The following is a 54,668-nucleotide window of genomic DNA, read 5'->3' as shown; positions in this document are numbered from 1 at the left end:
GGTTCAACTGGACTTCTGACGAAAGATACCCCTTGTCCCCGAGCAGGACACAATCAGACAACTGGGCCTTGATATCATCGAGATAATTAATATCATGACAGATGCCGGACTCAGGTCAAAGCTTTGGAACACCCCACCCACAGAGCAGACCGCATGTAGCTTATACCCATAAAAATAAAGGTCCTGTGAGGCACAGTGACGGCTCGCATATAAGGTGGTTTAGGGGCATGACCCTATTCCTCTATACAACCTTCCCCACACATCTTGTTTTTATCGGAATCTCCATATTTAACTTGTTCCGCTGAAAAAAACATATCCTTTATATTTAATATTTGTGTATCTAATTCCCATCCCTTTTTCAGATTACATTTGGTGAAAGCCAACATCCAATCGTTTACCTTCTAAAAACTGAAGAACATCGAATGTTTAAATTTTTCAATCCTCTGCCAATTTTATTTTAAATCTTTTACTGTCATTTTTGCGTGCTTTTAATTTCCCAAAATAAGGAAAAATAAGCCACCTAAAATAATGACTATCATTATATAAAACATTATTCTGTCTAATTTTTTATTTGTCATTTTTATCTGTTTTTTTTAGTAGTCTGTCTTTAAGCGATTCTTGATTATACATCAAATAATTAATCCTACGATTATGCCCTTTAATAACTTTCTTTATCTCGGCTCTTTTTCTGATTACATTTAACTCTTTAAACATTCGATTCGATTTGAGGTCTCGTTTCCAAGTGGTCGAGGTTAACTATCTATAATACAAATTGTTCGTCATGTAATTCACAATGGATTATGAAAACCCATATTTAACACGAATAGATCTGATTCCTTTAGCACCTAAAGGATTATCGCTAATGAAGTTTATAGAAACTAAAATGAGTTTGTGATGTTAAAACCGTAGATATTTAAAAAGGAATTGACATTCTACGTGAGTAGATATTATTATTCTCATTTGTTTCTTCAACATCATTATTAATATCCACATTAAATTCCATATCGAGAAATGCAGGAATAGGTTCACAGTGGATATGGACTTTCCGTAAATATTCAAATTGTCGATTAGAACCTAAAACCCCTCCCTGAACAATTGTATTCCCCCCGGAGATTGTTGTTCCCCCTGGGCATTTGTAGTTCACACCACAAGAAAATCCTTTAGCCTGTGCGTTACCTGTATTCCTAATGGTAACTTTTATCTGATGTGTTATCCATGAATCTATGGGATCGTTTAATTTAATGATTTTTACATTTGTGATTTTTAAATCCCTGGCCTCAACAACTGGTGGCTTGTTGGTTCCCTGATCAGTACTATTCTCATCTACTTCCTCTATAGCACTTTCCTGTTTTTCTTCTTTCTTATTATTAGAACAAGAAATCAATACTATCAAGCTTGTTACAAGTAATATTTGCATTAACACTGATTTTTTCATTTTGTATCCTTTTTAAAATTCGACTTTTGGAAAATTTTCCCCCACACCTTGGCCATCGTAATAATAGGTTACAAGGGTAGACTCTTTCACCTTAATCTGTATTCTGGCTCTAACTAAAGACCACTTGCCTACCTGTAATTTTTATAATTACCGTCCAGTTTTTGTTTCTGCCTGTCCTTGCCTAACCAACCTATTCCATAACGGACTTTTATAGTAGCGCCTACAGGCTCTCTAAAAAAAGCAACTCCTTTAGCATTGAAGAACCATTCAAGGGTCGTCCATTTATTCTTCTTAGCATTTTTATATCTGATATAACTCATCCTTAACTATTTCTTAATCTTGCGCGTGTAAATCCATTTGGTTGATTTATTATTGAACGCCTGCCATATGAAACTCCTTTTACACCAAATGGAATATCGTATTTCGGTTTTGAAAGTTCTCCTCTTGAAATTTGCATAATTTTATCAATTAGATTTTTTCTGACTATAATTAATTTACACCCTTCAAATGAAGGCTGGTGGGGAGTGGAGGAATTTCTGGTACGATTGGTAACATCTTTTGGCCCTAAAGGGGCTCCTTGAATAAGTAATGGCTTGTGCTCTCTCCACCATCCTCCTTTATCAGGAGCTTCGTTTAACGGCGTGGCATATGGCGGAATTTCAAGATGCTTAACCCTTGAATTGCCTTCAGAAATTAAAGTTGGCTGTTTGTTAATGGTAGCACCTTCAACTACTGAAATTTTCACCTTATCATATATGCCAAATTCCCCTTTGTATTTTTTAGAATTATAATACCGTTTCGGGTTTTCTGTATAAAAATCTGTATAATATTTGATATGGTTAGAATTCCATTTTAAGCGTATCTCGGAGAGTGTATGGTCATGTCCTGTAAGCAATAAATCAATTGGTGTTACTGCACCATCATCACCTGTAAGCAGCCTTAAAAATTCATCAATATCTCCACGAGAAACACCAAAATCGACAAGGTTCTTGGCTGAATGGGTTTTAAATGCATCTGTCGAAAGCGGCCAGTCTTTAAAATGCTGAATCACTACCCTTTTAGACATTTCATTATTATTCATTACACCAAATGCTGCAAATTTACTTCTACGTAAGAAATTAACTATTTCCAGTTCATCCGTTTTTGCATGCTCTGTTTCCCTGAAATAATGGGGATATTCGTTTTTCCAAATATTAACCGGAGGGGCGTGCATTCCAACAAATACTAATCCCTCTTCTTTTTTTAATGTATTCGCTAGCAAGGTATATACCCGTTTATTAGGGCCAATACAATTAGGAGCATGGTGAACCTGAAATGCTTCTTCATCTTCGGATCCGAAGCCAAAAGAAGTAGTTATTGCGTCCCAAGTATCCCATTTGCCATCCGGAGCATCTTTATCGGGACCGGTATCTAACATTAAGATAGTATGTTTACCTAATTGAATTTTATTATTTGCCAAACTGTTAAAGTTTAATTTGTAATACGTTAAATAATCTTTCTTCCAAAAGCTCAATTTGGTAGCTGGAATCACTTGCTTTGTCGCTGTGTCTGTGCTTATTTTTATCCTACCCTTATCATCGTTATTAAACCTATTTGGATTTCCCCCTTGTAATACCCGTGCTTCAAATTTTGATAAATTATAGCCTGAATATTGAGGAAGGTCTTTATCTGAATGCACGGGAATATCCAAACGGCCATAAATTTCATAGGGTAAGACACGATAATCATGATTGCCTAAGGTTGTAAAGATGGGAACCAACAACTCTTCCTGTGGGTGATCTTTTTCCGGATAAGGGGACTTCCCTAATATTAAATCTTTGAAGAATTTAAAATTCCCTCCTGATTCATAATTGTCTCCCTTCTCGTACAGATAATCTACCAGATCCCCTGTGGCCATAATTCCATCAACAACCCCTTTCTTATACATGCTGTTAGCATACCTTATCAGGTCCCTGAAACCATTATTCCAATTGTTGAGGTTATCTATTCCATTTGAAATTTCATTTGAAAAATCAGGATATTTTGTTCTTGCCTTTTCAAGTGTCTTTTTAAAAGCATCTATTCTCTTCGCCACATGGATATCAGTAGCATGTAACAGCCCAAAATCTGTCCAGTCCTTACGGGAGTAGATACAATGTGGAGCGATATTATAATAGGCATTATTTTCATTTTTAAACACCAAATCATATAATTCCGGAGATTTGTCATCAACCCTAAGGGGAACTTTTTTGGGTTCAAGATCAACTCTTGTTTGGTCAGGTAATAATGGAATTCCTATGTCCTTGGATTTATCATAGACCAATTGAATTTTTTTGGATTTCTTTCCAACTTTTCTAAGGGAAAACCTTTCATTCAGGATTTTATTAAATTCGTCTTTATTTGTAATTTTTCTGGCATGTTTACTGTCCAAATAAAAATGAACGGAAAGGTCTTTGAGGGATAAATCGGTTATTTTTGGGCTTCCTAACAAGGGAAATCGTAATTTTAACCAGATGGGATGATTATATATGGATTTGTTAAACACACACAATCCTCTCTCAAAGCAAACTATTTCCATTTTACCTTGCCAAATATTGCTTGATATGGGATATCCAAACTCATCTTTATTTGATGCTTTCCATTCCTGATAAATTGGACCGCTTATAGCTACACCTCCTCTTGTACCGGGCATATAAATGATTTCACCCCATTCAAATAAGCTAAAAGGGTAACCTTCATCGGTTCTTTGTTCATCCGATTTTGGGAAGCCAAGCTCCCTCCTCAAAGTGTGACTACTGGAATCAAACTCACCTCTTGATATATATTTCTTTAAAATTCCCCCGTGGACCTCAAAAGTTCCTACTGTGTGATGTGAATAAATGTTTCCATTTTTAAATCTTTGAACATAACCGCCAAATTTCACCTTTTCTACCTGAGAAACTCTATTCCCAATATGAAAACCTTTAGTCTTTAACTGATTTCTTTTTTTTGTGATTTTCCGAGAAGCTATTTGTAATGAATCAGCCATAATAATTAATTGTAATTAAAGTAAATAATACCGTTTTTCTGATTGCTATTGTTTTATTCTTAATTATCAATGTTCACTATAATGCTTAAACCAGTAGTTGTCTTTTCCTGCTTGTTTATTAAGCAAAATGGCATGCAATTGACCCTTAAGTTTTTTTGAAGGCAAGCTTTGACGTCTTGCAAGATTCCAATACGTTATTCCCTCAGGCTCTTGATAGTTTGGAAATCCGGGTTCGTATTGATATCGAAATTTGATTCTCCTTGAGCGTCCAAGTATTGATCGTTCAACTATCCTCCCATTCTTGTCAAAAATGTGGATTCCCCCTTCTCGAGCAGGAGTATCGTTGCTAGCCCGTCCATTCAATAGTATGAGTCTTCCGTCAGGGGAAAATGTCCCGCCTTGTAAATACCGTGAAACTATATAGGGATTACCACGAGAATCCTTTAACTCAAACCGACCAGCAGTAGTCAAAATATCTCTGTTTCGCTCTTGACCGATTCTCCTATAATCAACTTTGTACATGTACACTGGATACCTGCTATCTATTCGGTTATGTGAGGAGTAGAGAATACGTGTTTGAGGATGTATTGCACACCAACCCGCTCTGGCAGTTTTTTGTCTTTTGTTTTGCTGGGGAAGAGGATAGAACCCAATGAATTTAAGGCCACCATCAGTCGAGAATACGGCAATCCGTGGTGCATTCCCGATTCTATTCACGCCTTCTTCATTCTCAACAGGTATAAACAAGTATCCCTTTCGATTAAATCGAATAAAATCTGGATCACCGAAATGATCCCCGCCATACCTCTCAAGTGATTTTGGCATGTGTGCCACTTCCACTGATGCATCGGTATTGTGAGAAAGACGTGTGGAGACGTGGAACTTTATTATTTTTGTTTTTTGAGTGAAATACCAGTGCTCTTCATCGTGTGTAACACCCTGTAAGCTATCGCTCCAATTTGTTTCACGGTTTTTCGGGTAATTTCCAATGTATGAGAATGCCATGACTTATACAATTAGTTGTTTTGAATATCTATGCTTATGTTCAACCTAATCAACCCCTTGCTTTCCTTTAACTACCAACAATTACGTTGTAATAAACAATTATATTTAATATAAGCTTGGAGGAAGCACAAGGTGATGTTAAGCAGGTAAAGGGAATATCAAAATTAATTAATAGCCTATTTGTAAAATTAAACTACATTTGAATTGTATTTACTGTAAAAAAGCGACAATATTAATTAAAAAACACTTATTATTAGAGGGATATATAGCAGATATGTACGTTCATGGTAGATTCAACAGTTTTATTTCTTCCACTTTGTAAATGGAATAAGCATGGGGGTCTTTTTTTGATACTCTTTATAAATATCTCCAAACTGTTTGCGTAAATCCCGTTCTTCCAGAAGTTTTACAGCAACTAAAATGTAAACTGTGGTTACCACGGCAAAAAGCAAATGGCCTTGTGTCATTACCGGAGTCGTCCAAAAGGCTATTACGAATCCAAGCATGATGGGATGACGAACAATGTTATAAAACCATCTTGTAGTAAACTGCACGGGTTTAGGAGGAATTTTTTTTAGGTTTTCATAAACCTGTTTTAGTCCGAAGAGGTCAAAATGATTGATCATAAAAGTGGATAAAAGCACAGTAAGCCAACCCAAGGCAAACAATCCCCACAGCACACCTACCCAAAAAGGATTGGTTACTTCCCATACCACTTCGGGCATAGGTCGCCACTGCCAAAAAATAAGGATAAGTGCTAAGGTAGATAGCAGCACATAGGTGCTTCGCTCAATGGCTGGCGGAATGATTTTAGTCCACCACCTCTTAAATTCCTGTCGGGCCATGATGCTGTGTTGAAGTGCAAAAACACTAAGGACAACAATATTGATGATAATGGCTGTGCCGAAGAATGTTTCTTCACCCGTGTCGATGGTTTTAGAAACCCCGAAGTCGCCTACAAAGGCGATGGCATACAGAAAGGTCACAAAAAATAATAGATAAGATACAATACCGTATAAAAACGCTAATGCTTTCATTGTTAATTAGGTTTGGTTAGATGACATAATCTATGCATAAACCAAAAAATAATTACTGTAAATATGCGACAAACTTATGCCAAAGGTTTAATATTCAGGTATCGTTTCGTAAGTGGATTCATAGCATTATTCAGTTGTGAAGGTGGTAACGCTACTCGGTTCTTAAAGTCATGGGACAAGTGTGCTACATCGTAATACCCAGCCTTAAAAGCTACTTCGGAGAGACTCATTTTGGGGTTACCTTGTATTAGTTCCATTGCATGCTTGATCTTCCATATCCTGGCATAGGCTTGCGGACAAAGTCCGACTTTTAAAAGAAACTGACGTTGTAGGGTACGCTGACTCATACAATATTGCTTGGCCAATTCTTCTACACACACCTTTCCGTCGTTTTTTATAATTTGGTTTATGGCATAATAGATAGGATCTTTTAAGAAAACATCTTTATCCGGTAAGGTATTTTGAAAAAACTGATCGAAATATTCACTATCTAAGGAATCTATCAATTCATTCTCTTCCAGCTTTCTCAATATATTGTTGTTGACATTCAATACATCACTTACGGCTACCCGTCTATCTACCAACTCAGTCATAGGAGTTTTCAGGATGTGATAACCTATTACAGGATGTACCATAAAAAAGTAACATTTCCAGTAACCATTCATAGACATAAATAACGAACTTTGGGAAAACAAGCCTGTAAGATACAGTCGGTTTTGTAGAAATTCTTGTTTGGAATAATTCATGAATTTGCAATGCACCGACGCTCCAACAAACAAAGTAGCTACCAGATAGCCTGTCCTTGGAAAAACATTGACAAATTCATCTTCAAAACCAAAATCCATTTGGGTGTAATGCAAGCGATAGTCATTATAAGATTGCATACGCGTATTTAGGGTTAAATGCGGAGATAAGGTTGGTGTGGTTGTGTTGGTGTCCATTTTTACAGACCAATCATAGTTGCCTAAATATAATCATATTTATTTAACATACTAAAAACAAGTCGATTAACATCCATTTTTTATAGAAAAACTTAAAACATTAACCTCCAAATAGGAACCTTTTTCATTAAATATAAAAAACCATCCGTATAAAACGAATGGTTTTTTGTATTGCTATGAAGTCTTCTCTTAAAAGCTTGTCTCACCAACATTGGGTTGGTAAACATAATTGAAGCTGTAATACTGTGAGTTGCTTAGGTCTTCATTAGGCTCTCCGTTTTCGTAATAGCTTAAAATTTCAACTTTTGCATATCTCCCATCATGGGTTCTTACAACAATTACCTTCCCGGCAATAGGTGATACAACATGTGTTGTGGAATCGTAATTGTACCAACCATTGCCCGATCCTGTTGGAATGGCCAATCCTTCGGCACTATCCTGAGCTAATTTTGATGTATCTACCGTTTTTACATCTGCCAAGGTTCCTGTGGCAATATAGGCTCCTGCTGTTGCTGTTCTATCTGGCTCGTCTTCAAAAGCAGCTTCGCCTCCGTTTACCAAAATGGTGGTTCCCCTAAAAGCAATATCCCAGTTGTCCCCGCTTACAGTAGCTCCGGCTTCAAACGAGAATTTGATATAATCCCCTGTTATTGTAGGCGGATTTGTTGAATAATCAGCACTTTGGGTTGCTTTTAGGTTTTCATACGAGCTTGATTCAACTTGTATAAGTTCTGGGGAATTGTCATCATCGCTACTGCATGATACGATTCCTAAAAAGGCTATGGCCAGTGATAATAATTTAATTGATTTCATTTGATTATTGTATTTAAAATTTAATATTGAGTTTTCCATAAATAATTCTTCCGGAAATATTAGTGATCTGTCCATCAGTAAATCCGAAAATATTGTTCGCTCCTACCCCTACCGTATAGTTTTTACCAAAGGTTTTGTTGACAGCTATATCCCAAACCGAATATCCGTCTACAAAATCATCGTAGGCATCGAGATAGCTATTTCCGTTGCTGTCGTAGAGTCCGTATTTGCTTCGGTAAGTCCCGCGGATGTTCATATTTGCTTTCCATTCCGGGAGCATGTAGAACAGTTTTAAATTTGCCATGTGGCGTGAACGGTTGTATAATCCGAAGTAATCTTCTTTATCCAGCCTAAAAGAACCGTTTTCATTTCGCGCATACACTTCTCCATTTTCGAAAACATCTTCAGCTTCCTTGTCCTTGGCATACAACAATTGGTATCCACCTGAAAGTGTCAGCTTGTTGTTGGGCATCCATGTAGTATTGAATTCGAGCCCTTGGGTATATACCTTGTGCACATTGTAATAACTAAACACATTTTGTCCGTTGGTCTTATTGGCTATCACTCGGGTATCGATCAGGTCTTCAATATTATTTCTGAAGAGATTTACATTCAATTTGATACCTGATATTGGCTTAAAATCAAAACCTAGATTGTATGCGACAGAATTTTCAGGTCGCAGATCGTTTTCAAATTCAGAAATCGGTACCACTATATTTTCTATTTGCCCATCTTCCTCCATTCTAGGAATGGCTGTCGTTACAGCATTATGGCCCAATACCGTATACCCCACCGACGAATTGGTGAAATCAAAATACAGCTGCCTGAAATCAGGAGCCTTAAAACCATACCCAACCGATGCTTTTACCGCTATTTTGTTGTTGAATTTGTATCGAAAAGCAGCTTTTGGACTAAACTGTGAACTGTATTCACTATGGCTGTCAAAACGTGCCCCAAGAATCAGGTTTAGTTTTTCAGTCGGATTGGCGTCGTATTGTGTATAAATGTATGGCGAAGTGAATTTGGGTTCCGCAGAGAAATCGGTACGGTCCAGGGTTTCATTATTCATCCCCGCACCAAAAATAAAATTATTCTTTTGGTTTGGCGTGAACGACAGTCTGGCCTCAGGTCTTAAAAACCTTTGGTCAAAATACCCATCGCTGTAGTTTGTTCCATCGGGGTTGTTTAGGGATTCCTTTGCGTTGTAATTGGTGGTGTAAAATTCAAAATAGCCTTTCCATTTAGCGTTAAAACCGTGGTCGAGCTTCAGGTGGGAATTGTATTCATCGATAGCACTCTCCCCATTTAAATCTTCCGAAGCGATATAATCTTGGGTTTGGGTATAATACCTGCCCGATACCATTAAGGAAGTATTGTCGTTAAAGTTATACTTCATCTTTGAACTGAAGGTATAATTTACAAAAGGATCTACTGTGTTCAGCTCATCATCTTCATTTAGATCATATCCGTCGCTACTATATCGGTTCACAAAAATACTCGCGGATACTTTTGCATTGTTATACCCCAGGGAAACCCCTGTATCATTGGTATTGAAAGTACCGTATTGCGAGCTCAGCTTTCCGTTGAATCCGTTTTTCGGGTTTTCTGTAATAATATTAATCACCCCGCCCAAAGCTTCGCTTCCGTATAAACCGGACGATGCCCCTTTCACTATTTCTATCTGCTGAATATTATCAACCGTAATCCTATTTACATCCAGGGTCCCTGCTGAACGTCCTATTAATGGCATTCCATCTATAAGGATCAAGGTATATTCTGAATCCATCCCCTGCATTTGTATCCCTTCCCCTCCTCCGAAATCAGGGATAGTGATCAAACCGGTTTGTTGATTCAATACCTCACCCAAACGCATTGAATTGATACGTTCTATTTCCTTTTTTGTGACTAACTTGACCGGTAAGGGTAATGAAGAAAGTTGTCTTTTGGTACGTGTAGCGGTGATTATTACCTCTTCTAATTGCTCCGATTCAACCGAGTCTAATCGCTGTTCTTTTCTTTGAGCACAAACTGAAGTACATAACACAATGAAAAAAAATACGCCATATTTATTTTTATTTAGACTCATTCTAATTATTTTTGTTGAACAAATATAAAATATTTATTTAAACTAAGTCTAAATAAGAATAAAATTTAACTCATATGAAAAAATCAATTTTACTAACCAGCTTATCAATTATACTTGCCATAGGTGTTAAGGCACAAAACAAGAAAAAACAAGACCAACAAGCCATTAAGGATATGTGTGGCTGCTATGAGGTGGGGTTTAACTTTGCCGAGACCTTTGAGTATTCAGAAGATTCTACCTATGTACCTTCAAAAGTAAAACATGCCAAAGCTTTGGAATGGGTGCAGCTGGTTAACGATTCGAAAGATAAAATATCGATGCAACACCTTCTCATTGTAGGGCCTAAAGAACATCCACATATCGTAAAACACTGGAGACAAGATTGGGAATATGAAAACACCGATCTGTATGTATATGATCATGATAATAAATGGACTTACACCAGTCTTCCAAAAAGTGAAGTAAAAGGACAGTGGAGCCAAATAGTATTTCAGGTAGACGACAGTCCGCGCTATGCGGGAAGTGCCTCTTGGGTGCATGTTGACGGAAAAAGCTATTGGGAAAACACCACTTCTGCTCCCCTTCCACGCAGGGAATATACACAACGCAGCGATTACAATGTGACCACCAGAAGAAACAGGCACGAAATTACCGATAAGGGCTGGCTACATATTCAGGATAACGACAAAGTAATACGCGAAGACAACAAAGAAGATATCATCCTTGCGCAGGAAAAAGGATACAACACTTATGTTAAAGTAGATGATAGCAAATGTAAATCTGCTCAGGAGTACTGGGAGAAGAACAAAGATAAATGGGCATTGGTACGTACCAAATGGGACGAGGTTTTCTCCAAAAACAAAGACCTAAAATTGGAACACAAAGTTGACAATAAGGAACTTTATAAATACCTTTTCGACGAGGAAGCTTATCAAGATCAAGCTGAAATAAATGTAATAATTGACAAATTTGTAAAAGAATAAATCATGATGAAGATTAAAAACATCCTTCTTTTAGCTGTCCTTTTTGTTGGGATGACAACCTATGCTCAAGATAATATTTTATTGGAGCGTGATTTTTGGAAAACCAAACCAGATGTAGCCACCGTAAAGGCTAAAATAACCGAAGGAAACGATCCGGATCAATTAAATGCTTATAATTTTGATCCGGTAGTGTACGCAATTTTAGAAGACACCCCTAATGAAACCATACAATATTTAATTTCTTTGGATGGTAACGGTGTTAACAAACTTACCCACGACGGCAGGACATATATTTTTTGGGCAGCTTACAAAGGTAACAATGAATTAATGATCCAATTGATAACACAAGGAGCCAAAACCGATATTGTAGATGATCATGGAAGCACAATCCTGAATTTTGCAGCCACCACAGGACAACAAAACACCAAAGTTTTTGATATTTGCTTGGCCAATGGCGCAAATCTTAAAAAAGACCTGAATCACGATGGAGCTAACGCCCTTTTACTGACCGCTCCTCACAATAAGGATTTTAAGGTTGTTGACTATTTTGTAAGCAAGGGATTGGACATCAACAGTACTGATGCTGAAGGAAATAGTCTTTTCAACTATATTGCAAAAGCTGGGAATATTGAACTGTCTAAAAAAGCCTTGACAAAGGGCATTAAAGGCGATGACAATGCTTTTCTCTTTGCTGCCAGGGGAATGAGAGGTGGCACAACATCTTTAAAATATTATCAATATTTGGAGTCAATCGGACTTTCTCCTAAAACTGCCGATAACAATAAGGTAACTCCGTTGCATATTTTAGCTGCAAGGAACAAAGACCTTACTACGCTACAATATTTTATAGATAAAGGCTTAGATGTAAATGCCAAGGATAACGAGGGAAATACCCCTTTTATAAACGCAGCCAGATCTAACAACATTGAAGTGCTTACTTTATTGAGCAAGTACAATAAAGACATCAGTCTTGCTAACAAAAATGGTGAAACTGCCCTTCTTTTAGCAGTTGCTTCAAACTCTGAAGACGTGGTGGAATTCTTGATCCATAATAACGGAGCTGACCGCCTTAACGCTAAAGACAGTAAAGGAAACAATATTGCTTATTATTTGGTTCAGTCATATAACCAGCAAAGTCCAAAGGCTTTTCAAAACAAAGCTAAGTTGTTGGCCCACAAAGGTATTGACCTCACCAAAACACAAGGGAATGGCAACAACTTATATCACCTTGCAGCAGAAAAGAACAGCCTTACGCTTTTAGAGTGGGCAAACAATTACTACGGCGATATAAATACCAAAAATTCAGAAGGTTACACTCCGTTGCATTTAGCTGCTATGATTGCCAAAAACGATGAAGTTTTAAAATATCTTATTAAATTAGGCGCCGATAAAAAAGCTATTACCGATTTTGAGGAAACTGCATTTGACCTTGCATCGGAAAACGAAATTCTAATCAATAACAAGACTGGAATAGAATTTTTGAAGTAGAACTCAATATAATTAGATCAATGAAAAAATTAAAGTACCTAATCATTTTCAGTATTGCCGTTTTGGGTATTTATTCTTTTACCACTGCCCCGGCTTCAAAGTATAAGTGTATGATACAAATGACGAATTATACAGGTGAAGCTGCCTATGTGGTTATTTCCCTCATTAATCCTGAAGGTGAATACGAAAAAACATTGTACGTTCAGGGGGACGATACCGAATGGTACCACGATATTACCCAATGGTGGAATTTCTATGGAAAGAAACGCAATGACATCGATGCCATTACCGGAGCAACCATTGCCGGCGGTGCACGTGCTATCAATGTAATAGAGATTGAAAATGATAAGATAGACGCTGGTTACAGCATCCGTTTTGAAACTGCTGTAGAAGACAAGGAATACTATGTTAAAGACATACAGTTCCCGTTAACAAGAGAAAATATAAAAGGAAAGCATGAAGGAAAAGGCTATATACGCTACATCCGTATGTTGCCTAATTAAAAGCCCCTCCCCCTGCCTCACCGGCAGACAGGTAGCCCTCCCGCCTGAGACGGGAAGGGAACAGTTAACAAATAACAAAAATATCGGATGACCATTTCAATTTGGAGATACAGTCACTTGGCCTTGGCTGTATCTTCTTTTGTTTTTATTGTTTTAGCCGCTGTTACAGGGGTTATTTTAGCATTCGAACCTATTTCCAACCGGATAAAACCGTATAAGGTTGACGGACTCGACAAAATTAGCCTTGCCGAAACCACACAGGCCTTTCAGGAGAAATATCCCGAGGTTTTGGAAATGGAAATAGATGCCAATGATTTTTTTATTGCTTCTGTTTTTACTGAAGAGGGCGATAATTTGAATGGTTATTTCAATCCTGAAACCGGTGAGTTTCTCGGTGAAAAGGCAGAGCCTTCCAGATTCTTCCAAACCATAACCAACTTTCACCGTTCCCTTTTTTTAAAAGGTGTCGGACGGTTTTTTGTCGGGCTTTGCTCCTTCCTCCTCTTCTTGATTGCCATTAGCGGAGCTATCTTAGTGATTAAACGGCAACGAGGCGTAAAAAAATTCTTTACCAAGATCGTAAAGGAAGATTTTTCACAGTATTATCACATAGTCTTGGGAAGGTTGTCCTTGATCCCCATCATTATCATTACCCTTACAGGAACATATTTATCGCTGGAGAAGTTTGACCTACTTCCTAAAGTTGAAACAACGCATCAAATAGATTTCGACGCAATAAATGAATCACCTAAGATTGATCCGGCAGAATTTCCCGTCTTTAAAAACACCATGCTTTCCGAAGTCAAATCAATTGAATTTCCTTTTTCTCCCGATGTTGAAGATTATTTTACTTTAAAACTAAATAGCAGGGAGCTCGTCGTGAATCAATTTACCGGAGAGGTTTTAAGCGAATTAAAATCGCCTATGGTCACTATTTTTTCTGACTTGAGTATGGAATGGCATACGGGGCAGGGAAGCATCCTTTGGTCTGTCATTCTGGCCATTGCTACGGTCAACATCCTGTTTTTTATCTACTCCGGATTTAAGATGACGTTTAAGCGTACGGCATCAAAAATCAAAAACAAATACAAAAAAGACGAATGTGATTATGTGATTCTGGTTGGTTCAGAAAATGGAAATACCCTGATTTTTGCTATTCTATTTCACAAAGCATTACTGAAAGCCGGAAAAAAAGCATTCATAACCCAGCTTAACAATGTTGATACTTTTAAAAACCTAGAACATCTTATCGTATTCACAGCAACCTATGGTGAAGGTGAAGCCCCTACCAATGCCTCTAAATTTTTGAATGTCGCTGATCAAAAACTGAAACAACCATTTTCGTATTCCGTTATAGGTTTTGGGTCGTTAGCATACCCCAATTTCTGTCAGTTTGCTATTGATGTTGACCAAAAACTTGAAGTATTGGGTAACCGTCTGATGCCTGTTTGCAAAATAAACGATAAATCGTATGCTTCATTTATAGAATGGGTTGCTTCGTGGAATAACAATACAGGTAGCGCTGTTGTACTTCCGAAAGACATCAAGATAAAACCCAAAAACATCAAGCTGTTTAAGGTATTACAAAAAACAAATGTCCGGAAAAATCCCGACGACACCTTTATAATCAAATTAAAACCCAAAAGGTTCCAGAAGATCAACTCGGGAGACCTGTTGGCTGTTTACCCTAAAAACGACCATATTGAGCGGCTGTATTCCATCGGTAAAAAAGGAAGGACGATTCAATTGAGTGTAAAACACCACAACAACGGTTTGGGCTCCGGATTTTTAAACGGATTAAATCCAAACGATTCCCTTAAAGCCCGTGTGGTAAACAACACCGCTTTCCATTTTCCTAAAAAAGCACCACAGGTAATCCTAATTGCAAACGGAACCGGAATTGCACCTTTTCTAGGCATGATCGAAGAAAACAAAAAGGACATAGAAACCTATCTTTATCTCGGCTTACGTACCGAAAAGTCGTTCGACCTGTACCGGGATCAAATCGATAGTTTTCTGAACAATCAAAAGTTAAATAAATTTCATCTGGCACTATCAAAAGAAAAGGAACAGCTATATGTACAACATCTTTTGAAAAAAGATGCCAATCATATTGCCCAAGTCATGCAAAATGGAGGGGTTATTATGATCTGCGGTTCACTTAGCATGCAAGATGACGTACTTAAAACATTAGAAGATATCTGTGAAACACAAATTCAAAAACCACTAGATTATTTTCAAAAGAAGCAACAGTTAAAAATGGATTGCTATTAATCCGAAACAAGATGTTAAAATGAGCTTTTTTGTAATGAAAATTACAATTAAAAACTTAGGCTTTCAGTATCTTTGTTAGGCACAACTACTTCAATATTTACTATGGAAAATCTTGACGCTGCGAGACTCCAAATGGCCTTTACCCTAGCCTTTCACATTATTTTTGCTTGTATTGGGATGGTGATGCCTTTTTTTATGGTGGTCTCTCACTATAAATGGCTTAAAACCCGTAATAAAATTTATTTAACCTTAACAAAGTCCTGGCAAAAAGGGGTCGCTATCTTTTTTGTAACCGGGGCTGTTTCAGGTACTGCGCTCTCTTTTGAATTGGGGTTGTTGTGGCCCGAATTCATGAAACATGCCGGTCCTATTATCGGAATGCCCTTTTCGTTAGAAGGAACAGCTTTTTTTGTTGAAGCAATCGCACTGGGATTCTATCTTTATGGATGGAACAAACTTAATGAGCGTTTTCACTGGATTACGGGGATTATCATAGGTTTATCAGGAGTGGCATCAGGTATTTTGGTACTCTCAGCCAACGGTTGGATGAATGCTCCATCAGGGTTCGATTATGTTAATGGTGAATTTTTAAATATTGATCCCATAGCAGCTTTGTTCAATCCTGCCTGGTTTTCGCAGGCATTGCATATGACTTTAGCAGCTTTTACGGCTACCGGTTTTGCTGTTGGTGGCATACATGCCTATCAGATCTATAAAAAAAGGAATGTAGAGCTCCATAAAAAAGCCTTTAAGATTGCCGTAACTTTTGGTGCTATTGCAGCTTTGTTACAACCTGTAAGCGGTGATATTTCTGCCAAAGATATCGCCAAAAGACAACCAGTTAAACTAGCTGCCATGGAAGCCCATTACCATACCGAAAAAGGGGCGCCGCTTTACATAGGTGGTATTGTAAACGAAGACACCCAAGAGGTAAAATACAAAATTTCAATACCAAAAGCCCTGTCCTTTTTATCCTTTGGCGATTTTAATGCTGAAGTTAAAGGTTTAAACGATTTTCCAAAGGAAAACCACCCCCCGGTAGCCATTACCCATTATGCGTTTCAAATTATGGTAGGCCTTGGCATGTTATTGGTATTGGCTGGATTACTATTCTTTTTAAGTTACAAGAAGAAGAACTGGCTCAGTAAACAAAAATTCTGGTTGCTTTTTGTGCTTATGGCTCCCGTTGGGTTTATGGCACTCGAAGCCGGATGGGTAGTTACCGAAGTCGGGAGGCAACCCTGGATTATATACAATATCATGAGAACAAAGGATGCCGTTACCCCCATGCCGGGTATGATCTATAGCTTTTATATGTACCTCATCCTTTATTCTGTATTGGCTTTGGTAGTAACCTGGTTAATGCAACGACAAATAAGAGTTCTTAACAAAACAAACACATCGTCATGATATATGTAGTACTGTTCTTTTTAGCATTTTCACTTTTTCTCTATGTTTTGCTTGGTGGTGCAGATTATGGTGCAGGTATCGTAGAATTGTTTTCATCTAAAGAAAATCAAAACATCACCAAAAAAACAATTTACAGGGTTATGGGTCCCATTTGGGAAGCCAATCATATCTGGATCATTATTGTCTTGGTAGTATTGTGGGTAGCCTTTCCGGTATATTTTAATATTATTGTGATAAGTCTACATATACCTCTTACATTAATTCTTGTTGGTATTACCTTAAGAGGTGTTTCTTTTATATTCAGGCACTATGACGCCGTTATAGACCAATCACAGAAGCTTTACAATGGTTTATTCCGGTTTTCGAGTGTGTTTACCCCTTTACTTTTGGGAATGACCTTCGGAGCGGTAATCAGTGGTAACATCATCGCTCCTGAAAATATAGAACAATTCTCTTTTGCTGAAGTATACATCGACTCATGGCTTACTATCTTCTCGTTGCTTACCGGGATTTTCTTTACTGCCTTATGCGCTTTCCTCTCCGCAACCTTGTTAATAGGTGAAGCTGATGAAGAACACGAAAAAATTTACATAAGAAAATCACGTATTGCAACTTCTGTAGTTGTTCTATCAGGCTTCTTCCTTATCCTTTATGGCTATTTTAACGAGCATATTTTTATAATAGACTTTATTCAAAATCCATACAGCATAACTTTAATAATAATTTCTGGACTTTTACTCATCCCGCTTCGAATCAATATCAAAAATGGTCGTAAAATACTAAGCAGGTTTTTTGCAGGATTGCAAGTTATTTTAATTATCGCTGCGGCAATGGTGGCTCATTTTCCCTATGTTCTTATTACCAAAACAAACGAAATAAGCCTTTTAGAAAATGTAGCACCGGATAAGGTAATTGATGTGTTGGGAATTTCATTGATAATTGGAGGAGTTATTATTTTACCAGGATTGTTCCATCTTTTAAAATCGTTTAAAATGATTAAAGTTTTAGAGGGTTCCAATATGAAGCCTACTAACAAATCCAAATAAAAAAATCCGGGATTTTGAATCAACTACTTCTGGGCAAGCTTGTCTGCCGACAAAGGCAGGCTCACGAGGAGCCCCTTTTTTTATTTCACCCACAACACCCACTTATCAGCAAAATAGGTGTTGTTTACATTATTTCGCTGTAAATTTTTTATAGGTGCGTACCGATCTGTTTTGTGTAAGTAGACGTAGTAATAGTTATTTTCCGGATTTAGGAAGAACTTAGGTTCGAATCCGCGTGACCTTAGATCGTCTACAAAAGCGTTGAAATATCCTTTTTCAGCAAACACATTGACCACCAAATAGAAGCCTTTTTCAACTCCCGGCATGCTATTCATGGTCCTATAGCTGGTATTTGCTCCAAAAACATTCGTTGTTACTGCCGTAGTGTCTATCCCTTTTTCTGTCATCACCTTGGCAACAGAATCGGCTTTCTTGAGGTATTGTTGGTATTGGTCTTCAATTTTTGACGCTTCAGCTTCTGTGATTGCGGTACTATCCATCTTTGTGAGAATGTTTTCCTGTACATCATCGTTTTCTTCTGATGCATTAGCTTTTTCAGTATTTTCAGCTACTGCTTCTTCATCTCCTGTCACTTCTTCTTGACCTTCTTCAACCGTAGTATTTTTATTTATTTCATTAGGTGATTTACTTTCTGTTTCCTTGTCTCCACCATAAACAGCATATTTGGAAGTCGCGTCGTCTTCATCATTTTTGCCGGGTTTTTCATTCAGCATTCTATTGGCAGCCTCTTCCCTTTTACGTTTTATATCTTCGGAAGAAACAAAATCTTCGTCATCAACATTCCTGCTCGGTTTTACATTCCCTCCTTGATCTAACAGATTTTTGTTTTTACGCATTTTTCTCGGACCTAACTCAATGGAAGCAATCGCTTCGTAGGTGCTACCAAAGGCTCTGTTCGTCTTACTGGTACCCATTTCATAATTGATCCCAATACTGATTCCCTCTCCTATTCTCACTCCCAATCCACCTGAAATTCCAAAAATATTGTTGTATCCTGCCTGAAACCACCCGGTGTACGGAAGATCGATCAAGGAATTGAATCCGTATTGAAAATCTTCGTTGGGCAGGGTCTTTCCATATACGAGGGTTCGCCATCGGGCATCCTCCATAAAACCTATGGAACGATCAAAGGCTTTGGTATATCCCAATTGCCCCGAAAAGATCTTATCTGAAAAATCGGTCACTGTATTGGCATCGTTAAAGTTATAATCGAAGATGTTTTCAGCATAAATCCCCATATCTACACTTCCAATGGAAAGATTGATCCCGGGCATGGCGAGGAACAGAAAATCGTCTTGGTTTTCCAGGATCGCAGGATCTGATTCAGCTGAATTAACTGCATTTTTGTTCAACCCACGTCTGAAAAGTGTGGTGTTTATTCCTACCGTTAACACTACATCTTCTGTAAAATTTACCCCGTAAGCGTAGTTCAGCAACAAACCGGAATCGACCAGCAATCCTAGGTTTTGCTGATAAAGTCCCAAACCAGCTCCGCTGTTCTCCCCTACTTTTCCCGAATAACTCAACAAATAGGTCTGTGGGGAATTCTCAACGCCTGTCCATTGCACACGACTCCAAAAACTAACGGCTTTGGAATCGTTTTTGACATAACTATAGGTGGGATTGACCAAGAATTTATTGTATTTGGTCAGGTTGTGCTGTCTCCAGTCTATCACAACAGGATTGGAGTTTTCTACTTGAGAAAACGACATGTAAAACACGAGTAGTAAGCCAACAGTAAGTAGGTGTTTTTTAGGCATAGTTAACTAAACTGGATTTGGGGTTAGTTTAAGTTTTAGCGCACTAAGATAATAGATTTTAGTTAACTAAGGTAATAGAACCTTTTTTAATATCCTCACCTTTTTTGTTGATAAAGTAATAGTAAACGGCTGTTTCTGCACTCGTTTTCGTTGAAGCATTAGGCCAATTGTTGTCGTATTTGTTTGTTTTTAAAATAGTTGACCCATAAGAATCACGAATAACAACTTCGGTATCCGGATCGTTGACATATTTTGCAGGCAAGGTCCATTTATCGTTGATGGAATCGTTATTCGGACTGATAATGTTTGGAACGGCTACCACATTATTGGAAACCACTTCAATGGTTTTTTCAACAGTACATTCACCAATATAAGCAATCAAGGAATAAGTACCTTCATCAGTAAATGACATTAGTGAAGTAGTGCTTACCACAGTTCCGCTGGCGTCGATCCACTCATAACGGTCACCACCTGTGGCGTTGGCTTCTACTGTCCTGTCCTGTGTTATGGTTATTTCTTCTCCCGGATATACTGAGATAAGTCCTTCTGTGTCTTGTTCAATAGTAACCGCTTCAGAAATTGTAGAGCATCCGCCATAGCTTACTTCTACCTCATACGAACCTGTTTCACTCGCTGTAAAAGTATTTCCGCTACCTGAAGCTACCATTTCCCCGTTGTGGTACCATGTATATACAGCACCTTCGATCTTGGTGGCAGACAATTGTGCCTGAGCGTCAACACAAGACATTGGTTCGCTGATGTTTACACTCATTTGTGGAAGTCCCAATACCACCTCATATTCATTTGAAGTAAAGGTTTGATCTTCATAAGTAAGTTCCAACTGGTATGTTCCGTTATCGGTATAATCAAGTGATAACGATGCATCAGTCATGGCTGTAAACTTACCGTCTTTTATCCATTTCATATCAAAATTATGGAAAAACCCTTCGTCTATAGTGATCACATCATCATTGGAAAGTGTTCCTTTTAAAGCAGACAACTCGATAACAACGGATTGGGAATCACAAGATTTGTATTGATTTTGAGTATTGATTTCCGCAGTAAAAGATACAGGTTCATAAACATTGAAAGTCGATGATTCTACAACACCATCACAAGTCGAAGCTGAAGCTACTTCAGCATAATATGTTCCTTCGTCGTTTACAACTATGCTCAACTCATTATATGCTTCTTCAATCAAGATTCCGTCTTTATACCAATTGATATCAGCTGTCGTGTCATTGGTTTCTATAGCTAACGTTGCTGTGTTATCACCAATAATAACAGCATTTAATGGCGAAGCTGCTTCAACTACAGTAGATTTGTTTTGTTCTATACTTACCGGACTTGAAGCTGAAGTACATCCGTTTTCGTTGGTCACTTCCAACATATAGCTTCCGTAGTTATTGGTTTCAGCATCCAATGTCAATTGTGGAGCATAGCCGGACAAACCTTCTATTTTCACATCATCTTTATACCAAGTGTATACATAGTTTTCATTGTCGATTGAAGCTTCTAAAACCACTGAGGTATCAGAACACGCTTCTATACTTTTGTTTCCAAGGATTGAAATATCAAAACTCTCCCCTTCTGTCACGATCACCAAGTTGGAATAAATTTGTCCGGTACAGTTTCCATAATAAGGCTCTGCATAATAATCGCCCGGCTCAGTCACTTCAAGCTGATTTTCAGTGGTAACAGTATGCAGGGCTCCGTCTTTATACCACACATATTCTGCTGCGACATCATCGTTCAACTTCAATATTGCACTAGAATTACCACACAAGCTCACATCATCATAATTATTAAGCACCAGGGCCACATTAGGAACAAAGAAGGCATCAAAAGCAGCGGTTGACTCACCTACCATCGCAGGAGAAGTGGATCGCAATCTTATCTTATAATTTTCCCCGGCAACAGATTCAGGGAAGGAAAATTCTTCTGTAAATTCATAGGAATAGTTTTCTGTAGTAACAGATTTAAGTACCGTTGGATTGTCAAAGTTTCCATTTTTATCAGACAATTCTATATAAAAAGTATTGTCGGAGTTAAAAAGAGCATCCGTAAATGAAAAATTGGCTTCATACGAATTGAAAGATTCGTTTAGACAAGCATACTCAAACTTAAGTTGAGGAGCATTGATGTTCTGACCATAACTGTTTAAAGCAAACAGTGAAAAAATAATTCCGAGAGTAGTAGCTATTTTTTTCATAGGTAGTCGGTTTTAAAATTTGGGTACTTGTTTTAAACCTATTTTAAACGAACTTCAAAATTCATATCATGTCTTTTTTTTGAATTTCGCTTATAACAAATATATCAAACAAAAAATAATAATCGTTAAAAACCCTATTTTTTCGATGAAATGCACAATTTTTTTAAAGAAGATTCTTTGTTTTTTATTTTAAAATGAATAAAAAATGAGCTTAAATAATTGATTTAGTGACTATTAACTGTAAAAAAGCATGTAAAATGAGAAAAAATCAAGAAAATGAGGGGATTAAGGAAAAAACTGGAAGATTAGATCAACCCTTGAGGGTTTAGAACCCTCAAGGGTTGAAATTTAAAAAATCATACCTACCATAAGAATTAGTCAGCCCAAAAATCGCAACCAGAGCAGTCTTTTACTTCTATGTTTTTAAGTTCGATGACAGAAACCTGTTGAAGTTCTCCAATTTCAAACAGGTTATCCAATTGAAATAATGGTGTAGATCTATCTTTCGGTTTAAAATTGTTATAATCTACAAAATCGATCCCATTGATCGTCCTATGATTATATGCCTCCCTGAAACGGAGTCCACCGCCATCACTATAATATTTATAAGCAAGATAATCTACTTGATAAGAATCTGTATTCACCCAATACACATAAATATCCTCATAGTCTTCACCTCCACCCTGTTGATCAAACCAGACCTTAATCTTGAAATACTCCTTATTATTAATAGTGATAATATCCAATAACTCTTTGTTAACAGCATTTCCATCCAAACCATATGGTAAATAAGCAAAATAATGCACAGCATTCACACTGTTTCTATATTTAACCGTCATAGAATCGGCCACTTTTATTTTTTTACCATTTACCGTCCTTAAAAAGCTATCGTTTGTAACAATATCAGCCGTAGTAACAGAATCTTTAGTGATTCGAGCCAGTTCAAACCGTCCATCTTCTCTTACCGAACGGTAGCTCCTATCCCTAAAATCAAAAGATATCTCTTTTTTGTTGAAATTATTCCCACCTGAAACTTCAATGGTCTTATTTATTATAGTAGTCGAATTTTCAGTTTTTTGACAGGAAGTTACAAACAAACAGGCTAACATCGTAAGTACACAAATATGCTTGCAGAAGATCAGAGTTCGTTTCATTTTAAAGACAGCTTAACTATTTATTACAAAGATATTGTTTTAGGCCAATATAAAATAGTGGGCTTGAAGATGCCAATTCGATAAATGTTGTTAATTTTGTCCTCTATGCAAAAAAACATCAACATAAAGAATAAGAAGGCTCGCTTTGAATATGAGATCATAGATACCTATGTTGCGGGAATCGTTTTGGCGGGGACGGAAATAAAGTCCATTAGGCAAGGCAGGGCTTCCATTGCTGAAAGTTTTTGTGAATTCAACGAAAAAGGAGAACTCTTTGTGATCAATATGACCGTTGAAGAATATACGCATGCCACACATTTTAACCACAAACCAAAAAGCGAACGTAAACTCCTCCTTAACAAACAGGAACTGAGAAAACTTCACAAAAAGGTAAAATCCACCGGTTTTACCATTGTTCCGCTACGGTTGTTTGTTAACGACAAAGGATTGGCAAAAATGCAGATCGCCCTTGCCAAGGGTAAAAAACTATACGACAAACGTGAAACCATCAAAGATCGTGACAACAAACGCAACCTCGACAGGATTAAGAAGTCGTTTAGGTGATTCCGTTGGGAGCCTCAGTAAGCAGTTGGCAGAGAAAAATCAAAAGTTGAAATTTAAAGTTTAAGGTTTTTGGGGTTGATTCAGTGTATGCTTCCTGATAATAGGTTAACTATTAAAAACATCAAAATTCTCAATTTTATGACTTATATTTAATCTTTTTAAAATTTTATGCTGAAAACTTGCTTTACCTACACCACCGTTTTTTTATTCATACTAAAAGGCTTTACACAAGACACACCACCTGTGATAGAGGCTGAAAACAATTCAATTTATTGTCCGTTGACCCAAATGTCTATAGTGGACTCTTTCAGCATCAATCATCCCGACGAAAACAGTATCGACGCTCTTCATATACAAATCTCAACCGGTTACCAAAATGGTTTTGATACACTCTCACTAACCGGAAACCACCCTAATGTTAACCCAGATTGGGATGCCGTTCAAGGTAAACTTACACTAAGAGGTGTTGGAGGAGCCAATATAAGTTATAGTGATTTAATTGACGCTGTACATGATGTGGTTTTTGAAAGTAGTACTTTAAGTGTTACTCCTGAAAAATCACTGTCTTTTACCATTGGTGATGCCAACTATTTGCCTTCTACCGGGCATTATTATCAATACATCCCCGATCTGGGCATTAGCTGGACGGAAGCCAGAGCTGCTGCCGAAAATCTTGACTATTTCGGTTTGCAGGGCTATTTGGCCACTATTATGTCTGAGGAAGAAGCCCAGCTTTCGGGCGAACAAGCAGCAGGTGCTGGATGGATTGGCGGTAGTGATGCCGCAACCGAAGGGGTTTGGGAATGGGTTACCGGCCCAGAAGCTGGTACTGTTTTTTGGAATGGTACATCCAATGGTACTTCGCCTAATTATGCCAAATGGAACCATAACGAACCTAATGATGCTAATGGTGGTGAAGATTATGCGCATATTACAGACCCTTCAATTGGGATAAGAGGTGCATGGAACGATTTGAGGGTTGCAGGCGATCCACCGGGGCCTTACCATCCTAAAGGCTATATCGTGGAATACGGCGGAATGCCCGGGGATCCTCAAGTAGACCTTTCAGCGAATACGACCATACTCACGCCACAAATTGAAAATACTACAGAAGCATTTTACTGCGGAAATGGTAGCGTAACCCTGGAAGCCGAAGCTTCGATGGGTGAGGTGTGGTGGTTTGATGATGAAAATGGCACACCCATAGCTAGCGGAATAACTTTTACTACTCCTGTTATTACCGAAACAACTACTTATTATGCCATGGCGTCATACAACGGCTGTGCGGATGGTGAAAAAGTACAGGTAACGGCAACCATTTATCCCCTGCCTGTTATCGATACTTCCATTGTCTTTAGGAATTGTGATGAAGACGGGACGGCAGATGGTTTTACTGATTTTAACCTCGCGGAAGCCAATGCCTATATCACAGATACCCCTGAAGACTTTGCCTTTACCTATTACCTTTCACAAGCGGACGCCAATCAGGCTGAAAATGCCCTTGATCCCATTTTTAACAATGCTACGGCCGGTACAGTTTACGCTAGGGTGGAAACTGATATGGGTTGTTATGAAGTAGGCGAAATTCAATTGGAAGTGTCTACCACTTCATTTCTGGCTGGTTTTATGGTGCCATTACCAACTTGTGATGACGATGCCGATGGAAGGAATGTTTTTGACCTGACTGAAGCTTCGCAGGAGATTTTAGATCAATTTCCCGGCGGACAAAACCTCAGTGTGCATTATTACCACACTCTGAATGATGCCCATTTGGAACAGGACGAAATCAGTAATACCCAAAGTTATACCAACGAAACTCCTTTTACTGAAACCTTGGTTGTTCGCGTGGAAAGTGAAGACAACGGGGATTGTTATGGGATTGGAGAGCATTTGACCTTAACGGTTCACCCATTGCCGGAGTTTGATGTAACCGAACCGGTAATCTATTGCCTGAATGGACCGCCCGTGACCATAGCAGTATTGAATCCCGATGGAAATTACACTTATGAATGGACAAATCCCAACGGTGTGGTTATCGGCACACAAAGCACTGTTTTAGTAGAAGCTGCCGGAGTTTATACGGTTGAAGCTACTTCTGATGAGGGTTGTTCGCGATCACAAAGTATAACGGTTACAGCATCATCAGTAGCTGAACTAACCATAGATGATATTACGGTTGTAGATGCTTCAAACAACAACAGCATTTCCATAGACCCCAGTAATCTGGGCAGTGGTGATTATGAATTTGCTCTGGATTCTCAATTCGGTCCTTATAAAGATGATCCTGTTTTTAGCAATGTTGCTGTTGGCGAACACATTTTGTTTGTAAGGGATAAAAACGGCTGTGGGATATCATCACTTCCAGTTTCCGTACTCGGCTATCCGAAGTTTTTTAGTCCGAATAACGATTCTTATAACGATCTCTGGAACCTGGAAGGCTTTGGCAGTGTTTACACCCGGCAATCTGTTGTCCATGTTTTTGACCGCTATGGGAAACTCCTTAAAAGCTTTAGTCCCGAAGACCCCGGTTGGGACGGCACACTTAACGGTACGCCCCTCCCCGCCACCGATTATTGGTTTAAAGCGGATTTGGTAAGGCTCAACGGTAGTTTACGGGTGGTCAAGGGGCATTTTAGTTTGCTGAGGTAAAGTTTCAATCTTCAAATCACAAATTCCAAGCAACCAAACTCCAAAGGCTAAATGAGTTTAATAAAAGAAAAAGGCGGTAATCCCCATTATAGCCAAAGTAACGGGTAGCACTACTAATAAAAACAGGATACTGACCGCACCACTTTTCATCCCACTCACCAAGTAGCTTTGTTTGTAGAATCGCTTTACTGCAAAATCAAATACACAAAGAAGGCTAAAAACAGAAGGAAATCAATCCACGACGGGATATTGATTACAAAGCTTAGCAGGTAATCAATAGATAATAGTGCAAATCCGAAGCAGAAAAAGTAGAAGCTAAACACCAAATGCCAAACGTATGGTCGCCCTTTGTAGAAAAACAATTTGAGCAACAAGGCAAAAATTGGCAATAAAAAGAACATCGCAATTGGAAAACTATCAATAAATGCTTGAGCAATGGCTCCTCTTTGGCCTTTTTGAATTGTATATGATCAATTAATGCTCCTACTTTAAAAGAATCTGAATATTTATTGTCAATAGTTAGGAATGGCAGGCTTATTTAATCGAGAAACCACTATAACCCCAAACAAGTAAGCGTGGGAACAAGATCAGGCGAAAAGGAGCATTTTTGGGTAGCCGGGTTAGATAACAAGAATAAAATCCTTTTTATAGAATTGGTCAGTCTTGGGGGCGGTCAACCGTGTTATGGTCAACCCGCCGGAGATATTCAGAATGGCTATCTATAAAATGGCTATAAAAATGATCCTGGTACACAATCATCCAAGAGGCAAAACCGAGCCTTCCCAAGCAGATCTGGACTTAACCGACCGGATGATGAAAACCGGGGAACTGATTAAAATTGAAGTTGTCGATCACCTGGTCATTTCCGAGGATAAATATTACAGTTTTGCTAATGCAGGCATTATGAGCCAACTGAAAAAGACAGGGAAATATGAAATCCTTGACAAGGAAAAAGCCGAAGCAAGAAAATGGAAGACCGAATTTGAAAAGGAACAGGCTGTTAAAAACAATAGTATCGAAATTGCAAAAAAAATGAAGGATAAGGGGTATGATACTGATGCTATAAAGGAACTTACAGGGCTGACTAAATGGGATATTAGGAAATTATAAATTCTATTCTGTTTCCATAATTTCTTCAATCAATTCTGGAGGGCCAAAATATTTTATTCTGCGTTTCTCCATTTCTTTGGGATACAATTCAGACATTAATCTTAAATAGCGGTCTATCTTCACCCCAAGAGTACCAAGTCCGATTGATCTTAATAAAATTGTGTCTTTCTCTTTCGGATTAGTAATGATAAAAAATGGGCTACTTATTTTTTCTGTATAATTAATGTCAAAATCAGACATCATTCTTTCCAAATTCAATGTATCGTTTTTCAATTCATAGAGAACTTTTGGAAAACGAGTAGGCGCATCATTCATCACAAGTTTTTCCTTAATTTGTAGATATACACTATCATTCATCTTTGTAATTTCAATTCGATCAAATTCTTCCCACATACACATTGATAAATTTACTCCAATATTCAAAGTGTCATTGTTTTCCATTTCATGAGCAAAATCGGTATAATCTTTTGCTATTCTAAATCCAGATTTTTCAGGCATAATTCTTTGTTCACAACCAAGCACAATTGCAAGACTTAGAAACAATATTTTGAACTTTTTATTTTTCATCTACTTGAAGTATATATTGAAAGGAAGGATTCCAACAGTCATAATTATGGCAAATAATATCAAAAGTTAAGCGAAACACCCCATTCCACAAACATTGCCTTCCACTCCTACTGCCACTCCATGCAAAGAGTGTTCCATTACATTTTAAAGAAAGTTAGGGAGGGAAAACTTTTCAGAAGTTAAAGATAAAAAGACGCTTTTTTTCCCAAAGCAAAGTTACATAACGCAAGTACAATATGGCGCCTTTAGATCCATATCGACAGTATTTATGTAACAGCCGTTTTACGACTATTGCCTGTTTATCAATGTCAACATCATTCTGTTGCTAACATTTTAAAATAATGAATTAAACAATTAGTTATTATTGAAAGACCAATTATATGTAGTCATTAAATCATTTATTTTTTCAGTAGTAGTGACATCTATGTCATCAGAACCTGGATTGTTTTTAAAGTTGATATAACCATCAAAAATTGAATTCAAAACTGCTCGATCATAAACAAGAGATATTAACTCATCTATTTGGGTGCTATTAAATTGGTTTCCACCAATCTCAAGATCAAATATTTTAGGATTATTTGTAATATCTAATGCAGTAAGATTATTATTCTCAATAATTAAACGATCAATTTCTGGGTTTTTAGACAAATCTATATCCTCCAATAGGTTATCATCTATATAGATATTCTTTAATTTAGTATTTAAAGAGAAATCAATGTTTGCTATTTGATTTCCATATAAATCAACACGTATGAGATTAGTGTTCTTTGAAAGATCAATGTTTGTAAGTAAATTTCTTCCAACGTTTATTTCTTTTAAATTTGTATTGTTTGAAACATCTATCTGTTTTAATTTGTTATCAGATAAGTCAACCCTTTTTAGACTTAAATTTTTTGACAGATCTAAATTGTTGAGTTGATTTTCTCGAATCGACAATACTTCCAAATTGGTATTATTAAAAAGATTTATACCCGAAATTTGATTTCCAGTCAACCATAAAAGTTCTAACTTTGAATTTTTTGAAATATCAACATTAGATAACTGATTATATCTTAGGATTACATTTTTTAATTCAAGATTATTTTCAAAATTTAAATTTGTTATTTGATTGTACCCTAATGTTAATTGCTCTAAAGCAGTATTCTTCGAGGTGTTTAATGTTGTGAGTTTACCAGCATAAAATAGACAGGAATTGAGTAAACTTAACTTACTTATGTCTGCGGAAATTAAATTACTCTGATAATCATTTTCCTGATCATTACTATAAAAATTTAATTCTTGAATGGTTTCCAGTGGACCGCTTATATTTATAGTGTAGACACCTTTTGTTTCATAGGTATGATTTTGTTCACTTTCTTCTAAAGTATTACTTAAATCAGAAAAATATTCATCCGTAGTTCCATCTCCCCAATCAATTTCATAGCTTGAGTTTGTAATCGATTCAATAACAATAGTTTTTGTGGTAATTAAGGTCGATTCATCAACAATTAAGCTAAAGAAATCTGTAGTGTCAGGGAAACTTAAATCTAAACTTTTATACCCAAAATCTACCGCAGTATAACCATCTGCACTGATGTTTTCTGTAGATGTAATAGCTAGTTCTTCCTCTTTTACATTAAAACTAAATGGTAATGTATTTTGGGTTAACTTAGATAAAGGAGCATTAGCCTTGGGAACCATAGCAACCACTACATTATTAGCATCAGTTAAAATAAACTCCGTTAAGCTATAAGTTCCTGCTGTAAGTATTATTTCATCCGTTATATATTTATCATCTTGCTTAAAAACTTCAACTTTTTCCCTGGTAAGAACTGCGTCACCATTAGTATCAATAATACTAATTAATGCAAACCCAGATTTGGGATTGTCGGATGTTTTGTTGGATTGACTTTTTGAGTTGTTAGCTGCAAAATCAATTTGAAATGCTTGCCTCCCCTCTACTTTTGGAGTTATTTCAGGGGTGTTAATTTCCTCACTGTCCTTGTCCTTACTACAAGAAATAAAAACCATTAAAAAAAATAGCAGGTAGTAAATTTTATTCATGTTTGATTGGTTGAAAGATATTTATAATTTGTTGTCCGTGAATATAATTGAAATAGTTGATTAATTAAAAAATTAAATGAATAAATAGATTTTAAATCTGTATTCATAACATAAAAGTTATAGCCTTCTCCATTTTATTAGACGATCATTGATGAATCAGATTGCTATATTGTTTTGTATATTCACTCCATCTCGTTTATTTTGAAACCTTTGACACGCCTATGACGGCTATTGTTTGGGTCTGAGGTTCTCAATAACCTGAGCATCCACCCAATAAGGTTTTCCTACCCAATTAGTACTTCCATCTTCTCTAACCTCCCACTCTCCCCTCGAAAAAAATAGATATTTTCCATCAGGTGTCAGCCCCGCACCACTTTCATGGTATGCTGTGTTTATCTTATCTCCCATGTTAATTGCTGGTAGCCAAGAACCATCTTTCTGTCGAAAACTAATATAGATGTCAGAACCGCCATGTCCATCGTCTCTTACAACATCCCATATCAAATAGGATTCATCCGGAGCAATCTTGGGGTGGGCAATCCATGTTCCGGTGTTAATCTCCTTGCCCATTTTTTGACGGGGTTCATATTTGCCGTTTATAAGGCGTGAAAAACTTATAGCTCCAATTGTATCAGGTCTTTCAAATTGATCAAAGAAAAAAGTTCCTTTGTCTGAAACCGATATCCCCATGATATGCATGTCTGTAAAAGGTGGTCCCATACTTTTGAGTTCCGACCATCCAGACTCGGTTCGTTCCCTATATTTATTTCCCTTGTACATAATATTACCATCCTTAGAGTACTTTGGCCATTGTATATCGGTCTCAGATTCATTCCCCCATTTATTATTTTCATATCGAATAACAAAAAATGTGCGTTTTTCATATTTTCCATTTTTCCTGGAGAAATAGAAGGTCTTCATATCTGGTGAAAAATTACCACCTTCAAAAAGCCCTTCTGGAGAAACAATGTCAGGAGCAAACTCTACAGGAATTAAGCCCGGTGACTTTTCTCCAAAATAGCGATCTTCTATGGGCGGAAAATCAGGATCGTTTACACTGTATTTGGGCCTAAGTGACTCGATAACCTGAGCATCCACCCAATAAGGACTTCCTACCCAATAACTACTTCCATCTTCTCTAACCTTTTTATCTCCCCTCCAAAAAAATAAATACTTTCCATCAGGTGTTACCCTTGGGCGCTGTTCATAGGCTGCTGTGTTTATTTGAGCTCCCATGTTAATTGCTGCTCCCCATGAACCATCTTTCTGTCGAAAACTAATATAGATGTCGGGAGTAGATACGCCTTCTTTCTCAACATCCCACATTAAATAGGATTCGTCAGGAGCAATGAAGGGGTGAGCTTTATACATTCCTGCGTTAATCTCCTTGTTCATTTTTTGAAGGGGTTCATATTTTCCATCGATAAGGCGTGAATAACTGAGATAGCCATTGCCGTCACTTTCTAAGAAATAAACATAGTAAGTCCCACTGGATGAGACCGAGAACCCCATGATGGGTAGGTCTTTGAAGGGTTCAAGGTTTTCTATCCCCGATAAACCAAGAGTGAATCGTTCCCTATATTTCTTTATATCTGTTGATAGAACAGTCGCCTCGCTCCAACTATTGTTTTTGTATAGGGATACAAAAAGGGTGCGTTCTTTATACTTTCCGCCCTGCCTGCTGAAATAGAATTCTCTCATCTCTGGTGTAAACACACAGTGGCCTTCTACATACTCTTCTGTTGCAATAATTCCGGGAGCAAACAATTCAGGGGTTAATCCTGGCGGTTTTTGGCCAAGATAGCGATCTTCTAAAGGTGGAAATCCAGTATCATTTCCAGTTTTTTCCTGGGCAAGGACAGTATTGAGCGATACAGCAAATGTCAATATTAATAATTTCGTTGTTTTCATGTGTATAGTGTTATATTTTCAGTGGTCACACGGAATCTTTGATTAAAAATTCATCCTCGGTTGGTGTAAAATTCGGGCCTGAATTTTTAATGTCGATTTCATGTTCTCTCATTTTACTCTTTTCATAAAAGATTTATTTATCTTAAGTGGTTTATTTATACTTTACTGAGGTTTAAGGGTCTCAATAATTTGTGCATCCACCCAGTAGATGTCCAGATTATCACCATTGTCATCTATTTTTCTGTTGAAGAGTATATACTTGCCATCAGGGGTAACGCTCGCACCGGTATCCCCCTTTCCGGAATTGACCTTGTCACCCATATTGATGGCAGGACCCCATGAGCCATCCTTTTGCCTGAAACTAATATAAAGATCAGAGGCCCCGTAGCCGCCTTCACGCTCGCTGTCCCAAATAAGATAGCTTTCGTCCGGCGCGATGAATGGGTGCGCTGTCAATTTTCCGGAGTTGACTATCGGACCCATTTTAGTGGGTTCCCGGCGCTTGCCGTCCTTGATTGTTGAGATGCGGATTGCGTTCTTGCTTTTAAAATCGTCAAAAACATAAGTGCCTTTGGCGGAAGCCGACAGGCGCATAATACCCCAGTCTTCCCGGTCAAACATGGGGCCAAGGCTTTTGCGTTCTGACCAGCCATCACCAATACGATCTTTGTAGCCTTTCGCCATATGCATGCGTTTGCCGTCAGGCGAGAACACGATTTCACCTTGACGCGGGAATTCCAGATACTTAGTCCAGATATTGTTTTTCCGCCGAAATCCGATAACGGTTGGGCGGAAGTTGTTAGCGTTGTAGCTTGTGTATTCGCCGCGATCCCGGGTGAAGTAAAATTCTTTCATGCCGGGCGCAAACACGCCGCCAAGCTCCCAACCTTCTTTGGAGATAATACCCGGCGCAAATGGTTTCGCCACCATGCCCGGTGGCTTTTGTCCCATGTAAGGGCCCTCTAACAATGGAAACTCTGAGTCAATATTTTTCTGGGCAAAGACAGTGTTTAGCGATATCAAGCTTATCAATATTAATAATTTCGTTGTTTTCATTTTTTTACTTTTTTGTTAGTGTGGCTGCTCGTGATTGATTGATCAACTTTTAGTTGCTTTTTATTTAATTATTTTTAACCACGCAGGTTGCCAACCATTCTTTTGCAACCATATTTATGGCTTTGTATCTTGCAAAAGATATATTTTTCTGTCATTTATTCAATCTAAATTTTACCAACTGCTCTATACTTTAATGAACGACTCTAAGAAGACATATTATAATGATTATCTTGCTTCAGTAATCCCTCATCAAAATATGAACTTGAGATCTTTGTACAATTTCTTCTTAATATGCTTGATATTCTCAGTAACCTCCTGCTCACAAAAGCCTGTTTTCAAAGAATATAAGACCCTATTCCAAATAGGTGATCAACAAGAATGGGCCACAAAAAACTGGAATGATAAGAATTGGAAAGAAAGGATAAAATTAGTTCCTGATGGGCAGATTTTTTGGTCTAGAACGAAGGTCGATATTCTAAAGACCCCAGACCCCTTAAAGTTATATGGTCTTCGGTTAGAAGTCTATGGAGAGTACGAGGTTTATTGGGATGGGGTTTTGATTGGAAAAAATGGAAACCCGGGACAAGAAGCAATGCTTCCTCCTGAAGGTAAATTGTGGGCTACTTTTAGCATTCCTACTCATCTGACGGAAGAGGGGGAACATCTATTGGCCATACGATCGAGTCTTTATTATTTCCCGGATCATACAGGAATATGGAGCTTAGACGTAGATTATTATGACGATCTATTAACCGACCGGCTCATCGAAACTTCCTATATGCACATTTTTGCCGGAGCTTTTCTTATCATCTCATTTTATTTTCTTTTTCTATTTCTAAATAACAAGAACGAATATCCCACGCTCATTTTTAGTGTTTGCTGTTTTCTCGTTTTTGCTCTTGTATTGACAGTATTTAGCAAAGATTACTTACCCATACATTACAGTCTACATGTCATAAGATTACAAATTATTAGCTCGCTTTTGTTGGGCATTTCATTTTTGATTCCTTTCTACTTCTCCATGCAGTTTCCATATTCAAGGCGGGGATTGTTACTAATTCTATACGCAGGAGTACTTATTTTTATTTTCCTTGTAAAACATCATGCTTTCGATTTCAAAGCGGTCAGTATGGTATTGAGTATGTGGTGTTTTTCCTTTGGCGTAGTATCGTACGGGGCTTATAAAAATGTAAGGGGTGCGCGGCTCGTTCTTGTGACGTTACTTTTGTCAATGGTGATTTTTCTCGCCTCTGGTTTTGTCATTAGTTTGTATACTGGTTTAGGGCTTATTCTGTTAGGCATGTTGTATCTGTTATCACTTAACATCAAAGCTCAGCGCTTGGCATACGAAAACTCCCTGGTCCAATCCACTCGCCTACGCCTTGAATTATTGAAGAAAAATATTCAGCCCCATTTTCTAATGAATACCCTGACTTCATTAATAGATTGGATAGAAGAAACTCCTAAAAAAGGTGTTTTGTTTATAGAGGCTTTAGCTAGAGAATTCGATCTTTTTAATCAGATAGAAAATAAAACATTGATCCCTATTGCTCAGGAAATAGCACTTTGCCGTACACATCTTGAGATTATGGAGTACCGGAAAGAGATCAACTATTCTTGGCAAGAAGAAGGTATAGATATTGAGCAAAAAATACCGCCTGGAATTCTTCATACGTTATTGGAAAACGGAATTACGCACAGCTTGCCTCTGGAGGATAACAGTATTAAATTTAAGCTTATTTTTGAATCGAATAGCAATTACAAGTGCTATACATTTTTAACGTTTGCGACTCGTGGAAGACAAGCAACAACTAATAGAGAAGATGGTACGGGACTAAAATACGTAAAGGCTCGACTAACAGAGAGTTATCATGAGCAATGGGATTTTACTTCAGAACCCGTAAATCACGGTTGGAAAAATACCATAAAAATATATTCTTAAGGAGATGAACATTTTAATTGTTGAAGATGAATCAAGAATCGCCAAAAGAATCGAACGAATGACCCGTGATATTTTTGGCGATAGCTTACAATCGTTAAAGTATGCTAATACATTTCATGAAGCATTGAGGTTTATTGAAAATAACTCATTGGATCTTGTCCTCCTGGATTTAAACCTTAACGGTGACAGTGGCTTTGACCTGCTTACCACCGCAGTTTCTAAATCGTTTCATACGATAATTATTTCCGCCTATAAAGATCAGGCAATTACCGCTTTTGAATATGGAGTTTTAGATTTTGTCCCTAAACCTTTTAACAGAGACCGGTTGGAGCAAGCCTTACATCGAGCTATCACAAAAGAAAAAATAGAAACAAATACAGTTAAAATTTTAGCTGTAAAAAAGAGACACAAAGTACAGCTAATACCAATTGAAGATTTACTTTACATAAAAGGAGCTGGTGCTTATACTGAACTCTTTTTATCAAATGGAAAAAAAGAACTACATGATAAGTCACTCGAAAAACTGGAACAATTATTATCGTTTTCTTTTGAACGCATCCATAAATCATACTTAGTGAAGGTGTCTGAGATAAAGGAAATTATAGTAGAATCCGGAAGCAAATATATAGCCGAGCTAAAAAATGGAGAACGTATCCCTATTGGAAGAACGAAATACAAAGACATCAAAGCGAAGTGGTTTTAAAATACTTTTGATACAATCTTCAGAAACAAAACTTTTGTTGCTATGAAATAGCTTTAATTTAATGTCCCATAATATATAGATATGGCGCCTTTAGGTCTATATCGACAGTATTTATGTAACAGCCGTTTTACGACTTGGTTGTTATATATTCGTAAGTATAATTTGTCGATATATAAAAATAGCCGCTACCAAGCGCTCGATTGTTTTTATAAAATCAAATTGCAACTCCCCATAAACAAGCCCGATTTATTTGCTTAAAAAACAAAATATCATATGCATTATCTTTTAATATAGATGCTAAATCGTTTTGTTTAGGTACTAAATCAATCCTATCTTTAATATCATTAATATGAGCTTCAACATCGCTCCACAAATCTTCAAAATTTATTGGCATTGAACCTGCTTGCCAGAATCCGTTATCAACTCCATAATTTTCCCAAACAAAGCTTAATTCTGAATGGCTTATATCTGCATTTTTAAATATTTGAGAAGTATTACCGGAAGATATTCTAAGTAATAAAATTGACCTAGCAATTATTGATATTGGCGAAATTTCAAATTCAGATGCTTTATTAAAAATTAAATGATCATCTTCATAAGGTGCTTCTCCACTTAGGAATGATATTAATGGAGTATCGTGAAGACCTAAACCATCAAATGCATTTTCAATTAATTCTCTAATGGGCTCACTTGGATTTATATATTCGTATAATTTTTCATATAATTTTCGTAGTAAATATATGTCTAATAGATCAAAATTATTTCCCTGTGAAGGGCTTAATACATTCCAGAAGTCACTGATATTACTAATAATTTCTTCATAATCTAATTGATCGTTAAAATTCTTGATTCTCTGTGGTCTATAACTTGAAGTATTTCTGTTTTCACGATCATCCTTATAAGCTTTAATATCAAAACACCAATCTTTAAGCCAAGTTTTAATTATCTTATTATTTAAAATTATTGTAGCCTGAGGATGGAAAAATTCTGTTAATTGCTTAAAGTTGTGGCCTCTTACTTTAAAAATTTCAAGAATATTAGTATGAGGTCTAAAAGCAGAATCTGTCCACTTTTGCATTGCTTCCCATACAAATTTGTGTGTAGCACTTGGAGGTTGCACATATTTAATGTTCGGTGGATTTCCCTTGTAATAATTTGTAGGAAATTCTTTATTTGTATTTCGTGGAAAAACACCAATATGTTTATTATTGAATACTCCTATTCCTTCTGATGCTAAGATTGACATTGCACTTCTTAATTCTGCATAATAAGCTAAATGAATACTTGCGGCTTGATCTCCTCTTAAGAGTGCGTCTAATGAACAAGACAAATAACTCCATCCATCCATCATATGTGACATTGATGAAGCAGCCATAAATGAATTTATATCATTTTGTTTGATGGAATACGAATTTGTAGCATCGGCATGTTTCTTAACCGATTTAATGTTTTTTTCTAGAGGATTGTTTTTAGAAATTAATTTTTCTTGTGGCAAATAATATCTCTTAATATGCTTTGCTCCTTCAACAACCATATCTCTAGACGAGTTTCGTATAAATATACTTAGCTTCATTCAGATGGTTATTTTGAAATTTCATTAAGGATTATTGCATATTTTTTAATTTTCTCATTATTAGAGGATACAAATTGCTTTAAAAGATCCCTCCATACATCGCGATATCCACCACTGCCACGATATTTTTTTTGTATTTCTCTTTTATTTTCGTCATCAAATGGAGCATTTGAAGTTCTCCAATCAAACCGAACAATTTCTTGCGCAAAATATTGTATGTATGTATATAACGAATGGTTTTTGAATTCAGATATTGCTAAATCAATACTTTCTGTTTCAATTTGTCTTTCATCAATTTCTTCATTCCATTCTAAATCATTAAAATTAATATCCGACTCATTAGCTAGGACATAGAAAAAATCATTAGAAAACATAGAAATACCCGTAACTCCTTGATCTCGAGATAAATTAGAATTCTTTGTAACAAAAGCTTTACTTAGTTTTAATTCTCGTTCAAATAATGTTAATTGATAAGGTTCTTTCTCAAGGTTTTTAATCCACTCTATATTATCTGCATTGTCAACTGCTCTTGATATTTCATCCCATATTAAAATTAAAAACGCAGCTTGCTGTGGGCGAACCCATTTGATCTCCTCATGATTTTTATTATATAAGACATCTGCAAATAAGCCACTAACCTTCTTTCTAATAGATTTCTTTAAATATGTACTTGAAAGCGCACGTACAAAAGCATTTTGCGATATATTACTTGTGTCATTACCGAGCATGCTTATTCTTCTATGCCATGGGCTTTCATTATAAGACCAAAGTGCTTCAACTAATTCTTGAGCTCTTGTTTCTCGATAAACGGACAATCCATCTTTGGAATTCTCTAGCCATTCTTGTGTACGAAGCAATGGATATAAATCATAACCTAAACTAGTATTAATTTTTTTTGGCTTAATATTTATCACATAAAAAAGATAAGCCTGCCATGCTCTATCTAAATTATAATATGCTATTACTGGGACTTCATAATCTCCTTCTATTTCCTCAGTTTCATCAAAAGCCCATAAGCGATGTTGTCCATCTATTACTTCTATAGGTTTTAATTCAGGATCCCAATTTTCATCAAAAACTGTCTGAGGAAGATCCAGGAAGTTTTTTTTACCTTCTTCTTTTATTGAAATTAAGTCTTCAGACTGTATTTCTGAATTTCCTCTTTTTTCGTTTGGACCTAGAATATTTATGAGTATTGCTGTTGGAAGAAATCCTGGCATCTTTAGAACATCATTGCTTTCTAACTCTCTATCTTTTTTGCTTAAGGTTGACAAAGGAAAACCACTTTCTACATAACGATGAATTTCTTGAGTTCTATCTTCCTTTAATTCTCTTTGAATATTAGTGTTTTTAGATTTTGACTTAGATGATTTTCGTCTATGTACATCAGATAATCTTTTTAATAACCTAATATCCATTTTGAAGAAATAAAAATACTTCTCTGGTTTACTTCTCATTGGTTCATCATAATTAACCGAATCCCAATTTGCTAACCATTGATTAATCTTTATTAAATCAACTTTTGAATATTCTTCTATGAAATTTTTTAAGCTATAATTAATTTTTTTTATTTGAGTAATAGATTTTCCTTCAAGCCATTTTTTAAACTGAGATTTATTTAAGCTAAGCGCTTTGTGAAAATCATATGAATATGCAAGTTTAAAAAAGTTATCTTGAATTTCTTTTTCCTTATGACCTATTCGCTTAAGTCTCTCTTCTAATAAAGATTTGAAATGAGCTCCGATATTTTCAACTGCAAATATCCTGTCAAATCTATATGGTACTTCTGGCTTACGTCTAAAGCTATTTGAAGAAGCTCCTCCTTCTACTAAAGCACTTCTAAGATTAGTTTGATGTTTATCATTTTCTTCTATTAAAAATATGCCTTCCATATTCTCACCAGAGTACTTATTTGCAAAATCGGCAATGTTTTTATGATGTGTGAATATACCAGCTAATAAGGTGAATAGCTTTCTGTGATTAGGATAATTTCTCAATACCTCTATCCAATAATTGGGTAAGTCATCACTTAAATTTTTAATTCCAAGATAAGACTTTAATACAGAATCATTTATAGATTGTTCTCCCTTTAAATAGGATTCTAATTCGTCATTACCAATAATATTGATAACTTTTACTGCATCATATTTAGTCCAAGAAGTTTTTAACTTTTCTAAGTTTAAAGTTTTACTCATTTATTGGTGGTGTTGCAATTATTAAATATTCTTTAACTTCCCGAGATTTATCTTCTGATCTTCCCATAGTACTATGTTTGTAATCTACTTCTTTAGTATATATATTATAATCATTTCCCAAAGCGTTGTTTGCAATAGATAAAATATCATCTAAACTTATCATGCCAGTATTACTATAACTCAAAAGTAATTTTGATCTCTTTTCTCTTATCTTTTTAAACATTTCTCCAAATGCATTGACTACAGTTGTTTTTTTACAAAAGGGAGATTGATGTCTATCTGTACGATATCTGCCTTTAAATAAAACTTCAGGATAATCGTATCTTACAAGAGTTTCCAATGCATGGTAAAATCTTGAATAATGCACAAAAGTATATGGAGGATCTGCATATACTAGGGTACCATTTGGAATACTATCTAAACAATCAATATAATCAAGTGATGTTACTTGATGACTAAATGTATTTTTTCCTGTAGATTCAATTAATTCATTTAGTTTCTTTTGGAAATAAGGCAATATGTTTTTATTACGATAAACAATAATATCATCCATAGAGGCAATATTATTTGCATCTCTATATTGAGCATAATGCCCTGTACTTTGAGCACTATATGCCATTGCAAACATTATACTAGATAATATAGGATAATAAACAGGTGTATTTAGATATTCTTCAGCAGCAATTCTCAATGCATCTATCCAAAGACATTGCTCAAATGACCAATAAGTCCCTGAATAATTTTTTATAAATAAATGATGCTCAATGTCCTCAAAATTTTGAGATATTAATTCTTGCTGAAGCAGCTCTAAAGCATTAAATTCATTTAAAGTGATATCTTCATAATATTCAAAAACTAATCTAGGATATAATTCTTTAACATTGTCCACATGATTTTGAGCAATTTCTATGATATCATCTATGAGGTTTGGAAAATCATTCCAGTTATAATTTCCAAGGTAGGTATGAGCAAAAACAGCTGAATATTCCTGGATATCATTTGAATACATATTAACATTATGCCCTAAAGCTCCACTTAAAACAGATGTACCAGCAAATAAATCACATATTTCTTCTCCTTCATATATTTCATTAATTGAATTTGATAAAAACTCAATTAACTCTCTTTTTGAACCCATATATTTTATAATATGTGGGATTTCAGTTTTTAAATCTAAAAAATTCTGTTTGGCTATTTTTTGTTTTATAATTGTATTCATTAACTAATTTTACAAAATAATTTATTTTCTACTAAACATGTTAAATAGCATTCAAGAAGTGTGAATACCAGTTTTCAAATGTAATAATAGCTTATAAGAACATTAGTTCGTAAGTTATAAATTTATTAATAATTTTTAAACCAATAATTTAGTTTTATTTTCATCCCCCTCCCCTCCTACCATCACCCCTTATACACACATATCTTCTACATTGTTTTACACAAAAAACATACAGTAAAAAACCACTATAAAATTTTAATTTCTATAATGTTTTGTTAAAAATTGCTTTAAAACTATGATAAAACCATTATAACCTATAAATTAATGGCTTTAAATAAAACTTTATAGTATGAAAAACTTGATTACAAGCAAATTCACTGAAGCCGACAAGAAGGAATTAGTAGACGCTATTAAGAATATAGAGTCTATTATAAAAAGCAAAGTCACGGCGCTTAACGAAGAAGACCGACAAAAATATGGGTCTATCAACGAAATCAATAAACTCTTTGTCAACAAAGTGCATGATTTCCATTCAGAAAACCCGGATCTAAGTGCTCCTGATATTGATTGGGAGGATTTTGAGAAGGATTTTGAAACACGTCTGTTTTTGGAGAAGCAAATACAATCGCTCGGCAACATCGTTTATCAGTTGGAGAGCACAAAGACCCTGCACGACTATGACAATTACCAAGATGCTTTGGTGGATTATGGATACACGCAGTATAAAAAGAATGCTAAGGAAAGTGGTTTTACCAAAAAAGCTGCGGAATTAAAGCAATTCTTTGGCAAATCCAGCAAAGAAATCAAACGAGCGTCATAAGTCAGAATGGATTTCCGCATTCATCAGCCTTGATTCCTTCGGTTTCAAGGCTTTTTTTATGTCCCGATACGTTATGAGACGTATCCAGATACGTTGGGGGACCTATCCGGATACGTTATAGGACGTATCTGCCGTGGTTATTAACGTATCCAGATACGCTATTGAACGTATCTATCGGGGTTCTGAACCTATCCAGATACGTTAGTAGACGTATCCGTCGGGGTTATCAACGTGTCCAGATACGCTATTGGACGTATCTATCGGGGTTCTGAACCTATCCGGATACGTTAGTAGACGTATCCGTCGGGGTTCGGAACGTCTCCCGATACGTTATGGAACGTATCTGTCGGGTTTGTAAACGTCATGCTGAGGAGTCACCGGCATAGCCGGGACGACGTAAGCATCCGTTTAAACATTGTTCAAATTTTAATTAGGGACCTGTTGATTTTGGCAGTTAGATAATTTGTGACGGATGCTCACGTCGCTGCGCTCCTCAGCATAACGTCATTGATGAAGCAGATTCCTGTTCAAGCTTTTTATGCCTGTTTTATACCACCTCATATTGTGTAACGTAATCGTCATCAATATTTTTATAACTGTTTGTACAGTATATATGGTTGATGGTTTCTTTTAATTCATCAAAACCATAATTAAATTGTGCATGCGTCACATATAAAAACACTTTTTCAGCTCCTTGCTTTTTTAATTCTTCAGCAAGAAATTTAAAAGTTCTACCACCATCTGCTAAATCGTCTACAATTAAACACTTTTTATTTTTTACATCACCTTGTATTTTGATAAGCGGAGCTCCGTTTACCCTTATTTTATTTGATGGTACTAAATCCGCATCTAATTTTTCTGCAATTTCGTGTGTCGTTTTATAAGCTCCTGCATCTGGACTTATTAAAGTCGGGGTGCCAATTTCGTTATAGGCTTTTTTTACATATTCAAAATTCTTTAATTCAACAGCATTATTGATTAAAGCTAAAGTTATTGGACTATGCGGATGTAATATTTCTACTTTATCAAAATTTAAGGAGTTGATAAAATTCGCTATTACTTTTAAGTCAAATGATTCTTGAGCATTAAAACGTCTATCAGAACGTTGCCCGATTAAACAATAGATGGTTAAAATAGCAACGGTATTCTTTTTTGTGGAGTTTTCTGCATCCCAGGCTTCTTTTACTGCTGCTATTCTAAATAAATCTTCATAAGTATTCCCTCTAATCTTAATATGTAAATCTCCCGGTTCTGTTATTTTTGCAGAAACTTGTCCGTCTTTAAATTTCTTTATTTGATATTTCATCTGTAAGTTTTTTTAAATTTTGATACGATTCTTTTAGGCCTGCCCTATCATCTAATAGTATATTATAATATGGCTTTCTTGTCTTCATTAAGGGGTTCTCATTGATTAAATCAAAAGGAATCCCCCGCCTTTTTAAATCTTCTTTTATAATTTCTAATTTTTCTCCTTCATTACCAGTAAATAGTATTAAAGTGAAATTGAGAGATTTGCAAACGCGTAATAAATCAATTATCCTGTCATAGTTAATCCCTCGATTATGATAATCAAAAACTGTATTATCATAATCATAAGCCACAAAAAGACTTTTGTGCTCTTGATAGTCTTCTTTTAATCTTTTGTAAAAATCAAAATTAAATACATCCATTGATTCTATTTCTTATTTCTTGTAAGCTAACCTGGTTAACAAATTGACCGTTTTCATAAATCACTTGTAAAGCCCCTTCATTTTCTTGTTCAGGACTTACTTGGTCTATAAGAACATATTCATCGCCAATTAAATCTACTTTTATTAATCCCTTAGCAGATTTTTTTACACCATTATCTGTAATCGGATCTTTAAAAATTTCCCTTCGTTCTCCATTTACTACAACTGAAGTTGCTTTCATTGCAAACCCAAAAGTATCCCTTGTGTTGAATTGATATGTATACGAACCTATACCCAGAACCACATTGGTAGTTGCAAAGCCTTTATCGCTTAAACGTTGACAAATATTTTCCGCTCTTTCAGTAGTTATACTATCGCCATAAATGGCGCCAATATGAGTGTCTAAAACTTTATATCCTTGTTCATTTATAGTTCCTCCGAAAATATCCCAAAGTAGCTCCACTACTCCTTTATCTTTAGGTGTTTTACCGCCAAGGGTTCTGGTTTCCCCACAGATAATATCTACAGGGTCTCCACTATCCGGGCGGATGACCAGCTTCCCATCCCTGGATAAAACTTCTTCTTTTAATTTTGGCAGGTAAACCGTAAGTACTTTCCATAAATCCCAAGTATCACTTACAACTGATAATATTCCTGTTGGATACATTTTCATCAGTTCCCTAAACGTACCAATTTCATCATCTTTAGTTCCTGCACACATTACAGAGTGTTCTGTTGCGTTTACAGAACCCACTACAAATTCTTTAGCATTATAATATTTACGCAACCCACTAATAACGGGAAGTGTATCTGAACCTAAAAAAACGCTTGCGTGTCCCATTCCAGAAGATAAAGCGCTCTGTAGGCCTCCCATCCCCCGCATTGAAAAATCGTGTCCTTGAAAATCAATAAAGCCTACATTTTCGCTATCGGTTAACAGTGCCCATTTTTTAAATATACGCTTATACAGCATTGCTATTGTAGCAGATGTCATAGGTTGCCATAACATGGTAGACAATATGGTCTCCAAAAAATTTGTAACCCAATAAAAATCTTTATGGGTATTTACAACGGTGACCATTGGCGTTCTGATCGGCACCTCTACTCCTTCCGGTAATGATTTAACTTTTATCGGGAGGTATTGTAAATCATGTAATTGTTCATAATGTGAAACATTGTATTCTCCTCCAAGATATAGGGAAAGCTCTTCTTTGATTTCTTTACAGACTTGTTCTTTATTTTTTGAAAAGAAATGCTCTTTAAAATAGTCATCCAGCCATTTAATCACATATTGCTGACCAAAAGAAACAACTTTATCACATCCTTTAGGTGCATATTTATTACTTCTGGGAGTCCAATTAGAATATACTTCTTCTGTGTTCTTTGGATACTGCTGTTGGTGTCCGGTTTTATATCCGTCTGTTAATAATAATCCGTTCATAATAATGGTAGTTTTAATTTGTGTAATTATAACGCAAATATATGTAGCAATTTAATACCGAACAAGGTTTTTGTGTTATTTTTACGCAAAAAATAAAATTAATGGGATTATATTTCAAAAACGATACCCTCTTTCTTAAGCTGGAAGTATCGTTTTTGATTAAATTGAAAGAGATTTGCTGGTCTGCCGGAGCCTTTTGATACTTTTTCATCCAGCTCATCTAATACATTTAATCTAACAATTTTCTTTCTGAAGTTTCGTCTATCAATTTCCCTTCCTAAAAGTGTAGTGTATAGTTTTTCTAAATCTGAAAAAGGAAATTTTTTATCAAGCAATTCAAAACCAATGGGCTCATATGTTATTTTACCTTTTAATCGATTAATGGCAGTGTTTAAGATTTTGTGATGGTCAAAGGCGATATCTGGTATTTCTTTTACATTATACCAAGCAACGTCAGAAGCATCTGTACTGGCATTGATCTCAAAAGCATCTGGTTTTACAAGCCCGTAATAAGCTACGGATACAACCCTGTTTCGGGGATCCCTTGCCACATCTCCAAAAGTGTACAATTGCTCTAAATAATTAATAGAAACATTGGTTTCTTCCTTAAGTTCACGCTGCACCGCTTCCTCCAGGTTTTCATTATCTTTCACCAACCCACCGGGTAAGGCCCATGAGTTTTTAAATGGTGTGCTTTTTCGTTTTATGAGTAATACAGATAGTCCTTCATCAGGAGTATAACCAAAAACCACGGCATCTACAGATACTTTTATATTTTGAATTGCTCCCATTTTGTAAAAATAGTGATTTATGTATTTTATACACAAAAAAATTCTTGAAACCGACTAGAGGGTGTCTAAAAAGACTGTTTTTACACAAATTGTCTTCGACAGGCTCAGACTGACAATTTGATTTTCATTACATTACACTTCGACTGTGCTTTGACAGGCCTGCCTGACGGTAGGCAGGCTCAGCATGACATTGCATAGTGTCATTCTTTAGATTAAACTTTTCTGGCTATAATCAAAGCATTAGTATAAGGGGATTCCAAGGGCCTTAATGTAGTATCAAATAATTGCACCTTATTCTTAAAGCGATTCTCTTCAATCCATGGGTTGGTATATGCCCGGGTATTTTCATCAACTTGAAACCCTGCTTTATCCAATTCTTTTTTCCAATCTTCAAGACTCCAAAAGCAAAACCGTTCATGCATTTCGCTCAACCAATTATCCGTATAATCTTTTGTAAGCATAAACTCGGTAGCATCCTTAAGTTTTATACTGATGTAATCCTTATCATTGAATGTTTTAATGCTATAAGATATCGTGTCATGTTCTTCTTTACGAAAATCGGAAGCAAACCGCAGAAAGCGTGTAAAAGTGGACATCCTGTCCAGATAATCTTTGAAAGCTTCTTTTGTTGTGCACTTTTTGTAGGGGTCTTCATTTTCCCCATCTTCTTTATTTAACAGCATAAGAACTTCCCGTTCCCCGTTTTCCGGTCCAATAACATCCCTGTTGATCCATACACCACCAGATATAAGCTCTTCACATCTGTTTTTGATAAATCTTAAAAGATCCTCCCGATCCCCATACGATTCTATTTCATGGGTTAATGAAGAGGTATGAATAGTATGCATGGATTCTTTTTCAAAAACCAAATCGCTTACCGCATTTTTTTGTGAGAAGAAAACGTTAGGGTTACTAAATTCACCATTGTGTTTTCGTTGGTTACATATATCGAATAATTGCCGGGCTACTTCAATACCATAAAAATCGCTTTCCCTGAGTTTTGGGTTCTCGCTGGCCTGTTTGATCCACGACCCTACCGCACAACCAATATCCCCTACCCTTCCGGGAATAATGTAGGGACTGGTTTCTTTGTATTTAATTTCGGCAATTTCATCCATCTGCCTAACATACGTGTTGTAATCCCTGGATGCTGTAATGTCGCCATCATCCCCTATTATCGGATCGGAAAGTATATTCCTTACCTTTTGGTATAATGAGTAGGTCGTCCATATTTTACGACTGGAATGGTGTATTGTTCCTGAAAGGTTTTTATCATCCAAACCGTTGTCATTATTAACGATTTGATCTACAACTTCCCAAGGTAAATTAGTTTGATATTCCCATGTCTTAATATCAATTAACTCTGCGGGTAAAATTGTAAACCCCAGTTTTTGGTACATATGGAGAACAGGAGTTGAGCAGACTACAAAGGTATTGTCCGGAGTCAGGTTAATATTGTATTCGCTTTGATGCTTGATCTGTTTTAAAGTATAAGATGCAAAATCGTTCAAAATTCCCACATCATCTATACCGTATACATATGACGGCACATCAAATTCACTACAAAATTCATGTACCATCATGGCCCTTAAGTAAAATGGAATGGGGTTTCTTTTAGTGCCACTATGATTAGCCGAAGTCACAGCAAAAATAATTCCGTCTATAGGCTGTTTATCAGAAATAATATTGCCTTCTACATTCTTTATATTTTTAAAACCTGTGTTGATTAGATTTTTAATGTATTCAAATTGAAACGCAGTGAGTAAGTGATGGCGTCCCGGAAATAAAATGTACATAAATTAGAAAAAGTTTAAATCAGTTCTATAGCCAAAAGTACATTTTTTAACTCTAAAATTAATAGCGTCCTAAACGCTTTTGGAAAAAACCACTCAACCCCATATTTTATAAATACTTCCAGCATATCAAGATGGCATGGGTTTAATTTTTAGACCGCTGACATATGACTTCAAGACGTATGACATACGATTTATATTTATTATTATATCAACGTGTTAGATGTTGAAGATCATAAGTCTTAAGTCTTAAGTCCTACAGTCCTACGTCAAAAAAATATTTTGGACATTATTGGTCTAAAATATAATCCTTTGAGGGGCATTCATTAAGCAGGTTGTTATGTATGTAAATACTTTTTCATACATAACAACAAATAAAAACAACACAGCCTTATACACAGGAATGACTTCAGATATTGTCAAGCGGATACATCAATATAAAACTAAACACTACTACTGTCACCTCGAGCATTATCGAGATTCAAAATATATTTTGAAATGAACCGGAAAAAATTTTAAATACGGGATTCTCGTATTAACCTTTTGGACAAATTGCAGGAATTTGCCCTTTTTACCGCTAAATACAAATAAGTGTTTCTAATACCGTAAAAAATCCAAGTCTTATTTTTGACAGAATTTTCTTATAAAAAACTAAGAGTAAATCCTGTTTATTTTTGTATTTAAGAGTATGTTTCCCCTTATCAACCCCAAGGTTAAGCCATAGATAAGCCTATACATGTACTAAAACAGTGTTTTTTTATGCAAAAAAAATCCGTAGTTCTGGAAACCTGTATAAACATTAGGCAACACTTCTATGTATTCAGAAATAAAAAATCATAGCGTAAAATTTTTAAAATGTGTAACATCGCTAAATAATAAATGTCCTTTTATATAAGTAATAACCGAACTCTGGTTAATAACATTTTAAAAACGGTATTTATTTAAATAATGAAAAAGCGGACAATATTATTTTTGATTACAATTTTGTTAGGATCAGCGAGTATTTCTTACTCGCAAACATCTCAGGTTGACAGCATAGACTATAAAATGGTCAATGCCATGGGGTTAAAAGCAGATATAAACCCAATAATAACCTATCTTGATACACTAAACCCTGTTTCAGATAAAGACATTAGGTTTAAAAACGATTTTTTAGCTCGTTTTAAATATAAAACAGAAGGGATATCCTTGTCGGAAGGAATAGATGCCGAGACTGTTTTATTGTATGAAATATTTCAAAATTATTGGACGGACGGAATGCTGAACCCTGAAAAAAACTACGACAGCATCTTTAAAAAGAGAATCATAAAGTATTTTTCTTTTTTAAATAAAAACCATCATTTATCCAAAGATTCAATAACCGATAAAAATTTGGACCGTGTTTATAAAACCTTTTTTGAAAACAAAGGTTTGCATGTTGTCGATTTTGGTAAAACAGGTAAATTTTATGATTTGTTGGTTTGGAAAACGGAAGAACTTGAAGAAACTTCTGTTCAATTGATTGACACCACAGTAACTGTGCCTGTCCACTATATGGACGACTTTGTTTCCCTGGGCTGGCTGGAGTATGTGAGGATGGGCAATTACTATCCGGGCGGTTGGGCAACCGAAGATGAAGGCCTCTTTTGTGTAACTAAAGGTTATGATTTAAGCTCAGAAAAATTCCGGGTTATTTTTTTAAAACACGAAGCGCAACATTATGCTGACAGGGTGAGATTTAAAAAAATGCCTCCTCCTGCGCACAAATTGGAATTCAGATCAAAACTAATGGAGTTGCATTATGGTGACAAAATGCTTTTCCCAAGATTGGAAAAATTTATACAAGCTGCTAAAAACGACCCTTCCAATGCACATCCATATGCGAATTACAACCTGATCAAAATCTTGTCCAAAAAAATATTTGATGAGGATTATGTAGATGATTTTTCACGCTGGCAGAAAATTCCAAAAGAAAAGATTCAAGAAACTGCAAGAATCATCTATTTGGAAGATACCGAACAGATAAAAAAGCAATGGGACTAGCTTAGTACTTTTCTTTTATCACCTTGGTATGGTTTAATTCGTGTCCAGCGATATGGTAAGCCAAAGCGCGAACTGTTCTTTTGAGGGCTGTGCCGTCTATATCAACTCCGCTTCCACTCCTCATAAGGGATTCTTCGGGGAGGTTTTGGAATAACAACAGGGTGGATAAGCGAACACTCCAGTATTCTTCAAAAATATTGTCCAGGCTTCGCTCATTGGCATTTGAATAGGTCGCATAATCATCTTGTTCAAAACCATGCACAGGTGTACTGTCGTTTCTTGCATTGCGCAATGCACGGTATGCAAATATCCTTTCGTCATCGATATTGTGAACTAGAATTTCCTTAATGGTCCACTTCCCTTCTGCATACCTGTAAGTCAGTTTATCTTCCGGTAGGGAGTATATCAATTCTTTCAGCTTAAAAAAATTGTCGTGTAATTCTTGCAATATATCCGTGTCTGTTTTTATCAAATCGAAATAATGCTGGGAATAAGCGGGGTATTCTTCCTTTTGGGGTCTATTAATTTTCCTGAATTGGATTGTTAGCCGGTTTTCTTGCATAATAAATGTTTATTGGTTTTCCTTCAGTTTTCACTTAAAATTTTTGGCCCATTCCCTGGCCCATAATCCCAAAGGATTTAGCATATTATAAAGCTCCTCCCCTTGTGCAGTAAGTGCATAGCCTTCAATTGTTCGTTCGATAAAACCCGCTTTGGTGAGTTCCTTAAGCCGTTTGTTGAGGGTTGTTGGAGAAATAGTCTCACAATATTCCTGTAGTTTTCTGAATGTACTTGGCCCTGCACTAAGATGCCAAATAACGCCCATAGCCCAGCTCCTTCCCAATAAGTCGAAAAGCGCCATAATGGGTTGTCCTGATTTGGAACCTCTGACAGGTTGTCCCGGTGTTGGAAATTTCATTGCTATCATATTTATAGCAAAACTACATAAAGTGTAGCAATTAAAAAAATAAAAAGCAAGTTTCGGGTTTTCTTCGCCCGCTATCATTTCCATCTTTGCTGATATATTTTAAATACAGAAATCATGAGAAATTTAATAATAGTCTTCCTTTTGCTCACTACATCTATGTCATCAGCACTAGGTTATGAAAACAATGATATAATGAACGAGAAAAAGACCTTTGTACTCATACACGGATCATGGCACAGTGCTTGGAACTGGTTTAGGGTAACACCCTTGTTGGAAAAACAAGGTCATCGTGTGATAGCACCCGATTTACCTGGAATGGGAAGGGATAAGACCCCGGTTAAAGAAGTAAGGTTTGAAAAGACAGTCCAAAAAATATGCGATTTGATCGATACTGTTCCCGGAAAGGTGATTTTGGTGGGACACAGTAAAAATGGAGTGTTAATTTCCCAAATAGCAGAATACCGCCCTGAAAAAATAGAAAAACTGGTTTATCTGGCTGCGGTATTGGTTCCTAATGGAAAATCGGCTTTGGACTTGTTTAAATTGGACAAAGAGGAAGTTTTAGGACCTTATATTACTTATCATCCCAAAAGCAACTCGTCCACTTTAAGTCCGGAGATATATAAAAAAGGACTGTATCATGACTGCGATGACGAAATTACTGAAATGGCAAAAATAATATTAAGCCATGAGCCTCGACAAACCGCAACGACTAAAATTTCCATAACAGATAAAAATTACGGAAGCGTCCCCCGATATTATATTGAGTGTACAGAAGATCGTGCCATTACTCCTGTTTTGCAACAAAAAATGTATAGGGATATGCCGTGTAAAGAAGTGTATAAAATAGCGACCAGTCACTCCCCTTTCTTTAGCAAACCACAAGAACTTGTAGATATTCTTTTGAAAATTGCATATAAAGGATAGCAAAACTGTGGTTAGGGAATAAAGCCGTTATCAGAAAGTTTATTCGGGATAACGGTTTTTTCATTTTAATCCCACTAAGTGGGTTTAACCTGACTGCCGTCAGGCAAGTTTCCCCGATGCTCTGCATCGAAATGGGTTAAGGTTCGTTCATTTGATTACCTCGTAGGCTTTCCCGAGGTAGTTGATTAATATTAAATAGCCCATATTTCTTAATACAGTTTAAGAAATAACTTCCATAAAGGCTTTATCTTTGTATAGCTATAAATAATTTTGATAAATGGAAAAGAAAACAATAGTCGTTGTGGGCGGTGGTTTTGCCGGTTTGGAATTCATTAAAAGATTAAACAAAGCTGATCAATACAAATTGATTTTGGTGGACATCAATAATTACAATTTCTTCCCACCACTGATATATCAAGTGGCTACGGGATTTATGGAACCTTCTGCGATAAGCTATCCGTTTCGTAAAATATTAAAAACCAAAAAGAATGTCGGTTTCAGGCTCGGTGCATTGGAAAAAGTGGTGCCTTCCCAAAACAAGATCATTTTGAACAATGGTGAATTAAGCTACGATATACTGGTCATGGCAACAGGGACCGAAACCAATTTCTTCGGCAATAAAAATATCGAGGAGAAAAGCTTGCCCATGAAAACCATAAGCGATGCCTTGTCGTTAAGAAATGTTATTTTCACCCGACTGGACCGCGCGACCCGCTTTAATGACACACAACAACGCAAAAGGCTACTCACCTTTGTCATTGCCGGAGCAGGCCCTACCGGTGTGGAGCTATCGGGTATTTTTGCGGAAATGAGAGCTAATATCTTAAGACAGGATTACCCTGAATTAAGGGATGAGGACTTAGGGGATATCTTTTTGATTGACGGACAGTCCACTGTGCTGAACGCCATGTCTGAAAACTCACAAAAATATACCCATAAAAAGCTACGTGAATTAGGAGTAAAAATAAAACTGAACACCTTAGTAAATGATTTTAAGGACGAAACCGTGTATTTGTCTGATGACACCGAAATCCAAACCAAGAATTTAATATGGGCAGCCGGGGTTTCTGCAAAGACTTTTGATGGATTTTCGGAAGAAAGTCTCGGACAAGGAAAAAGATTGAAAACCAATGCCTACAATTTAGTTGACGGGTATGAAAACATCTATGCGCTCGGTGATTGCGCCTTGGTCAGCGGTGATGAAAACTATCCCCACGGCCATCCGCAGTTGGCACAAGCAGCTTTACAGCAAGCAAAGAATTTAGCGGATAATTTAGGTTCAGACAGCGAAAATTGGAAATCGTTCAAGTATAAAGATTTGGGCGCTTTGGCTATTATCGGGAGAAACAAAGCGGTTATGGACGCTCCAAAGCACAAATACTTTGTCAAAGGCTTCCTTGCTTGGCTGATCTGGATTTTAGTGCATATCATGGGATTGATCAACTTTAAGAACAAACTAAGAACCCTGTACAACTGGATCGGGTATTATATCTATAAAGACCAGTCCTTTAGGATGATTATTAAACCACGGGAACGGAAGTGATCTGGTCTTCCATCACATATTTTCCACTGGGGTCTTACTCAAAATACCTGAAAGCAAAAGCTATAAAATAAGGCCAGTTAGGCCCGGTGGTATGTCCGCCCTCATGTTGTCTAAAGGCGATATCACCGTCTGACAGGTTGGTTTCCTGTGGCGGGAATTCTGAAGTCTGAAGTCCTTTTTTACCCAGTAATTCATACACCGGACTTGCATAAGCACCGCCAAAAACATTCCTTTGGCATCGACCCACTGTCCTTCTACTGCTGCCGAACCGGAACTGATAAAGACCGGTCTTGGGGCACATAAGGCTACCAGTTCATGGGCATCTACAGGGAGATCGTTTACCGTTAGCGCACTGGCATATTTGATAAAATTCCCGGCAAACCAATGATATTCTGCGGATGATGCTAAATTCTCTACCTGTTCGCCGAAGATGTGTCGTAAAATCTTTGTTCCTCCGGCACCGGACGATCCTATAAATCCTACTGCAAAACGCGAATCGTAGGCCATGGTCACTATCGCAGCCTTTCCATAACGGGAAAGTCCTTCTATGGCCACTTTGGTTTCGTCTATTTCCAGGTTGGTTTTAAAATAATCCATCAACTTTCCTGCGCCCCATGCCCAGGCACGCAAGGTGCCCCAATTATCCGGTTTACGGCGTTGTCCTTTGTTTGTGAGTCCAATTATTCCTTGTGTTAGTCCGGCTCCGTTATCCGCTTGAAAGCTGTTGGGGATGATAATGGCAAATCCCCAGCCTTTTTTTAAGAGTTGTTCCCTCCAGCTGGGACCATCGGGCTGCGGACCAAAACCTTTAAACTTTCTCCAATCCCAGCCAAATTCCATCACCGCCGGGATTGGTGTCTCGATATTTAGAGGGATCCCCAGAACTACCTGTATGTTTACTTCAATATCAGGATAAGCACTGTTGTCTACCCTGCCCACAAGTTCACGGAGTTTCATGGACGCCTCCCCCTCTACTGTATCTTTTTCGCTTACCACTTCCCATGTGACCTCAGGGAGATTCTCCGGAAGTCTTCCATAAACCTCGCGGTCGAACAGTTCAAACAACTCTGCTCTCCTATTTTCCCAATCGTCCGGGGTTTTTACGAATGTACCATCATTAAACACAAGCGGATTGGGCAAGCTGTCATATTGCTTGGCTTTAGACTCGTCGGTATTGGCAGCATTAGGAGCCTCAGGATCTCCAGAGGGGCCCGGACGCATTTCAGTGATTCCAAGCTGTTTCATCATATGTTGATGGTCTTCCCTATTCAGTTTATTGATGCTGTCCCAATATGCCTGGTTAAATTGTCCATAGCAATTAACAACAGCCAATAGACCGATAAAAAGCGTTGTGGTTTTCATGAGTGTGGTTGGTTTTAGAAAGATACAATTAGTGGTATTCAGGAATAAAGATATTAATTTTTAGTGGTTGTGCAATCGATTCCGTCACGCTATACCATGTCCCCTTTTTAGGAGTAAAATAAAGACTTATTTCAACCGTACCTGAACGGGTAATGTCCTTGGGAAATAGCATTTCACCGAATCACAGGCCTGATAAAACAAGTAGCCTTTCAATATAGTTTTGTCTTTAACTATCTGTCTTGGGAGTTGAAGACTGACCTTGAAATGTTCTGATATAACTTGAAAGGATTCCCCATCTTCAAAAGACCATTGGTGGGGTGTAAACTGAAATTCCTGTGACAGAGGTTCAATCTCTTTGTCGAGGGTGAAAGTAGTAAACAAATATGACGTTTTATCCTGATCATCGGTCTGGATATGATAGCCTTCTTCGATGAAAAAAGGAAGCGTCAACTGTAAATCACTGGAAGCTAAGGATACAACAGTCACTTCATTTTTGTTGAAATTCACAAAATGAATGTCGTTTGTTTTGTTCTTGTCTGCTTTACAGGCTATTATTAAAAAAAATGCTAGAGGTCAGTAGTTAGTTACTTATCAATTTCGATTGATATACAACATCACTATTGACCATTTTGGTAATAAGGTTATTAAATATTGTTTCCTTGCT

At 36.7% G+C, this 54,668-nt stretch carries 44 protein-coding genes and 1 pseudogene; 17 read left to right on the top strand and 28 right to left on the bottom strand.

Features of this window, described 5'->3' with window-relative positions:
• The 9 genes and pseudogenes from OOZ15_RS18080 to OOZ15_RS18040 all read right to left on the bottom strand — a co-directional run.
• Positions 1-198, bottom strand: a pseudogene (locus tag OOZ15_RS18080) (transposase); the annotation flags it as partial.
• A 715-nt stretch (positions 199-913) separates the two neighbouring features.
• Positions 914-1,435, bottom strand: a complete 522-nt coding sequence (locus OOZ15_RS18075) for a CARDB domain-containing protein (RefSeq protein WP_265957856.1) — start codon at positions 1,433-1,435, stop codon at positions 914-916.
• A gap of 128 nt (positions 1,436-1,563) precedes the next feature.
• A complete protein-coding gene (locus OOZ15_RS18070) occupies positions 1,564-1,755 on the bottom strand; it encodes a hypothetical protein (protein ID WP_265957855.1) in 192 nt (63 codons plus the stop codon).
• A 2-nt stretch (positions 1,756-1,757) separates the two neighbouring features.
• Positions 1,758-4,442, bottom strand: coding sequence for a metallophosphoesterase (locus tag OOZ15_RS18065; protein ID WP_265957854.1), 2,685 nt, complete (start codon positions 4,440-4,442; stop codon positions 1,758-1,760).
• A gap of 66 nt (positions 4,443-4,508) precedes the next feature.
• A complete protein-coding gene (locus tag OOZ15_RS18060; protein WP_265957853.1) occupies positions 4,509-5,447 on the bottom strand; it encodes a hypothetical protein in 939 nt (312 codons plus the stop codon).
• 302 nt (positions 5,448-5,749) lie between these two features.
• Positions 5,750-6,484 (bottom strand): methanethiol S-methyltransferase, encoded by a 735-nt coding sequence (mddA, locus tag OOZ15_RS18055; RefSeq protein WP_265957852.1) that lies wholly within the window; start codon positions 6,482-6,484, stop codon positions 5,750-5,752.
• A 74-nt stretch (positions 6,485-6,558) separates the two neighbouring features.
• A complete protein-coding gene (locus OOZ15_RS18050; protein ID WP_265957851.1) occupies positions 6,559-7,425 on the bottom strand; it encodes a helix-turn-helix domain-containing protein in 867 nt (288 codons plus the stop codon).
• Positions 7,426-7,614: 189 nt separating this feature from the next.
• Positions 7,615-8,238: an HmuY family protein gene (locus OOZ15_RS18045; protein WP_265957850.1), complete on the bottom strand. Its 624-nt coding sequence runs from the start codon at positions 8,236-8,238 to the stop codon at positions 7,615-7,617.
• A 13-nt stretch (positions 8,239-8,251) separates the two neighbouring features.
• On the bottom strand, positions 8,252-10,324 hold the full coding sequence (locus tag OOZ15_RS18040; RefSeq protein ID WP_265957849.1) for a TonB-dependent receptor plug domain-containing protein: 2,073 nt from the start codon (positions 10,322-10,324) through the stop codon (positions 8,252-8,254).
• Positions 10,325-10,398: 74 nt separating this feature from the next.
• On the opposite strand from OOZ15_RS18040, the gene OOZ15_RS18035 reads away from it, so the two are divergent.
• From OOZ15_RS18035 to OOZ15_RS18010, 6 genes are all read left to right on the top strand, one after another.
• On the top strand, positions 10,399-11,307 hold the full coding sequence (locus OOZ15_RS18035) for a DUF6607 family protein (RefSeq protein ID WP_265957848.1): 909 nt from the start codon (positions 10,399-10,401) through the stop codon (positions 11,305-11,307).
• A 3-nt stretch (positions 11,308-11,310) separates the two neighbouring features.
• Positions 11,311-12,795: an ankyrin repeat domain-containing protein gene (locus tag OOZ15_RS18030; RefSeq protein ID WP_265957847.1), complete on the top strand. Its 1,485-nt coding sequence runs from the start codon at positions 11,311-11,313 to the stop codon at positions 12,793-12,795.
• A 20-nt stretch (positions 12,796-12,815) separates the two neighbouring features.
• A complete protein-coding gene (locus OOZ15_RS18025; protein ID WP_265957846.1) occupies positions 12,816-13,298 on the top strand; it encodes a DUF2271 domain-containing protein in 483 nt (160 codons plus the stop codon).
• Between the two features lie 87 nt (positions 13,299-13,385).
• Positions 13,386-15,572 (top strand): PepSY domain-containing protein, encoded by a 2,187-nt coding sequence (locus OOZ15_RS18020; protein ID WP_265957845.1) that lies wholly within the window; start codon positions 13,386-13,388, stop codon positions 15,570-15,572.
• Between the two features lie 102 nt (positions 15,573-15,674).
• Positions 15,675-16,982 carry a cytochrome ubiquinol oxidase subunit I gene (locus OOZ15_RS18015; RefSeq protein WP_265957844.1) on the top strand — a complete coding sequence of 436 codons (1,308 nt, stop codon included), beginning with the start codon at positions 15,675-15,677 and terminating at the stop codon, positions 16,980-16,982.
• Entirely contained in the window at positions 16,979-18,028 is a 1,050-nt protein-coding gene (locus OOZ15_RS18010) for a cytochrome d ubiquinol oxidase subunit II (protein ID WP_265957843.1), read from the top strand. The genes OOZ15_RS18015 and OOZ15_RS18010 overlap by 4 nt, the downstream gene beginning before the upstream one ends.
• Before the next feature lie 80 nt (positions 18,029-18,108).
• On the opposite strand, the gene OOZ15_RS18005 is transcribed toward OOZ15_RS18010, so the two are convergent.
• The 3 genes from OOZ15_RS18005 to OOZ15_RS17995 all read right to left on the bottom strand — a co-directional run bounded on the left by OOZ15_RS18005 (position 18,109) and on the right by OOZ15_RS17995 (position 23,175).
• Positions 18,109-19,809, bottom strand: a complete 1,701-nt coding sequence (locus OOZ15_RS18005; protein ID WP_265957842.1) for a PorP/SprF family type IX secretion system membrane protein — start codon at positions 19,807-19,809, stop codon at positions 18,109-18,111.
• Between the two features lie 58 nt (positions 19,810-19,867).
• A complete protein-coding gene (locus OOZ15_RS18000; protein WP_265957841.1) occupies positions 19,868-22,021 on the bottom strand; it encodes a T9SS type B sorting domain-containing protein in 2,154 nt (717 codons plus the stop codon).
• 374 nt (positions 22,022-22,395) lie between these two features.
• Positions 22,396-23,175, bottom strand: coding sequence for a DUF6503 family protein (locus tag OOZ15_RS17995; protein ID WP_265957840.1), 780 nt, complete (start codon positions 23,173-23,175; stop codon positions 22,396-22,398).
• A gap of 105 nt (positions 23,176-23,280) precedes the next feature.
• Here OOZ15_RS17995 and smpB point away from each other — a divergent pair, with 105 nt between their 5' ends.
• The 4 genes from smpB to OOZ15_RS17975 all read left to right on the top strand — a co-directional run bounded on the left by smpB (position 23,281) and on the right by OOZ15_RS17975 (position 27,498).
• Entirely contained in the window at positions 23,281-23,739 is a 459-nt protein-coding gene (smpB, locus tag OOZ15_RS17990; RefSeq protein WP_265957839.1) for an SsrA-binding protein SmpB, read from the top strand.
• Between the two features lie 168 nt (positions 23,740-23,907).
• The gene (locus OOZ15_RS17985) at positions 23,908-26,388 is read left to right on the top strand and encodes a T9SS type B sorting domain-containing protein (RefSeq protein WP_265957838.1); all 2,481 of its coding nucleotides are present in this window, start codon (positions 23,908-23,910) and stop codon (positions 26,386-26,388) included.
• Positions 26,389-26,963: 575 nt separating this feature from the next.
• The gene (locus OOZ15_RS17980; RefSeq protein WP_265957837.1) at positions 26,964-27,113 is read left to right on the top strand and encodes an MPN domain-containing protein; all 150 of its coding nucleotides are present in this window, start codon (positions 26,964-26,966) and stop codon (positions 27,111-27,113) included.
• Positions 27,100-27,498, top strand: coding sequence for a JAB domain-containing protein (locus OOZ15_RS17975; protein ID WP_265957836.1), 399 nt, complete (start codon positions 27,100-27,102; stop codon positions 27,496-27,498). The genes OOZ15_RS17980 and OOZ15_RS17975 overlap by 14 nt, the downstream gene beginning before the upstream one ends.
• A 3-nt stretch (positions 27,499-27,501) precedes the next feature.
• On the opposite strand, the gene OOZ15_RS17970 is transcribed toward OOZ15_RS17975, so the two are convergent.
• From OOZ15_RS17970 to OOZ15_RS17955, 4 genes are all read right to left on the bottom strand, one after another.
• Positions 27,502-28,065 carry a hypothetical protein gene (locus OOZ15_RS17970; protein ID WP_265957835.1) on the bottom strand — a complete coding sequence of 188 codons (564 nt, stop codon included), beginning with the start codon at positions 28,063-28,065 and terminating at the stop codon, positions 27,502-27,504.
• 354 nt (positions 28,066-28,419) lie between these two features.
• The gene (locus tag OOZ15_RS17965) at positions 28,420-30,108 is read right to left on the bottom strand and encodes a leucine-rich repeat domain-containing protein (RefSeq protein WP_265957834.1); all 1,689 of its coding nucleotides are present in this window, start codon (positions 30,106-30,108) and stop codon (positions 28,420-28,422) included.
• Positions 30,109-30,336: 228 nt separating this feature from the next.
• Complete coding sequence (locus OOZ15_RS17960) at positions 30,337-32,019, bottom strand: hypothetical protein (protein ID WP_265957833.1); 1,683 nt, start codon at positions 32,017-32,019, stop codon at positions 30,337-30,339.
• 162 nt (positions 32,020-32,181) lie between these two features.
• On the bottom strand, positions 32,182-33,075 hold the full coding sequence (locus OOZ15_RS17955; protein WP_265957832.1) for a TolB family protein: 894 nt from the start codon (positions 33,073-33,075) through the stop codon (positions 32,182-32,184).
• 256 nt (positions 33,076-33,331) lie between these two features.
• On the opposite strand from OOZ15_RS17955, the gene OOZ15_RS17950 reads away from it, so the two are divergent.
• Positions 33,332-35,017: a histidine kinase gene (locus OOZ15_RS17950; RefSeq protein ID WP_265957831.1), complete on the top strand. Its 1,686-nt coding sequence runs from the start codon at positions 33,332-33,334 to the stop codon at positions 35,015-35,017.
• Positions 35,018-35,021: 4 nt separating this feature from the next.
• Positions 35,022-35,720, top strand: a complete 699-nt coding sequence (locus OOZ15_RS17945) for a LytR/AlgR family response regulator transcription factor (RefSeq protein WP_265957830.1) — start codon at positions 35,022-35,024, stop codon at positions 35,718-35,720.
• 214 nt (positions 35,721-35,934) lie between these two features.
• Here OOZ15_RS17945 and OOZ15_RS17940 read toward each other — a convergent pair whose 3' ends face one another.
• From OOZ15_RS17940 to OOZ15_RS17930, 3 genes are read right to left on the bottom strand one after another with little or no spacing between them, the layout of a single operon-like run.
• Complete coding sequence (locus tag OOZ15_RS17940) at positions 35,935-37,293, bottom strand: hypothetical protein (protein WP_265957829.1); 1,359 nt, start codon at positions 37,291-37,293, stop codon at positions 35,935-35,937.
• Between the two features lie 8 nt (positions 37,294-37,301).
• Positions 37,302-39,488: a DGQHR domain-containing protein gene (locus OOZ15_RS17935; protein ID WP_265957828.1), complete on the bottom strand. Its 2,187-nt coding sequence runs from the start codon at positions 39,486-39,488 to the stop codon at positions 37,302-37,304.
• Complete coding sequence (locus OOZ15_RS17930; protein ID WP_265957827.1) at positions 39,481-40,707, bottom strand: DNA adenine methylase; 1,227 nt, start codon at positions 40,705-40,707, stop codon at positions 39,481-39,483. The genes OOZ15_RS17935 and OOZ15_RS17930 overlap by 8 nt, the downstream gene beginning before the upstream one ends.
• Before the next feature lie 349 nt (positions 40,708-41,056).
• Here OOZ15_RS17930 and OOZ15_RS17925 point away from each other — a divergent pair, with 349 nt between their 5' ends.
• Complete coding sequence (locus OOZ15_RS17925) at positions 41,057-41,527, top strand: hypothetical protein (protein WP_265957826.1); 471 nt, start codon at positions 41,057-41,059, stop codon at positions 41,525-41,527.
• Between the two features lie 547 nt (positions 41,528-42,074).
• On the opposite strand, the gene OOZ15_RS17920 is transcribed toward OOZ15_RS17925, so the two are convergent.
• The 5 genes from OOZ15_RS17920 to OOZ15_RS17900 all read right to left on the bottom strand — a co-directional run bounded on the left by OOZ15_RS17920 (position 42,075) and on the right by OOZ15_RS17900 (position 47,225).
• Positions 42,075-42,833: a phosphoribosyltransferase family protein gene (locus OOZ15_RS17920; RefSeq protein ID WP_265957825.1), complete on the bottom strand. Its 759-nt coding sequence runs from the start codon at positions 42,831-42,833 to the stop codon at positions 42,075-42,077.
• Positions 42,808-43,197, bottom strand: a complete 390-nt coding sequence (locus OOZ15_RS17915; RefSeq protein ID WP_265957824.1) for a hypothetical protein — start codon at positions 43,195-43,197, stop codon at positions 42,808-42,810. The genes OOZ15_RS17920 and OOZ15_RS17915 overlap by 26 nt, the downstream gene beginning before the upstream one ends.
• On the bottom strand, positions 43,184-44,638 hold the full coding sequence (locus OOZ15_RS17910; RefSeq protein ID WP_265957823.1) for a nicotinate phosphoribosyltransferase: 1,455 nt from the start codon (positions 44,636-44,638) through the stop codon (positions 43,184-43,186). The genes OOZ15_RS17915 and OOZ15_RS17910 overlap by 14 nt, the downstream gene beginning before the upstream one ends.
• A gap of 107 nt (positions 44,639-44,745) precedes the next feature.
• Positions 44,746-45,429, bottom strand: a complete 684-nt coding sequence (locus OOZ15_RS17905) for an NUDIX hydrolase (protein WP_265957822.1) — start codon at positions 45,427-45,429, stop codon at positions 44,746-44,748.
• Positions 45,430-45,641: 212 nt separating this feature from the next.
• Positions 45,642-47,225, bottom strand: coding sequence for a class I SAM-dependent methyltransferase (locus tag OOZ15_RS17900; protein WP_265957821.1), 1,584 nt, complete (start codon positions 47,223-47,225; stop codon positions 45,642-45,644).
• A 337-nt stretch (positions 47,226-47,562) separates the two neighbouring features.
• On the opposite strand from OOZ15_RS17900, the gene OOZ15_RS20350 reads away from it, so the two are divergent.
• Together OOZ15_RS20350 and OOZ15_RS17895 are read left to right on the top strand one after the other, a co-directional pair.
• A complete protein-coding gene (locus tag OOZ15_RS20350) occupies positions 47,563-47,724 on the top strand; it encodes a GIY-YIG nuclease family protein (protein WP_323670663.1) in 162 nt (53 codons plus the stop codon).
• A gap of 446 nt (positions 47,725-48,170) precedes the next feature.
• Complete coding sequence (locus OOZ15_RS17895; RefSeq protein WP_265957820.1) at positions 48,171-49,244, top strand: hypothetical protein; 1,074 nt, start codon at positions 48,171-48,173, stop codon at positions 49,242-49,244.
• Position 49,245: 1 nt separating this feature from the next.
• Here OOZ15_RS17895 and OOZ15_RS17890 read toward each other — a convergent pair whose 3' ends face one another.
• On the bottom strand, positions 49,246-49,806 hold the full coding sequence (locus OOZ15_RS17890; protein ID WP_265957819.1) for a DinB family protein: 561 nt from the start codon (positions 49,804-49,806) through the stop codon (positions 49,246-49,248).
• Positions 49,807-49,836: 30 nt separating this feature from the next.
• Positions 49,837-50,163 (bottom strand): winged helix-turn-helix transcriptional regulator, encoded by a 327-nt coding sequence (locus tag OOZ15_RS17885; protein WP_265957818.1) that lies wholly within the window; start codon positions 50,161-50,163, stop codon positions 49,837-49,839.
• 123 nt (positions 50,164-50,286) lie between these two features.
• Between OOZ15_RS17885 and OOZ15_RS17880 the strand changes: the two genes are divergently transcribed.
• Both OOZ15_RS17880 and OOZ15_RS17875 read left to right on the top strand, forming a co-directional pair.
• Complete coding sequence (locus OOZ15_RS17880) at positions 50,287-51,099, top strand: alpha/beta fold hydrolase (protein WP_265957817.1); 813 nt, start codon at positions 50,287-50,289, stop codon at positions 51,097-51,099.
• A gap of 277 nt (positions 51,100-51,376) precedes the next feature.
• Entirely contained in the window at positions 51,377-52,642 is a 1,266-nt protein-coding gene (locus OOZ15_RS17875) for an NAD(P)/FAD-dependent oxidoreductase (RefSeq protein WP_265957816.1), read from the top strand.
• 60 nt (positions 52,643-52,702) lie between these two features.
• Here OOZ15_RS17875 and OOZ15_RS17870 read toward each other — a convergent pair whose 3' ends face one another.
• Both OOZ15_RS17870 and OOZ15_RS17865 read right to left on the bottom strand, forming a co-directional pair.
• A complete protein-coding gene (locus OOZ15_RS17870) occupies positions 52,703-54,004 on the bottom strand; it encodes a glucuronyl esterase domain-containing protein (RefSeq protein ID WP_265957815.1) in 1,302 nt (433 codons plus the stop codon).
• A 126-nt stretch (positions 54,005-54,130) separates the two neighbouring features.
• A complete protein-coding gene (locus tag OOZ15_RS17865) occupies positions 54,131-54,511 on the bottom strand; it encodes a protein-disulfide reductase DsbD family protein (RefSeq protein WP_265957814.1) in 381 nt (126 codons plus the stop codon).
• Between the last annotated feature and the right edge of the window lie 157 nt (positions 54,512-54,668).

The organism is Galbibacter kalidii (genome assembly GCF_026241135.1).
In the GTDB taxonomy this organism is placed as follows: Bacteria; Bacteroidota; Bacteroidia; order Flavobacteriales; family Flavobacteriaceae; genus Galbibacter.
The sequence above is the reverse complement of the archived record's forward strand: the minus strand, read 5'-3'. Positions and strand labels throughout refer to the sequence as shown.

Coding starts and splice junctions, on each gene's coding strand:
- OOZ15_RS18075 (WP_265957856.1), bottom strand. CDS start 1,435: ATGAAAAAATCAGTGTTAATGCAAATATTACTTGTAACAAGCTTGATA.
- OOZ15_RS18070 (WP_265957855.1), bottom strand. CDS start 1,755: ATGAGTTATATCAGATATAAAAATGCTAAGAAGAATAAATGGACGACC.
- OOZ15_RS18065 (WP_265957854.1), bottom strand. CDS start 4,442: ATGGCTGATTCATTACAAATAGCTTCTCGGAAAATCACAAAAAAAAGA.
- OOZ15_RS18060 (WP_265957853.1), bottom strand. CDS start 5,447: ATGGCATTCTCATACATTGGAAATTACCCGAAAAACCGTGAAACAAAT.
- mddA (WP_265957852.1), bottom strand. CDS start 6,484: ATGAAAGCATTAGCGTTTTTATACGGTATTGTATCTTATCTATTATTT.
- OOZ15_RS18050 (WP_265957851.1), bottom strand. CDS start 7,425: ATGGACACCAACACAACCACACCAACCTTATCTCCGCATTTAACCCTA.
- OOZ15_RS18045 (WP_265957850.1), bottom strand. CDS start 8,238: ATGAAATCAATTAAATTATTATCACTGGCCATAGCCTTTTTAGGAATC.
- OOZ15_RS18040 (WP_265957849.1), bottom strand. CDS start 10,324: ATGAGTCTAAATAAAAATAAATATGGCGTATTTTTTTTCATTGTGTTA.
- OOZ15_RS18035 (WP_265957848.1), top strand. CDS start 10,399: ATGAAAAAATCAATTTTACTAACCAGCTTATCAATTATACTTGCCATA.
- OOZ15_RS18030 (WP_265957847.1), top strand. CDS start 11,311: ATGATGAAGATTAAAAACATCCTTCTTTTAGCTGTCCTTTTTGTTGGG.
- OOZ15_RS18025 (WP_265957846.1), top strand. CDS start 12,816: ATGAAAAAATTAAAGTACCTAATCATTTTCAGTATTGCCGTTTTGGGT.
- OOZ15_RS18020 (WP_265957845.1), top strand. CDS start 13,386: ATGACCATTTCAATTTGGAGATACAGTCACTTGGCCTTGGCTGTATCT.
- OOZ15_RS18015 (WP_265957844.1), top strand. CDS start 15,675: ATGGAAAATCTTGACGCTGCGAGACTCCAAATGGCCTTTACCCTAGCC.
- OOZ15_RS18010 (WP_265957843.1), top strand. CDS start 16,979: ATGATATATGTAGTACTGTTCTTTTTAGCATTTTCACTTTTTCTCTAT.
- OOZ15_RS18005 (WP_265957842.1), bottom strand. CDS start 19,809: ATGCCTAAAAAACACCTACTTACTGTTGGCTTACTACTCGTGTTTTAC.
- OOZ15_RS18000 (WP_265957841.1), bottom strand. CDS start 22,021: ATGAAAAAAATAGCTACTACTCTCGGAATTATTTTTTCACTGTTTGCT.
- OOZ15_RS17995 (WP_265957840.1), bottom strand. CDS start 23,175: ATGAAACGAACTCTGATCTTCTGCAAGCATATTTGTGTACTTACGATG.
- smpB (WP_265957839.1), top strand. CDS start 23,281: ATGCAAAAAAACATCAACATAAAGAATAAGAAGGCTCGCTTTGAATAT.
- OOZ15_RS17985 (WP_265957838.1), top strand. CDS start 23,908: ATGCTGAAAACTTGCTTTACCTACACCACCGTTTTTTTATTCATACTA.
- OOZ15_RS17975 (WP_265957836.1), top strand. CDS start 27,100: ATGGCTATCTATAAAATGGCTATAAAAATGATCCTGGTACACAATCAT.
- OOZ15_RS17970 (WP_265957835.1), bottom strand. CDS start 28,065: ATGAAAAATAAAAAGTTCAAAATATTGTTTCTAAGTCTTGCAATTGTG.
- OOZ15_RS17965 (WP_265957834.1), bottom strand. CDS start 30,108: ATGAATAAAATTTACTACCTGCTATTTTTTTTAATGGTTTTTATTTCT.
- OOZ15_RS17960 (WP_265957833.1), bottom strand. CDS start 32,019: ATGAAAACAACGAAATTATTAATATTGACATTTGCTGTATCGCTCAAT.
- OOZ15_RS17955 (WP_265957832.1), bottom strand. CDS start 33,075: ATGAAAACAACGAAATTATTAATATTGATAAGCTTGATATCGCTAAAC.
- OOZ15_RS17950 (WP_265957831.1), top strand. CDS start 33,332: ATGAACTTGAGATCTTTGTACAATTTCTTCTTAATATGCTTGATATTC.
- OOZ15_RS17945 (WP_265957830.1), top strand. CDS start 35,022: ATGAACATTTTAATTGTTGAAGATGAATCAAGAATCGCCAAAAGAATC.
- OOZ15_RS17940 (WP_265957829.1), bottom strand. CDS start 37,293: ATGAAGCTAAGTATATTTATACGAAACTCGTCTAGAGATATGGTTGTT.
- OOZ15_RS17935 (WP_265957828.1), bottom strand. CDS start 39,488: ATGAGTAAAACTTTAAACTTAGAAAAGTTAAAAACTTCTTGGACTAAA.
- OOZ15_RS17930 (WP_265957827.1), bottom strand. CDS start 40,707: ATGAATACAATTATAAAACAAAAAATAGCCAAACAGAATTTTTTAGAT.
- OOZ15_RS17925 (WP_265957826.1), top strand. CDS start 41,057: ATGAAAAACTTGATTACAAGCAAATTCACTGAAGCCGACAAGAAGGAA.
- OOZ15_RS17920 (WP_265957825.1), bottom strand. CDS start 42,833: ATGAAATATCAAATAAAGAAATTTAAAGACGGACAAGTTTCTGCAAAA.
- OOZ15_RS17915 (WP_265957824.1), bottom strand. CDS start 43,197: ATGGATGTATTTAATTTTGATTTTTACAAAAGATTAAAAGAAGACTAT.
- OOZ15_RS17910 (WP_265957823.1), bottom strand. CDS start 44,638: ATGAACGGATTATTATTAACAGACGGATATAAAACCGGACACCAACAG.
- OOZ15_RS17905 (WP_265957822.1), bottom strand. CDS start 45,429: ATGGGAGCAATTCAAAATATAAAAGTATCTGTAGATGCCGTGGTTTTT.
- OOZ15_RS17900 (WP_265957821.1), bottom strand. CDS start 47,225: ATGTACATTTTATTTCCGGGACGCCATCACTTACTCACTGCGTTTCAA.
- OOZ15_RS20350 (WP_323670663.1), top strand. CDS start 47,563: ATGTATGTAAATACTTTTTCATACATAACAACAAATAAAAACAACACA.
- OOZ15_RS17895 (WP_265957820.1), top strand. CDS start 48,171: ATGAAAAAGCGGACAATATTATTTTTGATTACAATTTTGTTAGGATCA.
- OOZ15_RS17890 (WP_265957819.1), bottom strand. CDS start 49,806: ATGCAAGAAAACCGGCTAACAATCCAATTCAGGAAAATTAATAGACCC.
- OOZ15_RS17885 (WP_265957818.1), bottom strand. CDS start 50,163: ATGAAATTTCCAACACCGGGACAACCTGTCAGAGGTTCCAAATCAGGA.
- OOZ15_RS17880 (WP_265957817.1), top strand. CDS start 50,287: ATGAGAAATTTAATAATAGTCTTCCTTTTGCTCACTACATCTATGTCA.
- OOZ15_RS17875 (WP_265957816.1), top strand. CDS start 51,377: ATGGAAAAGAAAACAATAGTCGTTGTGGGCGGTGGTTTTGCCGGTTTG.
- OOZ15_RS17870 (WP_265957815.1), bottom strand. CDS start 54,004: ATGAAAACCACAACGCTTTTTATCGGTCTATTGGCTGTTGTTAATTGC.